This window comes from Gordonia sp. DT30 (genome assembly GCF_049844915.1).
Classification (GTDB): domain Bacteria; phylum Actinomycetota; class Actinomycetes; order Mycobacteriales; family Mycobacteriaceae; genus Gordonia.
This window is the reverse complement of sequence record NZ_JBNCLY010000010.1, coordinates 104990-152975: the sequence shown is the minus strand read 5'-3', so window position 1 is coordinate 152975 and position 47986 is coordinate 104990. Positions and strand designations below refer to the sequence as shown.

At 67.5% G+C, this 47986-nt stretch carries 47 protein-coding genes; 18 read left to right on the top strand and 29 right to left on the bottom strand.

Annotated elements, in window-relative coordinates:
* From ACLQ3C_RS12060 to ACLQ3C_RS12045, 4 genes are all read left to right on the top strand, one after another.
* The coding region (locus tag ACLQ3C_RS12060) for an IS701 family transposase (protein ID WP_425705299.1) at nt 1–888 on the top strand (888 nt) is incomplete at its 5' end.
* 240 nt (nt 889–1128) lie between these two features.
* A complete protein-coding gene (locus ACLQ3C_RS12055) occupies nt 1129–1350 on the top strand; it encodes a hypothetical protein (protein WP_425705298.1) in 222 nt (73 codons plus the stop codon).
* 441 nt (nt 1351–1791) lie between these two features.
* Nucleotides 1792–3255 carry an NAD-dependent succinate-semialdehyde dehydrogenase gene (locus tag ACLQ3C_RS12050; protein ID WP_425705297.1) on the top strand — a complete coding sequence of 488 codons (1464 nt, stop codon included), beginning with the start codon at nt 1792–1794 and terminating at the stop codon, nt 3253–3255.
* Between the two features lie 58 nt (nt 3256–3313).
* Nucleotides 3314–3886, top strand: coding sequence for an SRPBCC family protein (locus ACLQ3C_RS12045; RefSeq protein ID WP_425705296.1), 573 nt, complete (start codon nt 3314–3316; stop codon nt 3884–3886).
* Here the strand turns inward: ACLQ3C_RS12045 and ACLQ3C_RS12040 are convergent.
* The gene (locus ACLQ3C_RS12040; protein WP_425705295.1) at nt 3831–4547 is read right to left on the bottom strand and encodes a hypothetical protein; all 717 of its coding nucleotides are present in this window, start codon (nt 4545–4547) and stop codon (nt 3831–3833) included. The genes ACLQ3C_RS12045 and ACLQ3C_RS12040 overlap by 56 nt on opposite strands.
* A gap of 560 nt (nt 4548–5107) precedes the next feature.
* Here ACLQ3C_RS12040 and ACLQ3C_RS12035 point away from each other — a divergent pair.
* Both ACLQ3C_RS12035 and ACLQ3C_RS12030 read left to right on the top strand, forming a co-directional pair.
* Nucleotides 5108–5500 (top strand): hypothetical protein, encoded by a 393-nt coding sequence (locus tag ACLQ3C_RS12035; RefSeq protein WP_425705294.1) that lies wholly within the window; start codon nt 5108–5110, stop codon nt 5498–5500.
* A 17-nt stretch (nt 5501–5517) separates the two neighbouring features.
* Nucleotides 5518–6249: an RES domain-containing protein gene (locus tag ACLQ3C_RS12030; protein WP_425705293.1), complete on the top strand. Its 732-nt coding sequence runs from the start codon at nt 5518–5520 to the stop codon at nt 6247–6249.
* A gap of 71 nt (nt 6250–6320) precedes the next feature.
* Here the strand turns inward: ACLQ3C_RS12030 and ACLQ3C_RS12025 are convergent, their stop codons facing one another.
* From ACLQ3C_RS12025 to ACLQ3C_RS12010, 4 genes are all read right to left on the bottom strand, one after another.
* On the bottom strand, nt 6321–7013 hold the full coding sequence (locus ACLQ3C_RS12025; RefSeq protein ID WP_425705292.1) for a DUF4396 domain-containing protein: 693 nt from the start codon (nt 7011–7013) through the stop codon (nt 6321–6323).
* 55 nt (nt 7014–7068) lie between these two features.
* Nucleotides 7069–7239, bottom strand: a complete 171-nt coding sequence (locus ACLQ3C_RS12020) for a hypothetical protein (protein WP_425705291.1) — start codon at nt 7237–7239, stop codon at nt 7069–7071.
* A gap of 410 nt (nt 7240–7649) precedes the next feature.
* Nucleotides 7650–8117: a hypothetical protein gene (locus ACLQ3C_RS12015; RefSeq protein WP_425705290.1), complete on the bottom strand. Its 468-nt coding sequence runs from the start codon at nt 8115–8117 to the stop codon at nt 7650–7652.
* A gap of 184 nt (nt 8118–8301) precedes the next feature.
* Complete coding sequence (locus tag ACLQ3C_RS12010; RefSeq protein ID WP_425705289.1) at nt 8302–9084, bottom strand: hypothetical protein; 783 nt, start codon at nt 9082–9084, stop codon at nt 8302–8304.
* A 128-nt stretch (nt 9085–9212) separates the two neighbouring features.
* On the opposite strand from ACLQ3C_RS12010, the gene ACLQ3C_RS12005 reads away from it, so the two are divergent.
* The 3 genes from ACLQ3C_RS12005 to ACLQ3C_RS11995 all read left to right on the top strand — a co-directional run bounded on the left by ACLQ3C_RS12005 (nt 9213) and on the right by ACLQ3C_RS11995 (nt 11978).
* Nucleotides 9213–9497 (top strand): hypothetical protein, encoded by a 285-nt coding sequence (locus ACLQ3C_RS12005; RefSeq protein ID WP_425705288.1) that lies wholly within the window; start codon nt 9213–9215, stop codon nt 9495–9497.
* Nucleotides 9498–9544: 47 nt separating this feature from the next.
* A complete protein-coding gene (locus ACLQ3C_RS12000; protein ID WP_425705287.1) occupies nt 9545–10567 on the top strand; it encodes a glycoside hydrolase family 26 protein in 1023 nt (340 codons plus the stop codon).
* Between the two features lie 151 nt (nt 10568–10718).
* Nucleotides 10719–11978 (top strand): DUF222 domain-containing protein, encoded by a 1260-nt coding sequence (locus ACLQ3C_RS11995; protein WP_425705286.1) that lies wholly within the window; start codon nt 10719–10721, stop codon nt 11976–11978.
* Nucleotides 11979–12074: 96 nt separating this feature from the next.
* On the opposite strand, the gene ACLQ3C_RS11990 is transcribed toward ACLQ3C_RS11995, so the two are convergent.
* On the bottom strand, nt 12075–14147 hold the full coding sequence (locus tag ACLQ3C_RS11990) for an acyltransferase family protein (RefSeq protein ID WP_425705285.1): 2073 nt from the start codon (nt 14145–14147) through the stop codon (nt 12075–12077).
* Entirely contained in the window at nt 14144–15865 is a 1722-nt protein-coding gene (locus ACLQ3C_RS11985; RefSeq protein WP_425705306.1) for a glycosyltransferase family 2 protein, read from the bottom strand. Before ACLQ3C_RS11985 ends, ACLQ3C_RS11990 begins: the two co-directional genes overlap by 4 nt.
* A gap of 235 nt (nt 15866–16100) precedes the next feature.
* On the opposite strand from ACLQ3C_RS11985, the gene ACLQ3C_RS11980 reads away from it, so the two are divergent.
* The 3 genes from ACLQ3C_RS11980 to ACLQ3C_RS11970 all read left to right on the top strand — a co-directional run bounded on the left by ACLQ3C_RS11980 (nt 16101) and on the right by ACLQ3C_RS11970 (nt 19463).
* Nucleotides 16101–17294: a lipase family protein gene (locus ACLQ3C_RS11980; protein ID WP_425705305.1), complete on the top strand. Its 1194-nt coding sequence runs from the start codon at nt 16101–16103 to the stop codon at nt 17292–17294.
* 136 nt (nt 17295–17430) lie between these two features.
* Nucleotides 17431–18285, top strand: coding sequence for an SGNH/GDSL hydrolase family protein (locus ACLQ3C_RS11975; protein ID WP_425705284.1), 855 nt, complete (start codon nt 17431–17433; stop codon nt 18283–18285).
* A gap of 167 nt (nt 18286–18452) precedes the next feature.
* Nucleotides 18453–19463, top strand: coding sequence for a cellulase family glycosylhydrolase (locus ACLQ3C_RS11970; protein ID WP_425705283.1), 1011 nt, complete (start codon nt 18453–18455; stop codon nt 19461–19463).
* 36 nt (nt 19464–19499) lie between these two features.
* On the opposite strand, the gene ACLQ3C_RS11965 is transcribed toward ACLQ3C_RS11970, so the two are convergent.
* The 7 genes from ACLQ3C_RS11965 to ACLQ3C_RS11935 all read right to left on the bottom strand — a co-directional run bounded on the left by ACLQ3C_RS11965 (nt 19500) and on the right by ACLQ3C_RS11935 (nt 26536).
* A complete protein-coding gene (locus ACLQ3C_RS11965) occupies nt 19500–20369 on the bottom strand; it encodes a 1,4-dihydroxy-2-naphthoate polyprenyltransferase (RefSeq protein WP_425705282.1) in 870 nt (289 codons plus the stop codon).
* 112 nt (nt 20370–20481) lie between these two features.
* Nucleotides 20482–21375: a Clp protease N-terminal domain-containing protein gene (locus ACLQ3C_RS11960; RefSeq protein ID WP_425705281.1), complete on the bottom strand. Its 894-nt coding sequence runs from the start codon at nt 21373–21375 to the stop codon at nt 20482–20484.
* A 31-nt stretch (nt 21376–21406) separates the two neighbouring features.
* A complete protein-coding gene (locus ACLQ3C_RS11955; RefSeq protein WP_425705280.1) occupies nt 21407–21649 on the bottom strand; it encodes a helix-turn-helix domain-containing protein in 243 nt (80 codons plus the stop codon).
* 93 nt (nt 21650–21742) lie between these two features.
* A complete protein-coding gene (locus ACLQ3C_RS11950) occupies nt 21743–24307 on the bottom strand; it encodes an FtsX-like permease family protein (RefSeq protein WP_425705279.1) in 2565 nt (854 codons plus the stop codon).
* Nucleotides 24304–25011, bottom strand: a complete 708-nt coding sequence (locus ACLQ3C_RS11945; protein ID WP_425705278.1) for an ABC transporter ATP-binding protein — start codon at nt 25009–25011, stop codon at nt 24304–24306. The genes ACLQ3C_RS11950 and ACLQ3C_RS11945 overlap by 4 nt, the downstream gene beginning before the upstream one ends.
* 72 nt (nt 25012–25083) lie before the next feature.
* Nucleotides 25084–26214, bottom strand: coding sequence for a PLP-dependent cysteine synthase family protein (locus ACLQ3C_RS11940; RefSeq protein ID WP_425705277.1), 1131 nt, complete (start codon nt 26212–26214; stop codon nt 25084–25086).
* Between the two features lie 13 nt (nt 26215–26227).
* Complete coding sequence (locus ACLQ3C_RS11935; RefSeq protein WP_425705276.1) at nt 26228–26536, bottom strand: DUF4229 domain-containing protein; 309 nt, start codon at nt 26534–26536, stop codon at nt 26228–26230.
* 360 nt (nt 26537–26896) lie between these two features.
* On the opposite strand from ACLQ3C_RS11935, the gene ACLQ3C_RS11930 reads away from it, so the two are divergent.
* Both ACLQ3C_RS11930 and ACLQ3C_RS11925 read left to right on the top strand, forming a co-directional pair.
* Nucleotides 26897–27118 (top strand): BldC family transcriptional regulator, encoded by a 222-nt coding sequence (locus tag ACLQ3C_RS11930; RefSeq protein ID WP_425705275.1) that lies wholly within the window; start codon nt 26897–26899, stop codon nt 27116–27118.
* A gap of 89 nt (nt 27119–27207) precedes the next feature.
* Entirely contained in the window at nt 27208–27435 is a 228-nt protein-coding gene (locus ACLQ3C_RS11925) for a hypothetical protein (protein WP_425705274.1), read from the top strand.
* 69 nt (nt 27436–27504) lie between these two features.
* Here ACLQ3C_RS11925 and ccsB read toward each other — a convergent pair whose 3' ends face one another.
* The 8 genes from ccsB to ACLQ3C_RS11885 all read right to left on the bottom strand — a co-directional run bounded on the left by ccsB (nt 27505) and on the right by ACLQ3C_RS11885 (nt 36008).
* Nucleotides 27505–28527 carry a c-type cytochrome biogenesis protein CcsB gene (ccsB, locus tag ACLQ3C_RS11920; RefSeq protein ID WP_425705273.1) on the bottom strand — a complete coding sequence of 341 codons (1023 nt, stop codon included), beginning with the start codon at nt 28525–28527 and terminating at the stop codon, nt 27505–27507.
* 48 nt (nt 28528–28575) lie between these two features.
* The gene (gene resB, locus ACLQ3C_RS11915; protein ID WP_425705272.1) at nt 28576–30276 is read right to left on the bottom strand and encodes a cytochrome c biogenesis protein ResB; all 1701 of its coding nucleotides are present in this window, start codon (nt 30274–30276) and stop codon (nt 28576–28578) included.
* Nucleotides 30273–31061, bottom strand: a complete 789-nt coding sequence (locus tag ACLQ3C_RS11910) for a cytochrome c biogenesis CcdA family protein (protein ID WP_425705271.1) — start codon at nt 31059–31061, stop codon at nt 30273–30275. Before ACLQ3C_RS11910 ends, resB begins: the two co-directional genes overlap by 4 nt.
* The gene (locus ACLQ3C_RS11905; RefSeq protein WP_425705270.1) at nt 31058–31714 is read right to left on the bottom strand and encodes a TlpA family protein disulfide reductase; all 657 of its coding nucleotides are present in this window, start codon (nt 31712–31714) and stop codon (nt 31058–31060) included. The genes ACLQ3C_RS11910 and ACLQ3C_RS11905 overlap by 4 nt, the downstream gene beginning before the upstream one ends.
* 111 nt (nt 31715–31825) lie before the next feature.
* Nucleotides 31826–32452 carry a histidine phosphatase family protein gene (locus ACLQ3C_RS11900; RefSeq protein WP_425705269.1) on the bottom strand — a complete coding sequence of 209 codons (627 nt, stop codon included), beginning with the start codon at nt 32450–32452 and terminating at the stop codon, nt 31826–31828.
* Nucleotides 32452–33795: a glutamate-1-semialdehyde 2,1-aminomutase gene (gene hemL, locus ACLQ3C_RS11895; protein WP_425705268.1), complete on the bottom strand. Its 1344-nt coding sequence runs from the start codon at nt 33793–33795 to the stop codon at nt 32452–32454. The genes ACLQ3C_RS11900 and hemL overlap by 1 nt, the downstream gene beginning before the upstream one ends.
* Nucleotides 33796–34036: 241 nt before the next feature.
* Entirely contained in the window at nt 34037–34927 is an 891-nt protein-coding gene (locus tag ACLQ3C_RS11890) for an endonuclease domain-containing protein (protein ID WP_425705267.1), read from the bottom strand.
* 121 nt (nt 34928–35048) lie between these two features.
* Nucleotides 35049–36008 (bottom strand): SGNH/GDSL hydrolase family protein, encoded by a 960-nt coding sequence (locus ACLQ3C_RS11885; protein ID WP_425705266.1) that lies wholly within the window; start codon nt 36006–36008, stop codon nt 35049–35051.
* A gap of 102 nt (nt 36009–36110) precedes the next feature.
* Here ACLQ3C_RS11885 and ACLQ3C_RS11880 point away from each other — a divergent pair, with 102 nt between their 5' ends.
* Nucleotides 36111–38069 carry a primary-amine oxidase gene (locus ACLQ3C_RS11880; RefSeq protein WP_425705304.1) on the top strand — a complete coding sequence of 653 codons (1959 nt, stop codon included), beginning with the start codon at nt 36111–36113 and terminating at the stop codon, nt 38067–38069.
* A gap of 119 nt (nt 38070–38188) precedes the next feature.
* Nucleotides 38189–38752: a YdcF family protein gene (locus ACLQ3C_RS11875; RefSeq protein WP_425705265.1), complete on the top strand. Its 564-nt coding sequence runs from the start codon at nt 38189–38191 to the stop codon at nt 38750–38752.
* A gap of 67 nt (nt 38753–38819) precedes the next feature.
* Here ACLQ3C_RS11875 and ACLQ3C_RS11870 read toward each other — a convergent pair whose 3' ends face one another.
* Nucleotides 38820–39983, bottom strand: coding sequence for an acyl-CoA dehydrogenase (locus ACLQ3C_RS11870; RefSeq protein WP_425705264.1), 1164 nt, complete (start codon nt 39981–39983; stop codon nt 38820–38822).
* 99 nt (nt 39984–40082) lie between these two features.
* Nucleotides 40083–40805: a TetR/AcrR family transcriptional regulator gene (locus tag ACLQ3C_RS11865; protein ID WP_425705263.1), complete on the bottom strand. Its 723-nt coding sequence runs from the start codon at nt 40803–40805 to the stop codon at nt 40083–40085.
* 75 nt (nt 40806–40880) lie between these two features.
* On the opposite strand from ACLQ3C_RS11865, the gene ACLQ3C_RS11860 reads away from it, so the two are divergent.
* On the top strand, nt 40881–41270 hold the full coding sequence (locus ACLQ3C_RS11860) for a hypothetical protein (RefSeq protein ID WP_425705262.1): 390 nt from the start codon (nt 40881–40883) through the stop codon (nt 41268–41270).
* Nucleotides 41271–41279: 9 nt separating this feature from the next.
* On the opposite strand, the gene ACLQ3C_RS11855 is transcribed toward ACLQ3C_RS11860, so the two are convergent.
* A complete protein-coding gene (locus ACLQ3C_RS11855) occupies nt 41280–42965 on the bottom strand; it encodes an AMP-binding protein (protein WP_425705261.1) in 1686 nt (561 codons plus the stop codon).
* A 166-nt stretch (nt 42966–43131) separates the two neighbouring features.
* Between ACLQ3C_RS11855 and ACLQ3C_RS11850 the strand changes: the two genes are divergently transcribed.
* A complete protein-coding gene (locus tag ACLQ3C_RS11850) occupies nt 43132–45186 on the top strand; it encodes an acyl-CoA dehydrogenase (RefSeq protein WP_425705260.1) in 2055 nt (684 codons plus the stop codon).
* An 8-nt stretch (nt 45187–45194) separates the two neighbouring features.
* Here ACLQ3C_RS11850 and ACLQ3C_RS11845 read toward each other — a convergent pair whose 3' ends face one another.
* The 4 genes from ACLQ3C_RS11845 to ACLQ3C_RS11830 are packed head-to-tail and all read right to left on the bottom strand — an operon-like array spanning nt 45195 to nt 47804.
* A complete protein-coding gene (locus tag ACLQ3C_RS11845) occupies nt 45195–45752 on the bottom strand; it encodes a DUF6328 family protein (RefSeq protein WP_425705259.1) in 558 nt (185 codons plus the stop codon).
* Between the two features lie 57 nt (nt 45753–45809).
* Nucleotides 45810–46502 carry a hypothetical protein gene (locus tag ACLQ3C_RS11840; protein ID WP_425705258.1) on the bottom strand — a complete coding sequence of 231 codons (693 nt, stop codon included), beginning with the start codon at nt 46500–46502 and terminating at the stop codon, nt 45810–45812.
* Complete coding sequence (locus ACLQ3C_RS11835) at nt 46499–47032, bottom strand: hypothetical protein (RefSeq protein ID WP_425705257.1); 534 nt, start codon at nt 47030–47032, stop codon at nt 46499–46501. The genes ACLQ3C_RS11840 and ACLQ3C_RS11835 overlap by 4 nt, the downstream gene beginning before the upstream one ends.
* A complete protein-coding gene (locus ACLQ3C_RS11830; RefSeq protein WP_425705256.1) occupies nt 47013–47804 on the bottom strand; it encodes a hypothetical protein in 792 nt (263 codons plus the stop codon). The genes ACLQ3C_RS11835 and ACLQ3C_RS11830 overlap by 20 nt, the downstream gene beginning before the upstream one ends.
* Between the last annotated feature and the right edge of the window lie 182 nt (nt 47805–47986).

Sequence of the window (47986 nt, the reverse complement as noted above, 5' to 3'; positions counted from 1 at the left end):
TACACCAGTTCCAAAGGACACGCCTTGATCGATCGTGCCCTGTATATGCCCAAATCGTGGTGCGATGACACCGATCGATGCGCGGACAGCGGCGTGCCCGCCGACGTGGGTTTTGCCACCAAACCGGCACTGGCCGCCACACTGATCAGCCGAGCCCTCGACGCCGAGGTGCCAGCCCGGTGGGTAGCCGGCGACGAAGTGTACGGCGCCGATCCCGACCTGCGAAACATGTTGCATCAGCGGCAGATCGGGTATGTCCTGGCTGTCGGCAGCAACCGCACGGTACCGACCGCGGCCGGCGACGACGTGGCCGTCGCCACGATCACCGCCGATCTTCCCGCGGCGGCGTGGCAGACCCTGTCGGCCGGTGTCGGTACCAAAGGTGACCGACTGTACTCGTGGGCGTGGGTCGCATCGGTCGAAGCTGTCGACACCGGGCAGTGTTCGATCCTGATCCGCCGCAACGACACCACCGGAGAACTGGCCTACTACCGCTGCTACAGTCCGCGTCCGGTCTGCCTGGCCGAGCTGGTGCGGGTGGCCGGGCGGCGCTGGACGGTCGAAGAATCCTTCCAGACGAGTAAAGGATTGACCGGCCTGGATCAGCATCAAGTCCGGACCTGGACATCCTGGCACCGTTGGACGATCCTGGTCATGCTCGCCCACGCGTTCCTGGCGGTGACCACCGCCGCTCAGCGTTCCCTCGAGCACCGCAATCCTCAACTAATCCGCTTGAGCGTCAACGAATTCCGTCGACTGTTCATCACGCTCATCCTCACCCCACTCCACACCAGCGCCAACAGCATCCTGACCTGGTCACTATGGAGACGCAAACATCAACAACGAGCCCGCCAATGCCACCAAAAACGCAGGTCATCACCACAATGACCGCAAACTACGGCTGTAGTACTAGTCCGCGTGGTGTTCGATATGACGACCTCATGCACGTGTGTCGCCGGTACTTTGGTGCCCCTCGGCAGTCGGGCGGCAGCCACGCAGTGTTCAAGATGCCTTGGGCGGGCGACCCGAGAGTGAACATACAGAAGAACAAGGATGGAACCGCGAAGGCCTACCAGGTAAGGCAGGTTCTCGCGGCGGTGAAACGGTACGAGCAGGAGGGACACGAAGATGTCAGTTGAAACGATCCCCAACTCTCGGCCCGAGTTCTTGGTCAGCTATTCCAACGAGGATGAGGAGTGGGTTGCCACCAGCCCCAGCTTCCCGTCGCTCTCTTGGCTTGCGGACACTCCGAACGATGCCGTGGAGGGGCTCGCGCAGCTCATCGGGGATGTACTCACCGACCTCCGCAAAGAGGCAGTCGAGCAGACGCGCGATCGGCGAGTGTTCTAGTCCCACCGAGTGTTCTAGTCCCGCAATGACGAAAGCCGCCCCTGATCCACTTCGGATCAGGCGCGGCGGCGTTTGATGGCGCACTGTCGATCAAGTACGACGCAACCGATCAAGCCTTCTCCCCAAATACGCTGTGCCGCACTCTATTCGGTAACGAACGGTGGCACCCACGTATGCGCGTTCGGACCAGAAGATGTCCTCGATCCCGCCGGTTCCAACAGTGGACCCCGCCGGCACATCCCAAGCACCTCACCCCTTCGTGATCGACACCCCGCAGATCCGCGTCGGAGATGCAACGTCGTCGAAGGATGAGCCGGAGCCGGGTAGTTGGCCATTCTGGCACTCGACGGACGGGTCGATCGCCGCGAGGATGAGGACCACTGCCCGGGAACGGCGGCACAACACCTCGATCACACACATCACCTCGATCAAAGGAGCCCCATGGCCTCGTTCGACGCACTGCTCGCCTCGCTGCCGCGGGGAGCGTGGATCGGTGGCGAGCCGCGGCCGGCATCTTCTGGCGCCACGTTCGACGTGCTCAATCCGGCGACCGGGGAGAGTCTTCTCGCCGTCGCCGACTCCTCGGTCGAGGACGCCCTCACCGCGGTCGAGCGGTCCGCAGCCGTCGCCGCCGAGTGGGCGGCCACGCCCCCGCGCGTCCGTGCGGACATCCTGCGCCGCGCGTTCGAGCTCGTCACCGCCCGCAAGGACGAGTTCGCCCAGACGATCACCTTGGAGATGGGCAACCCGCTGCGCGAGAGTCTCGGCGAGGTCGCCTACGGTGCGGAGTTCCTGCGGTGGTTCTCCGAGGAAGCCGTCCGGATCAACGGCCGGACGACCACCGCACCGTCGGGCGCCGGGAACATCGTCGTCACCAAAGAGCCGGTGGGCCTGTGCCTGGCCGTGACCCCATGGAACTTCCCGCTCGCGATGGGCACCCGCAAGATCGGCCCGGCACTGGCGGCCGGCTGCACGATGATCGTCAAACCGTCCGAGGACACTCCGCTGACCATGCTTCTGCTGGCCGCGACGTTCGCCGAAGCCGGCCTGCCGGCCGGTGTGCTCTCGGTGCTGCCGACGATGAACGCCGTCGACGTCGTCGCCACCCTGATGCGCCACCCGCTCATGCGGAAGATCTCGTTCACCGGGTCGACGCAGGTGGGCCGCAAGCTCATCGAACAGTCCGCCAACCAGGTGCTGCGCGTGTCGATGGAGCTCGGCGGCAACGCCCCGTTCCTGGTGTTCGACGACGCCGACCTCGATGCCGCCGTCGAAGGCGCGATCGCCGCGAAGATGCGCAACGGCGGCGAGGCCTGCACCGCGGCCAACCGCATCCTCGTGCAGGACGGCGTCCGCGAGGAGTTCACGTCGAGACTCGCCGACCGCATCGCCGCGATGACGGTCGGGGCGGGCTGGGACGATTCCACCATCGTCGGCCCGATGGTCAACGACCGCCAGCGCGATCGCATCGCACGTCTCGTCGACGACGCCGCCGACCGTGGCGCGCGAATCCGGACCGGCGGTGCCGTCGTCGACGGCCCCGGATCGTTCTATGCCCCGACCGTCCTGGACGCCATCCCGGCGGGAAGCGCGATTCTCTCCGAGGAGATCTTCGGTCCGGTGGCCGCGATCATCGGATTCGAGACCGAAGACGAGGGCATCGCGCTGGCGAACAGCACCGAGTACGGTCTGGCCGCCTACTTCTACTCCACGGATCTCGCTCGGGTCCAACGGGTTTCGCGCAGGCTCGAATCAGGAATGGTCGGCGTGAACCGGGGCGTCATCTCCGATGCGGCCGCCCCGTTCGGCGGGGTCAAGGCGTCGGGCAACGGGTCCGAGGGCGGCACCGAGGGCATCCACGAATACCTGAACACGAAGTACATCGCGTTGCCGCCGTCGCTCTGACCCGTCCCGCCAGAAGCGTCCCCACACCCACCAACCCATTCAGAAAGCAAGGTGTCCCATGGCTCCGCTCCGCTCGTCCGTGCTCGTCGACCGCAGCGCCGACGCCGTGTGGCAGGTGATCCGAGACGTCCCGAACATCAGCCGGTGGTTTCCCGGAATGCTGTCGTCGGGCGGCGACATGAAGCAGCGCACCGTCGTCCTCACCGACGGCAGCACACTCATCGAGGAGATCGTGACCCTCGATGGCGGGCTGCGCCGCATGCAGTACCGCACCGTCGGCGGTGATCTGCCGATCCGGAATCACCTCGGAACGGTCGACGTCTTCGAGATCGACGACGACCGTGCACTCGTCGCCTACAGCACCGAGATCGTGTTCCGGCGGAAACAGCTCATCCATCGTGATGTAGGTCGGCGTCCATTCGGTTGCACGTGCGAGGTCGTACCACTCGCTGCGCTCGAGAAGTGCCATGTGCGTTTGCCTTTCATTGGGCTGTGGCGCGGGCGGGTGCCCGCTGTCGGTCAGGGATTTCGTGGGCAACTTCGGTGGTGCCGGGGGGGTGGTTCAGCGTGGCGAGTCAGCTGCCGTGGAACGAGCCGAGCGGCCCTTCGCCGCCCGGGTAGCAGAAGGTGATGTCGGGCGAATAGAAGCCGAAGGTCACTTCCAGCGGGTCGGCCGGACGAAGTGCGTACACGTCGTGGCTCGGGTCGAGGAATTCGAGGGATTCGACGGCGAAACCGCCGTGCGAATCCATCACGAACGGGTAGCGCCCGCTGATGAACTCCTGCGTTTCGGGATCGCGGGTGACGTAGCGGAGCTGGCTGGTCCCGCGGGCGAGGGAGTCGTCAAAACGCGCGGTCGTGCGGATGACCGGTCGGCCGTCGATGCTCGTCGTCGCAACGATGCGGCCGCCGTCGGCTTCCAGCGTCGTGCTGCCCGGCGACGCCGGTACCCCACGCTCTTCGGCGTATCGGTTCATCGACTCGGAGCTGTTGAAGTAGTGCGTCCACCACCGGGCCGGGGTCCCGGCCTCGGTGTCGAGGCCGGCCAGATCTGCACCGAGGTAGGTCAGCGAGTAGACGCCGAAGCCGTCGACGGCCTCGGCCCCGTTCGAGGTCTGGCCGGCGTCGCGGATCAGGTACTGGTTCATGTAGACGGCACCGTCGGTCCGCGGCGTCAGACCGTCCGGGACGAGCGCTGCCGCCGCCTCCTTGTCCGCCGGAATCCACACCAGGTACAGCATCTCGCTGTTCGCGATCAGCTGGGGCGCATGCAGCGCGCTTGTCGGGGTCATCGATCACTCCATGTCGTGTGCCAGATCGGGTGACACACATCATGTGTTGATCACGCAATGGTGAGGTAGTGCGCACATTGGACATTCCGGCTGACCCACTTGTACATCTGCGTCCGAAGGGGTGATCGGTCGGTCGAATCAGGTCAAAAACGCTGCCGCACAGCATATTTGTTAAATTCGTGTGTCGGTCGTTTTACCTTGCCGTATGGTACGGAACCGCGCCTCGCCGCGTCGGCTTCGTCGGGGCGGTGGTGGAGCGCGACGGGGTCGACGCGGCCGGCTGGGTGGCGCATGAAGCCGACTGCAGCTCGGTCGCGGCTCGGGCGACGACCACCGCATCGACCGCGCCGCCTGTTTTCAGTCATTCCCTGAAGTATCGTTACGCCGCGACCTGGGGTTCTGCGGCCGCACTACTCCGCGCATGACTGGAAACAGGCGAGCCCGAGCGCAGGCGGCCGGCCGAGACACCGCCAAAGCCATCCCCGAATGGCGGTCCAAGCTCTGACTGACATCGACAGCCATCGAGTTTGTGATCTACCCTGTGATCGAGAGGTGATCACATGACATCAGCACATCCCCGTCCCGATCTCGCCGCCTACAACGACGCAGCACGGATGTCTCAGCCCGAACTCGTCGCTGCCCTGCGGGACTTGCTCGGCGCGAGGCTTGTCGCCTACCTGGGCCGGGTCAAGGAAACCCGTGCGGTCCGGCAGTGGGCTGAGGGCACCCGCACCATCGCCAATCCGGAGGACGTCGAACGGCTCCGTATCGCCTACCGAGCCGCCCGGCTGATCGCCGCACGTGACACCACAGCTGTTGCACAAGCCTGGTTTCAGGGCCTCAACCCCGTCCTCGACGACCGCGCGCCTGCCCTTCTGCTGCGCGACGGGGAACTCGCCGACGTCGGACCGATGGTTCTCGCCGCTGCCCGACAATTCGCCGCGGTCGGGTGAAGCAACCACGGCACTCGGTGATCACCACTCCGCGCGGGCCGATCATCGCGACTATCCGCACCGGCACGCCCATCCACCGGGTCGGGTACACCCCACAGCCGTGGGAATGGACGCCATGGGAGTATGCCACCAACGGTCGATTCGCCGGCCGCTGGGATGATCCCGACGGACTGTGGCGCACCCTCTACTGCGCGGACACTCCCCTCGCCTGCTACCTCGAGGTTCTCGCATTCGCTCGCCCCAGCCCTCAGCTTGTCGCGGATCTCAACGAGATCGCGGTGGACGACGAGGACGAGTTGCAATACCCGACCCTGCCCCCAGGGCAACTCCCACCATCATGGTGCGATGCCCGGATGCTCGGACAAGGCTCTCTGACAGGAAGTTTCGCGGTCCCGGCTGCCCCCGATAGTCTTGCCACCCTGCGCGTGCTGTTCCGGTCCATGGCAATCCGATACGGGTTGGACGACCTCGATACGGCCGCACTCCGCGACGGGCGGCCGCGCGAACTCACTCAAGCCATCTCACGCTGGATCTACGGCCTATCCGATCACGGCGACGTGGCCGTCAACGGCATCGAGTTCGAGTCGCGGCACGGCGACAACCTATGCATGTGGGCGATCTACGAGCGCGCCACAGACCCTGAGGTCAGCCCACACGTCACGGTTCTCGAACACATCCACATCAATCCTGGGGACCCGAACCTCATCCGCGCGATGGCACTTCTCGGCCTTGAGTGGTCGAGCTCGTAGCTGGCCATGAAAGCCGTCGAGGCGGAGCGTAGAGCTCGATATCGGTTGCTTTTGGCTGCGGCGGCACGGGATCACATCGCCTCCTTGATTCCGCGCCGGATGAGCCAGACATTCGCCGGCCACGCCGTGGCGAAGCCCAGCAGCATCCCGATCTGCATCATGAACCAGTACGTGGCCTCGACGGGGTGCAGGTGCGGATGCGTGAAGAACACGGTGCTGACGAGGATCATCCAGATGAACAGCCCCACCTCGAAAGCCGTGAGCGAGAGGATGTCTGCCTTGGCCGCGGCGATCAGCCCGTCGCGGAGTCCGAGCTTTCGCATGGGCGCGATCGCCGCGTACTGGAACAGGATTCCCAGTAGGAGGGCGAGCACATAGTCGCCGATCAGTTCCGGGATGAGGGCGCTACCGGCCACCTGGAGGCCCAGCGCGAACACCACGAAGGCGGCGATGACGTCGCCGAGCGTGCATCCGGCGCCACAGTGACTGACGCCCAACCCAATTGAGGCCCAATGCGGCTTGTCGGGTGGTTGGTCCACGTCATGGCGACGCTTCCACCGGTCGGTCATGGGTCGTCCGAATCGGAGGTACGCCCACACCGCGACCGGGCCTGCGTACAGGGCTGTGACCGGCCAAACGGCCTCCATGATCCGCATCGGCTGCCGGTACCCCAGGAGGTAGGTGTCGGCCAGGATCGCGACCGCGCACAGACCGGCGATGGACAGCGACATCACGGCGAGGATCGAAAGCCACTGCGGTGTCATCGACTCCTGTCCTCGCTCGAGCTGCTCGTCGGCGTCCTCGTACCGAGCGACTCGCTCAGATCACTGTCGGCCGTGGCTCCGGGTCTGGTTGGGGCGGCGCGGGCGGCGCCGGCTGCGGGTCCGGGGTGGGCACCGGAATCGGCGGTTCCGGTGGCGGCTCCGGGATGGGCTCGGGCGCCGGAGTCGGCTGCGGCGGTGGCGGCGGGTTGGGAACTGGCTGATTCATCGGGACTCCTCACGTAAATGACGTGGTCACCGAGGTCGAGGCGCACATCGTCCGACCTCGGGCGGCTCCGGGCTGGACCTTGATCCCGACGCTACGCCTGCGAGCCACCATCGACCAGTAACGCCCATTTTCAGTCATTCCGCAAAGTACCGGCGGCCGACGACCTGGGGTTTTGCCGATTTGCTACTTCGGGAATGACTGAAAACGGGCGGGCATCGGGTCGGTAGGGCCGCACAGCCGATCAACTCTGACCTGCGGCCTCGACGATCAGGATGTCGAGTTCGAGGTGTCGGGGCTGGCGACAGGACCGACACCCAGGAGCGATCGACGCGAGTTACGTAGTGCCGCACCACTTTCGACCACGCCGATGAGCGCAGCATCGGCGAGGCGGACGGCGGTCGACCCGGCACTCACCACAGGTCGTAGCCGACGTTGACGTTCGGGTATCCGGTGTCGATGTGGGCGTCGATGAAGTAGTGACCGCCCGAGAGGCCGGTCATGTCGGTGTTGACGTCGCCGCGCACATTCTCGATGTTGTAGGTGGCCGTCGGACCGAAGGCGCCGACCCGGTAGTTGACGAAGACGGTCTCGTAAGGGCTCGACGGCGCATTCGACACGATGGTCTCCGAGGCGCCCGGGGCCAGCGACAGGTGCGGCGCCTGCACCCACTGCCCGGTACCGGGATTGGCACCGGCCAGCCATTCGGTGCGGTCGGTGTGGTTGGTCAGGGTCATCGCGACCGTCGGCTCGCCGGGGTGGGTGACCGGAACCGTGCCGGCGGAGGCGAGCCCGGCGCCGGCGACGGCGAGTGCGGCCGCGATTCCGGTGCCGGCGAGAACGGCGACGGTGCGGTTCTTGGTGCTCTTCGAGATGGTCATGGCGTGCTCCTGATCTGGCGGAGTCCGGGTCCCGTTGTGGGGCTTGGGCTGCGGTGTTCTCTGACACCACCGACTCTGCCCCCGACGGGCACGATGCGGACTCCGCCGACCGGCGGTCTTGCCGGTGGATCTCCGCCTCCCCCGATCGGGGGATGGGCGGGCGCTACCGAATTCGGGTGCCCCGCTACTGCGCCGGACTCACCACCCCGCCGGAGAGCACGCGGTAGGCGTAGGTGGACGCGATCAGCGTGACGGGCCCGGTCACCAGCAGCCCGACGAGGCACAGCACCGCGCCGACGATGTTCAGCAGCACCACGACGATCGCCAGCAACAGCAGGGTGCCGACGTTCTTCGACGTCAACTCGAAGCTCCCCTTGATGGCGTCGGTGGCCGAGAGGTCACGGTCGATCGCGAAAGCCAAGGTGTACCAGAGCAAGAACGTCGCGATGAGGCCCGGGATGATGATCAGGATGAAGCCGATGGTCGTGATGGCCCACACGAGGATCGCCGCGAGGAACACCTGTGCGAGGTTGTTCCAGTTGAAGAAGTCGCCGAAGGCTGGTTTCCGTCCGTCGAGTTCATTGAGCGCTCCGCGGGTGAACGCGGCCTCCACGAGCACGCTCAAGATCCCCGACACCAGCGACGCGACGATGCTCTGTCCGTTGAAGACCGAATCGTAGTGGAATCCGCGCACTGCACCGTTGATCAGACCGACGACGACAAAAGTGATGAGCGTGAACAGAATCCAGTTGCCTGCGTTGGCCTTGTACTTGTTCCAGCCGTAGGTCAGGGCGACGCCGATCTCGAGTTGCGGCGGTGGCGGGGCGTACCCGGGAACCGCGTTCGGCGGCGGGCCCTGCCAGCCCTGCGGGGGAACGTATCCGCCGCCCGGCGGCGCATACCCCGGATTCTGCGGATCCTCATCCGGATTCGGTGGGCGGCCGGGGTCGTCGGGCGTACTGGTCATGACACTCCTCGGTGTTGGCGCTATGTGCCAGCGACAGTGACACGTGCCGGGCGGGAAGGCAATGGTGGGAACCGGGAAGATTCGCGTCCAATGGTGTGCCCGCGACTCACCGGACAAACTTGTCCACCATGCGCGCACCCGATCTGTTCCACGCCCTCGTCTTGCTGAATCTGCTCTTCGCATGCGGGCTGTGGACACTGCTCCGGCCGAGTGGGCGGGCGGCATTGGTACTCATCGTCGTCGGTATTGCGTGGGTGATCTGGAACAAGCCGCTGGAAGGGTCGACGATGATCCGCATCACCGACCGGCACGGGATCACCGAATCGGATCTGCTGTCGCTCGTCGCCCTCTGGATCGCCTTCTGGGCGTGTACCCGCGCGTATCGACGAGCGCCCACCCGCAACGACGTTTGACGCGCAGGCAAACCGACGACAGGCCGACCGCCGAATAGCATGACCGGGTGGACTCGCCTGACCGACCGCCGCGCTCGCTGTCGCGCGGCATCCGACGACGTGATCTCCTGCGGCTGGGGGCGCTCGGCACGGTCGGATTGGTGGCCGCATGCGCGTCGGACCGGCAGGTGACACCCGCACCGGCGACGCCGCCACCGGCACTACGACCGTGGGGTGCGTTCATCCCGTCGGTGCTGCCCGCCGCGGGGTCGACCCGTTCACCGCTGCAGCAACTCGCCACCCTGGCCGGCGCACCCCCGAAATACGTGCACCGCTTTGCCGCGATCGGCGACCCGGTGCCGACCGCAGAACTCGACGCGATCGCCACCACCGGCGCGACACCACTGCTCACCCTGGAGCCGTGGCGACCCGACGGCGGCGTCGACCAGCCCGACCACTCCCTCGCGCGCATCGCCGCGGGTGCGTTCGACACCCAATTCGCCAGCTGGGCAGACGGTCTCGCGTCGTGGGGCAAACCGGTGCTGTTGCGGTTCGCGCAGGAGATGAACGGCACCTGGTATCCGTGGTCGATCGGCGTCAACGGCAACACGGCCGCCGACTATCGCGCCGCCTGGGCGCGGATGCACTCGGTCATGCACGAGGCCCGCATACCTTCGGTGCAGTTCGTCTGGGCGCCAAACGTTCTCACTCCCGGTACCAATCCGTTCGCCGATGCCTATCCCGGTTCCGACCTCGTCGACGTACTCGGGCTGGACGGATACAACTGGGGCGAGCAGCCCGGCCACCACTGGCAGGCGGCGACCGACCTCTTTGCGCCGAGCCTCGACGCGCTGCGCGAGATCGACGGCACACACCCCATCCTCGTCACCGAGGTCGCCTCCGCCGACGGCCCCTCCCCCGAGGACAAGGCCGGCTGGATTCGAGACTTCTTCACCCTCATCCAAAGTCAGTCACGCGTCGAAGGTTTCGTCTGGTTCCAGATGGACAAAGAACGCGACTGGCGCTTCAACTCGACTCCGGCAAGTACCGCCGCCTTCCGTGCCGGCGTCGCCGGCTTGGGACTCCGGTAGCGGCGAGCGCTGTCCGCGAGGATTTGCGATATCTGTTCACTGAAGTGACGAAAGTGTTTGTCGCCCTTGCTAATAACTCGTCGAACACTTGCGCGTCGAACAAATTTTCTGCTACACTGGACTTATCGCAAGATCATCCAGGGGGGAATCCATGATCGACGCCACCACTCTTTCCGCCGAACTGTACGGGCACCTCATCGCCCAACTCGACGACCGTGCTTACAGTCCAGACCTCACCTCACGTGAAGCGTTCGCCGCGATGCAGCAACTGAACACGTTGCGCAACATGCTCGATCACTACGCGGCGAAACTGACCGGCGAGTTCGACCGCCTCAACATGACCGCACCCCAAGGCCGATCGGTGCGAGAACTGTTGATCTCCATGGGATTCGCCCCGGCCGTCGCGGGCCGGCTCGTTCGCATCGGCACCACCGACAACATCGACGGACTCCATAAGCACAGCGCCTACGGGTCAGTGTCCCTCGACCACGCCGACGCCATCGTCCGCGGACTCACCCACATCGCCTCCCGCGCCGGCGAACCCGTCACCCCCGAGCAACGCCGCGACCACACCCGCGCCCTCGTCTCCCAAGCACTGTCCGGGATGAGTCCCGCCGAAATCGGCAAGCACGCACACCAACTCGGCAACATTCTTGCCGATGACACCGGCGGTACGCCTGCCGCCGAAGACAAGACCGTCAACGAACTCGGCTACCACAAAACCAGCGACGGCCGGCTCGACGTGCGCGCGAATCTCGATGCGGTCGCCGGGGAGAAACTCCACAGCCTCGTCGAAACACTGTCCGCGCCAAAGCCTCAACCCGACGGCTCGCACGATCCGCGGCCGGTCGAACGGAAACGTGCTGATGCTCTCGAAACCATCCTCGAACTTGCCCAGAAGGGTCTTGCCGACGAGACCGTGTCCTGCAAGCCGACCGGTGGGGTGCTGTTGACGATCCCCGCCGACACACCGAAGCTTTCCGCACTCGAGTTCATGGGATCGGTCACGCCCGCCACCGCGAAAACACTGGGCTGTGATGCCGGAGTCACCGTGGTCATCGTCGACGACGACGAAGTGCCGTTGAACGTCGGACGCGAAAAGCGGCTGTTCACCCCGGCACAGCGAAAAGCGTTGCTACTCCGGGACAAATGCTGCATCAAGTGCGGCGCGCCCGCCTCGCGCACGCAGGCGCACCATTTGCGGCATTGGGCTGACGGTGGCCCCACCGACCTCGACAACGGATGCCTCCTGTGCACCAGCTGCCACCACGACGTCCACGATAGTGGGTGGGACGTGATCATCGGCTTCGATCGTCACCCGTGGCTCATCCCACCCGCCGCGGTCGACCCCAAACGACGACCGTTACCGGCCTACAACCGGCGCACCCTACGCCTCGACAGCGCCGCCTGACAACCGCCGCCTGACACTCGCCGCCTGATCACACCCGCCTCCTGACCATACTTCTACGGAAGTAGCTGTGTACCTTGATAATTCCATAGTGACGCCCTACCGGGCGTTGTAGTCGAAGCGCCGACGATCCAGTTGCCGGGTCAATTCCGGTTCGAGGACCTTCGCCGCGGTCGCGGTCAGATGCGACTCGTCCCGGTAGAAGAGGATCTTGTTACGCGCCGGCACGCACGTATCGCCGTCGCAGAGAAGGCTGTTCACGCTCAGGGTGACGATGTCACGGTCACGCCCGCGTGCCTGCTCGGTGAGGATCGGTTCGTGGCGGACCACATCGTCGAGCCGAAAGTTGCAGCGCGTCCAGTCGTCCAGCGCACCCGACATGCAGTCGGCGATCTGGAAGTTCGGATACGGGGTGTCGGCGATATAGACCAGGCGCGCACCGGTGCCGCGCAGCACCGCAAGCGTGTCGTCCCACGCCTGCGCCGACTCGTCATAGTCGGGGACGTAGGTCGACAGGGACGAGAAGATGACGATCTTCGGTGCGAGCGCGGCAATCTGGTGCAGTGAGTCTTCCCGCCAGCGGACGCAATCGGCGGCGTTGAACGGATCGGGCCGGTGTGTCCGTGGGCGCAGGTTCTGCGCCGGACACGCCGCCTTGGTGAACTGGTAGATCCGCCAGTTGTGCGCAGTACCGATGGCGCGCAACGTCTCCGCCCACTGCTCGGCATGCGAGTCGCCGAACAGCACCACCGGGATACCGTCACCGGGGCCGAATGCACACTCGCGGCCCGGCCCGTAGTCGCCGACCGGCACCAGGCATTCGGTGGGCGACGGCCGGTCGTCGTACGCCTGGAACGGATTCGGCACCACCGGACCCGACGTGGCACCACTCTCCTGCCCGAACACCGACTGGTAGCTCAGGGCGGCGTTGCTGACGGTGTCGCCGCTCGCCACCTTGACGGTGATCACACCAGCAGTCATCGACACGGCCAGCCCGATCACCAGTCCGATGACACCGACCGAGATGGACGCCGAATGGTTGCGTCGCAGTTCGGCATTGGCGATGAGCGGTTCCTCGAAGAACAGCGTCGAGGCGATCGCGATCAGCAACGCCACCCCGGTCACCGCCAGCAACGCCGGCCATGCCGTGCTCCCCGTCTGCGTCTCGAACAGCACCAGCGCCGGCCAATGCCACAGATACCAGGAGTAGGACACGCGGCCGAGGAACCGCATCGGCGGCACCGACAACAGAAATCCGGCCGTGAACGCATTACCCGCGCGGGTGCCGACGTCGGCCGGAATCACCTGGCCCGACAGGATGATCAGCGCCGTCGAGATCGTGGGCAGCAGTGCGGCCGTGCCCGGATACGGCGTGGTCGCGGTGATCAGGACCGCCGACGCGACGAGCCCGGCGATGCCTACCCAGCCCAGCAGCGCCGCAAGGATTCGGGTCGGCGCGGTGCGGCGTGCGGCACCGATCAGGATCGGCTCGGCGACGGCGAGCAGCCCACCGACCCCGAACTGCCAGACGCGGGTATAGGTCGCCATGTAGGCGGTGGCCGGGTCGACCGGGGTGAGCCGGATGGCCCAGATCAGCGAGCCCACGGTGACGGCGGCGACCACCAGACCGATCGACGACCGGACCGATAGATGGTGCCGTAGCGGGGTTCTCGCCACCAGGATCGCTGCGGCGAAGATGATCATCGGCCACACGAGGTAGAGCTGCTCCTCGATGGCCAGCGACCAGAAGTGGGTGGCGAGGCTGCCGTCGATGGCGCCGGCGAGGTAGTCGGCGTTCTGGGCGATGAAATGCCAGTTGGCCAGATTCGCTGCGGCGGCAAGCAGATCGAGGGATTGTTTGAACACCCGCAACAGCGGCATCGTGAGGGCGGCGCCGATCAACGACACCACGATCACCAGCGCCGCAGCCGGAATGATGCGGCGGCAGCGTCGCGCGTAGAAACCCTTGAACGACACCGTGCCGGTCTTCTCGAATTCGCGGATCAGCAGTCCGGTGATGAGGAATCCGGAGATGACGAAGAAGATGTCGACGCCGACGAATCCGCCGTCGAGTCCCGGAATCCGGGCGTGAAAGAGCACCACCAAAAGCACCGCGACACCACGCAGTCCGGCGACGTCGGTGAAGAAGGTCGACGTGTGCGGTCGGGTCACGACGCCGTCCACGGGAGCATGATGTCGAACACGCCCAGCGCGAGCGCGGCGACGAACGCGATCGCCACGGTGTAGCCGACGACCTCCCACCGCGAGATCCGGTTCCAGTTGGGTGCGGTCGGCCGACGCTCGGTCACCGACGGCCGCGGCAACCGATCCGGCGCGTCCGGCTGATCGGCGGGCAGGGCACCAACGTCCAGCACGTCAGCGGGCAGCACGTCGGCGTCGTCCACCGCAACCCCGCCCGGGCGCCCGCGAGCCACCAGCACCCGCACGAACTCGATGAGCAGCGGCACCGCGAGATAACTGTAGGCGCAGGCGAATCCGATCATCATCCAGAACGCGGGCAGACCGTCGGCGCGGACGTCGACGAATGCGAACAGCCAGAACCCGACGAGCGACGCCCCCAGCGACACCGCACCCAGCGCGCTGATCGACCGCGCCAGCGAATTGCTGGTGCCGACCGCTCCGGTGGGCACCCATCCGATTTCGCGGCCGAACAGCTTGTGGACGATCGCGACGGTGTGGGCGAACCCGTAGGCCATCTGGATGCGCAGCACCTCGAACCGCCAGCGACTGCGTGACACCAGCGGGAACATCACCAGGTACACCCACAACCCGAACAGGAACGGCACGAGCTGCGCGGGCCGGATGTCGTCGGGGAACGCGATCAGCATGATGATGCCGGGCAGAAACACCATGAAGACGTTCATCGCGGTCGTCAGGTAGTAGAAGACGCCCGCCGAGTGCGCCAGCGCCTGGCGCAGCGTCATCGGCCGATAGTCTTGCGGCAAAACGGGATTGTGTGCCCGCGACAGTGAGCCCATGCACCAGCGGTACTGCTGGTTGAGAAACCCCGCGAGGTCGGTGGGGCACAGTCCCCGCGACAGCACCACCGGCACGTACCGGATGCGGTAGCCGGCCTGTTGCAGGTGATGACCGGTGTGGAGGTCCTCGCTGTGCTCGATCGGCGCGAATCCGCCGACGTGCGCCAGCGCCGAGCGGCGGTAGAGTGCCGATGTCCCAACACAATTGGCCGCGTCGATCTGGTCCCGCGACGGCAGCACCCAGCGGTAGAAGAACTCCTGCGTGGCTCCGGCGGTGCGCTGGATCCAGCCCATCTGTTCGGTGGTGGCGAAGGTCTGCGGGCTCTGCACGATGGCCACCTGCGGGTCGTCGAGGTAAGGCATCAGGTGCGCGAGAAAGTCGGGGCGCGGGCAGAAGTCGGCGTCGAAGATCACCACCACGTCGCCGTCGGTCCGGTCGAACGCGTACCGCAGGTTCCCGGCCTTGCGCAGATGCCCGCGGTCGGGCCGCACCCGATAGGCGAAGCCGAACTCGGCGGCCAGGCCGGCCACGGCCGGGGATGCGGCGTCGTCGAGGACGTGCACACGCAGCACGCCCGGCCAGCCGAGCGCTGCCACGTGACGGTAGGTGTTGCGCAGAATGGCGAGGCTCTCCCCGCATGTCGGCAGGAACACGTCCACCGACGCGAACTGCCCGCCGTCGGGATGCCATGTCGCAGCGAGCTGTTGGTGTGTGCGCCACGTCACGCGCCGCCGGTACAGGCCGGTCACCAACGACAGCGCGGTCCCCACCGCGTTCACGACGAGCACGATCAGCGCCGGCCACAACGCCGGGTGTGCGGTCGCGAAGGCCGTCAACGACCATGCCGCCAATCCGAACGCGACGAGCAGCACGAGCTGAATCCAGCGCATCTGCGGGCCGAGATATTCGTAGATCTCGTCGTCGGCGGGCGGGGAGATCACCTGGGCCGCGGCCGGCGGGGGCGGGGGGCTCGCCCGGCGACGCGGTGTCGGGATCGCGTCTCCGAGAGTCACTTGCACCCGTACAGAATCGAGTACTGGCAACGCCGATGCAATCCGGGGCCGGGCGGGCCGCTACCGTCGTCGTGTGTTGTGGCGGAGCAGATTCCTCGGTGCGCTCGGCGCAGTGTGCGCCGCGACGGCGCTCGCCGCCTGCGCCACGTCGACCTCGGCGGTCCCGGCGACGTCCCGCTCCGCGCCGTCGGTGAGTGCGCACACCTCGGCCATCCGCGGGCAGGTCGTCGAAGTCACCGATCCGCCGGCCGAATGGGCCGCGCACCTACCTGCCGGTGCCCACGCGATGCGCATCGTCTACCGCTCGGTGTCGGGGGTCGACGGCTCGTCGACGACGGTGTCGGGTGCGGTGTTTTTGCCCGGCGGCGAGCTGCCCCCAGATCAGCAGTCTCCAGATCAGCGACCGACCGCGGGTTGGCCGCTGATCGCCTACGCGCACGGCACGACGGGCGTGACGCGCGACTGCGGGCCGTCGGACCGGCCCGACATGTTCGGCGACCTGAATGCTGTTGCGGCGTTCCTGAATTCCGGATATGCGGTGGTCACCACCGACTATCAGGGCCTCGGGCTGCGCACGCAGGCGCCCGCCCACCCGTATCTGGAACCGCGCACCGCCGCCGACAACGTCATCGACGCGGTGCGGGCGGCGCGCTCGGCGCAACCGACGATCGGGTCGCGGTGGGTGGCGATCGGCGCCTCGCAGGGCGGGGCGGCGGCGTGGGCGACCGCCGAACGGTTCGCGTCCTACGGCGCGGGCAGCGGCGCGCTGCTGGGCGTGGTGGCGTCGGTGCCGCTGCTCGACGCCACCTACCTCGTCGACCGCGCCCAATCGGGGGAGCTGACACCGGCGCAGCGCTGGCTGTATCCGATCCTGGTCGAGGGCGTCGCACAAGCCGATCCGCACATCCGCGCCGACGATTACCTGCACGGGGTGGCCGCCGACCGGCACGCCACGCTGGTGTCGTGTTCGGCGGACAAGTCGGCGCTCTCGGCCCAGATCCAGGCCTCCGACACGGCGATCTTCACCGCCGACGGCCCCGCCGCCGGGGCGCTGCGCACGACGCTGGCGCAGATGTCGTTGCCCCGCAACCACACCGACGTCCCCATCCTGGCCTTGTATGGCAGCGTCGACGAGATCATCCCCGTCGACCGGATGGAGGTGACCCTGGGCAAGGGATGCGCGCTCGGTGATTCGGTGCAGCGGGTGCGGCGCGAGGGGGCCGGGCATTCCCTGGATCCGGGACCGCTGCTGGGGCAGTGGGTCGCCGATCGTTTCGCCGACCGGCCGGCGCCGGGAAACTGCTGAGAATTCCTCCGAACAGACGACATCGGCAAAACCATGCGCCGGGGCGAGGTCGGCGACTGTCGGCGTTGCCCGCTATCGTGATGTCCACTTGCCGGGTGCTGTATGGCGTGAATGGGAAAGTGGAGTACTTCAGCGAATGAAGCATACGTTAAAACGGATTTATCACTCGGCACCATTGTGGGCGTGGATCGTGATGATCGTGTGCGTCATCGTTCTCGTTGTCGGCCTGGCAATCTCGTCCAATCGCACCGCGCCCGCCGCCACGCCGGCGGCCGCACCGACCACTGCTGCACCGAATTCGCCCGATTCGGCCGGCACCCCGGCCACCGTCGCATTCATGAATGCGGCGAAAGCGGCACCGAAACAGCCCAAGACAATTCTGTTGCTCGGCGACTCGACGGGATCGTCACCCAACGGCTGGGCGCCGGCGCTGGGCACGGCGATCAGCCAATCCCTCGACCGCCCCGTCGCCACTGCCTATTGGAATGCCGCATCCGCCGAGTACGGCGCACCCGTCGGCCTCGGCAAGGGACCCAACGGCGCCGTCGGGTACTGGAACGGGTCGGCGGCAGGTAAGGACGCGCACTACGCGGCCGACAATCTGAGCGCCCTGACCACCACCCCGAGCGGTGCGGCGATCAAGCCGGATCTGATCCTGGTGAACTTCGGGCTGTCGGAGGATGCGACGCAGCCGCTGGCCCCGCAGATCCAGCCGCTCCTCGCGGCGTTGCAGAAGAAGTTCCCCGGCGCGCCGATCGCCGTCGTCAAGCAGAACCCGCCGCGCGACTCCGACAACGCCGACCAGGTGTCGGGGTACGCGTCGGCGATGGACGCCGAGGGCATCCAGGTGATCGACGTGTACTCGGCGTTCCCGGCCGACGCCACACAGCGCGCGGCGCTGATGTCGGACACCGTCGCCCCCAACGCCGCCGGACAGAAGCTGTGGGCCAAGACGGTGCTCGCCGCGTTCGGGCTGCCCGCGCCCGCCTGACCTTCGCCCTGACCACGGCCACAGGCCCACCCAGACGCAATTCACCCCGACGCAGGTCCCCCAGACACAATTTCCCCCGGTCGGACGACCCACCCTCCCTACCGCTGCGCGCCGAAGTACGGGACAATCCTGAGGAACGCTTACACCGAACCTGAGAAAGTCCTGTCATGCATGCCCTCCGCTCGCCGTTGACGCGTCGTGTCGGCGCGGGTGCGCTGGCGGTCGGCATCGCCGGGTCGATGGCGTTCGCGACGCTGTGGTCGTTCCCGTCCGCGGAGCCGTCGCGCGCCGTCAACCTGCCGGTCGCGCTGGCTTCGGTGGCCGATGAGCCGACCCCGTTGGGCGTCACCGACGACCAGATCTACCGGATCTCGGATGGGCAGTTGCGCGCCACCCTCGACAGCCTCCGGACGCTGGGCGTGACCGACATCCGCGTCGGCGCACCGTGGCGCTACCTCGAACGCGGCGCCGCCGGGTGGTCGCGCCTCGACGCCATCGTCGACGGCGCCCGCGCGCGCGGCATGCATGTGGTGATCGTGGCGTCGGTGAGCTCACGGTGGACCGGGGCGACGTCGACGGCGAGCAACCCGCCTGCCGCGTTCGCGGCGTTCGCGAAGGCACTCGCCGCCCGCTACAAGGGCAAGGTCGCCGGCTACGAGATCTGGAATCAGGTGGGCGCGACGGAGCCGAATTCGGTTGTGCCGTCGACGATGTTGCGTGATCTGCTCGCCGCGGCGATCAACGCGATCCGCGCGGTCGATCCGGGCACCCCGGTCAGCGGCCAGCAGGTGACCGCGACGGTCGTGGCGGCGCCGCCCTCGGCGCCGGCGATCACCGGCTCGACGCTCGCCCCGGCTGCCCCCGCGCCCTCGCCGGCCGTGGCCCCCGCGCCGCCGATCGTGACCGAGACCGTCGCCGTCCCACCGCCGGCGGTGCCTGCTCCCGACGACCACGAGGGCGACGCACCCGATCCGCCCACCACCGCGTCGACGACCTCGACGACGCCGCCCCCGGCTCCGACGACGCGGTCGAGCACCGCCGATCCGCAACCACCGGACACGGCCATCACACCCCAGAGCGCCGAGTCCGAACCGACGCCACCGGAGACCGTGCAGCCCGAGGCCGTGCACTCCGCCGACGGCGACGCCTCGATTCCGGAGAGCACGCCGGCCGGGTGAGGTAGAACGTCGTCACGGATCGGCCACGTGTTCGCCTCAGCCCACGCCGAGCGCCACGGCAGTGAGCACCGACCACGCGAGCATCGCGATCCCGGTGGCGCCCAAGGCCGGAATGAGGCCGGGGCCGAGCGCTTTTCGTGCGACGGGCCGACCGGCCGCGACGATGATCGGAGCGACGAGCAGACCGATGAGTGACCACGGGGTGGCGACGACGAGAACGCAGCTGGCGATCAGCGGGATCGCCAGCAGGGTGAGGTAGAGGATGCGGGTCCGGGCGTCGCCGAGGCGCACGGCCAGGGTGATCTTGCCCGATTCGGTGTCGCCGGGGATGTCGCGCAGGTTGTTGACGACGAGCACCGCGGTGGAGATGGCGCCGATGGCGATCGCGCAGACGAGGCCCACCCAGTCGACCCGGCCGGAGGCGACGAACTGGGTGCCCAGCACCGCGACGAGTCCGAAGAAGGTGAACACGGCGATCTCGCCGAGTCCGTAGTACCCGTATGGCTTCGACCCGCCGGTGTAGAACCAGGCGCCGGCGATACAGACCGCGCCGATCAGGATCAACCACCAGGCCGACGTCACCGCCAGCACCACCCCGGCGACCGCGCCGATCCCGAAGCACACGAACGCGGCGGTCTTGACCGCCGACGGCGCGGCGACGCCCGACCCGACGAGGCGCATCGGGCCGACACGCTCGTCGTCGGTGCCGCGGATGCCGTCGGAGTAGTCGTTGGCGAAGTTGACGCCGATGATGAGCGCGATCGCCACGACGAGGGCCAGCGCCGCCTTCCACCAGACGACGTCGCCGTCGAGGAGCGCGGCGCCGACCCCGGCGACCACCGGCGCGATCGCGTTCGGAAGGGTGCGCGGACGGGCGCCTGCTATCCACTGCGTTGGGGTTGCCACGCCCTCGATCCTTCCAGGCCGGCTCGCGGCGGCGTAATCGGTAGACATCTCTCTCGGGAACCGCGACCCATGTCTTACCGATTCCCGTCAGCCGGGTCGGCCAACGGGCTGATCAGACCCCGGCCGGCGCCTCCGGCAGGCTCGCGAGGATCGCGGCCTTGAGGTCGTCGGGGGTGGTCACCGCGCTGATCACGGCCAACGACGCCGGGTCGGCGACCTCGATGATGCCGAGCAGCAGGTACTCGGCGCGGAGCTGACGGTCGTCGCGCTCACGGGCGATGCGCACCGCCGCCTCGAGCGCCTCACGCGTCTCGGGGGCGAAACGGGGCCGCATGCCTCGTCCGCGCGGACCACGACGGCCGCGGCCGGGCTCGAATGGGCCGCCCGGACCGAAACCGCCGGGACCGAAACCCGGGCCGCCGGGACCGAAACCGCGACCGCCGGGGCCGAAGCCGGGACCGAAACCGGGACCGTCCCAGCCTTCCGGGCCTCGTCCTTCCGGACCCCATCCTTCCGGGCCCCAGCCTTCTGGACCCCAGCCCCCGCGGCCGCGGCCCCGTCCGCGTCCATGGCCGTGCGGTCCGCGTCCATGCGGTCCGCACTCGCCGCGTCCGCGACCGCGTCCACGACCCCGCTCAGGGCGTTCGGCCCAGCCGTCGGCGAGGTCGTCGCCGAAGCGGTCACGGACCGCCGCACGCACCTTGTCGAGGTCGATACCGATGGAGCGCAATGCTTCTCGGTCTTGTTCATACCGATCGGCGGCGCTCTCCTGCGCGGCGGCGTCGTCGTCGGTGTCGTTCTCTTCGTGGTAGGCGCGCGAGCTGTCGCGGGCCCCCACCAGGTTGAGCCCCGCCTCGTGGAGCACACCGAACAACGGCGTACGCGCGTTGCACAGCATCCCGAGGATGAGGTGATCGTTGCCGAGCCGGTGGTGTCCCAGGTCGGCGGCTTCTTGCGTGGCGAATGCCAGCAGCATCTTGTCGTCTCGAGTGAATCGACCGAACATGATGGTTCTCCTTACAGCTTGTCGAGGCCCGTCAGGGCGCCTCGCGTGGCGAATGTTTCTGATGCACGGCCTGCCGGCTGACCTGCAAAACCTCTGCAATGGCCTGCCAACTCCAGCCCTGATCACGGGCGTTGGCCACCTGAACCTCTTCGAGGCGGTCGGCCAGGGTGCGCAGGGCGCGTACCGCGGCCAGTCCCCGGCCCGGGTCGTCGCTTGCGGCGGCTCCGGCGAGGCTCTGCGCCTCGGCGGGATCAGTGTTCTGCTCGTCGTGCATGTTGTCAGGTTATGTTGACATCCGGGACGTGTCAAGAATTGTTGACAGTCAATTTTCGCGGGCACCCGGTCCGGGCCGAGCGACCCGGCGCAGCTACTCGTTGGCGATCGACTCGGTGATGTTCATCCGCGCCGCACGCCGGGCGGGTACCAGGGCACCGACGAGGCACAGCACCACCGACACCCCCACGAACACCGCGGTGATCGGCCGCGGCGCATAAGCGATGTCCAATGATGTGGTGGCACTGAGGATCTCGTCGGCCAGCAGGTGCAGGACCGCGCCGATGACGAGACCGAGCAGCGCGCCCACGAGCGCCACCGCACCGGCCTCGGCGAGCACCATTCGCGACAGGAAGCGGCGGGAGGCGCCCATCGCGCGCAGCACGCCGAGCTCCCGCCGTCGCTCGATCACCGACAACAGCAGCGTGTTGAGCAGGGCGATCGCGGCCGCCGCCGACACGATCCACTGGATGGCGACGGTGAACGCGCCCGACTGCTGCGCCTGCCGCTGGGTGGCGGCGACCGCGGCGGCACCGGTGTAGACCTGCGCAACCAAACCGCCGTCGAGCGGGTTGTCGGCGGCGATCCGCTCGAGGGCGGCGCGGACCTGCGCCTTGTCGGCGTCGGGCGCGGTCATCACCTGCAGGTAGGTGTCGCCCGGGCGATCGAACCAGCTGCCGAGCTGGGCGGCCGACATCGCGGCCGTGCCGGAGTCGATGGCGACGTAGTCGACGGTGTCGCGGACCGTCGTCTCGCGATAGCCGGTGGGGGTGGCGATACGCAGGACGTCGCCGGTGTGCACGCCCAGCGTCCGCGCCAGCACATTGGACAGGATGACGCCGTCACCGGCGAGGACCTGCCGGACCGCCGCCGGCGTCGCCTTGCGGATGAACGGCGCGTGCGAGCCGGGCACCAGACCCTGCATGAGGACGCGGTCCTCGCCGACGTTGACGTTGGCCCACTGGCCGCCGAGCACCTGACTCACCCCGGGCACCGCCGCGACCTCGCCGGCGATCTGCGGCGGCAGGATCGGCCCAAGTGGCACTTCGTCTTCCGTCGACGACGACACGTAGAAGTCCGGATCCCCCAGTCCCTCCAGCGACGTGGAGATCGAGGCGACGAGGTTGTCGAGGGCACCGGAGGTCCCCATCCCGACGGCGATCGCCACGGCCACCGTCATCAGCGTCGCCCAGGCACGACGCGGGGCGCGCTGCGTGTTCACCGACGCGAGCCGCCCCGGCCCGCCGAACGCCCGCGCCACCCACACCACCGCAGCCACCAGCGGCCGGGTGCAGGCGTAGCAGATGAGCAGGGCGCCAAGCGCATACACCGCGCCGGCCGCGATGGCCGGCCGGTCGGGCACGGTGGCCACGATGATCCACGCGCCGATCACCGCGGCGATCCCCGCGATCGCCGCCACCCACACCGAGACCCCTCGGCGCGGCACGCTGTCGGCGACCTCCCCCGGCGACATCGCCTCCACCGGCGACACCGAGAACACCGACCGCGCAGCGAGACTCGTCGCCCCGACACACGAGATGATGCAGGCGACGACGGCGATGACGGGCGCGTAGGCGGGCAGGTGATAGCCGACCGCGATGTTCACCCCGTCGCGCGTCACACTGGGCACCCGCGACACCGCCCATTGCCCGGCGAGCACCCCGATGGGCACCCCGATCGCGCCGCCGACGAGACCGGATAGCGCTGCCTCGCCGAGCATGTCACCGACGAGATGAGAGCGCCGGGCCCCGAGCGCACGCACCATCGCCAGCGACTGTCTTCGCGACGCGACGGCCATGTTCATGGTGTTGAATACCAGGAATGCGGCGATCACCAGCGACACCAACGCGACCAGCAGCGTCGAGTCACGGGTGACCGAACTCGCCAATTCGGCCTGTTTGGCCCGGAAGTCGGGGTTGACGACGACGGCCCGCCCGCCGACGATGCGCGTCGCCTCCGCCCGTAGGTGCCCGACGTCGGCGCCGGGTTTGGCGACGAGCAGGATCGACGTCACCCGGCCGGCGGTTCCCTCCGACCCGGACAGGCCGGTGAGTCGTTGCGCCAGCGGCAGATACGCGAAGACGTACGAACCGCCGTTGAGGTCCCCGGCCTGGGCGCCGGTGACCACACGCAGCACGCGCACCTGCTGATCGCCGACCGTAAGCTGTTGTCCGGCATGCAGTCCGGTGGACGGCCCGGCGATGACGCCGGTGTCGAGGTCGGCGAGCGACACCGACATCCCGCCCTGCACCGCCGACAGGTCACCCGACAGTGCAGTGGCGTGCAGGTCCGAGCCGAGCAGTGGGATCTGTTTGTCGCCGACGGTGATCGAACCGCGGATCAGGGGCACCACCGCCTTCGCGTCGGGCAGCTCGCGGCGCAGCTCGGTGGCCAATGCGGCGTCGACACCGGAATCGGCGATCGCGGCGACCTCGACGTCGGCGGCTCCGGAGATCGCCGAGTTGAATTCGCGCACCGACGCGGTGAACGAGCCGAAGGTGCCCAGCACCGCGACCAGCAGCGCCGAGGACACCACGACCACGATCAGCGAGGTGAACACCCGCATCCGGTGCGTGCGGATCTCGCGCAGGTTCAGCACGCGAATCCGGGTGAGCCCGGCCAGGAATCCGGCCGGGACTCCCCGAATGCCTCGACTCACGCGATCTTCCCGTCCCGCACGGTGATCGTCGTGTCGGCGATCGCCGCGGCATGCTCGTCGTGTGTGACCATCACAACCAGGCGCCGGGTGCCGGCGCCGGAGTCCCCGGAGTCACCGTGCGCGACCTGCGAGAGCAGTTGCAGCACAGCATCACCGGTGGTCGAGTCGAGGTTTCCGGTCGGCTCGTCGGCGAGCAGGATCGCCGGTTCCATGATGAGTGAGCGGGCTATCGCCACCCGCTGCATCTGACCACCGGACAACTCCGACGGCCGGTGGTCGATCCGGTCACCGAGGCCGACCTGCTCGAGCAGGTCGACGGCCCGCGGTTTGGCCCGGCGCAATGACTTCGAGTCGAGAAGTGCCGGCAGCGCCACGTTCTCCCAGGCCGACATCGTCGGCACCAGATTGAAGAACTGGAAGATGAATCCGACGCGGTGGCGACGGAACTCCGAGGCGGCGTCGTCGTCGAGGGTGCCGAGGTCGACGCCGTCGACGCGGATGGACCCCGACGTCGGCGCGTCGAGCGCACCGATCAGATGAAGCAGCGTCGACTTCCCGGCGCCGGACGGGCCGACGATCGACACGAACTGCCCGCCCGGCAAGGCCAGATCTACTCCGTCGAGCGCCCGGACCCGCTCCTGCCCGAGCCGATATTCGCGGACGAGATCGACGGCCTCGACAAGATTGTGCTCCCCCACTGCCATGGGTCGATGGTAGTCATCGGCCGACCTCCGCCGCGGCGCATTGTCGATGCGGGTTCGTCGATACGGAAGCGATCAGGCCGGCCAGGCGCCGGTGGCGAAGAACTCGTCGAGCGCCGCGGCCGGCGCGCTCAGGTCGAGGTGCTGCGATGCGAGCCAGGCGTCGTCGAAATAGGTTGTGCGATAACGCTCCCCCGAGTCACACAGCAAGGTGACGACGCTCCCGGCATGACGCGCGGCCACCATCTCCGACACCAGTTTCAGCGCACCCCACATGTTGGTACCGGTCGATCCGCCGACCAGTCGGCCCAGGCGGTCGCTGGTGGCGCGGGCGGTCGCGATGGACGCGACGTCGGGTACGCCGATCATGCGGTCGATGACCTGCGAGACGAACGACGGCTCGACCCGCGGACGTCCGATTCCCTCGATACGCGAACCGATTTCGGAGGTGATGGTGCCGTCACCGCGCTCGTAGGCGGGCAGGAACACCGAGTTCTCCGGATCGACGACGGCCAGCCAGGTGCGGTGGCGCCGGTAGCGCAGGTAGCGGCCCAGGGTCGCCGACGTGCCGCCGGTCCCGGCGCCGACCACGATCCACGTCGGGATCGGGTGTTCCTCCTCGGCCATCTGCGCGAAGATCGACTCGGCGATGTTGTTGTTGCCACGCCAATCGGTGGCCCGCTCGGCCATCGTGAACTGGTCGATGAAGTGCCCACCGAGTTCGTCGGCCAGGCGCAGCGCCTCGGCGTAGACGTCGGCGGGCCGATCGACGAAGTGGCAACGGCCGCCTTCACGTTCGATCAACGAGGTCTTGGCCGGTGACGTCGAGGCGGTCATCACCGCGAGGAACGGCACGCCGATCAGATGCGCGAAGTAGGCCTCGCTGACCGCCGTCGAACCCGACGACGCCTCGATCACCGTGGTGCCCTCGGTGATCCAGCCGTTGCAGATCGCGTACAGGAACAGTGACCGGGCCAGGCGATGTTTGAGTGAGCCGGTCGGATGCGTGCTCTCGTCCTTGAGGTACAGGTCGACGCCGGTGACATGGCCGTCCTCGCCGGTCCACCGCGACCAGTCGGGCAGCTCCACGCGCAACAGGTGGGTGTCGGCGCTGCGGCGGGCGTCGGCCTCGATGAGCCGGACCGCATTGTCGGCCCAGGACCGGTCGGCGCGCCGGTCGATGTCGGCGGCGGTGGCGGGGATCATCGTCGGCGCGAACTCAGCTGTCGCTGCCGCGCAGGCGCGACTGCAGTTCTTCGTGGCGGCGCCGGCGCTGCGCATCGACGGTGGAGATCTGCGTGTTGACGCGGGTGCGCAGCGATTTGAACAGCATCATGCCCAGCGGCAACGCGATCAGGACCCCGAATACCGCGGCCACCAACACCGGAACGTTGACACCTGCCAGCTTGCCGACCCCGACGATGATCGCGGCGACCACGACCACCAGCACCAGACGCGCCAGGGTGTACAGGCCGATGGACACCACGAGAGCGCCCACACCCACCTGCTTCTTCTGCTCTTCACTCACGCTGACCAGGGTACGTGCCGGTTTTCGGCCCGCTCGGCTGGCCCGACCCCGCGCCGGCCGGCGATGGAACTATGGCGTGCGGCTATGGCGACGGCCGAGACGATTATTGTCGCGGCCGTCGCCATAGCCGCACGCTATATTCTCACCAAGGTTGTCACCGGTGCCGGCAAAGGCCGAGTAAAAGGTACTGGTCCACGGACTGCGCAGGTCACAAGGCTCTTTACGCTCTCTTTACCTGCTGCTGACGGTTCGAGTACCTGGGCGATTTGCGTGTATTCATGGAGTCGACGCGCAACGGGCGCGTGAGTGGCCGCCGAACGAAATGGTTCGCGGCCAGAACACACGAGGGAGCCCCCCACCATGACCGCCATTCACTCCAACCCTGCCGCAGTCATCACCCCGGGCATCGCCAGCCAGCACACGCTGACTCCCGGACAGGTCGCCGCCATGTTCAACGTCAACCCCAAGACCGTCGCACGCTGGGCGAGTTCCGGACTTCTCGGCTCGATCCGCACGCCGGGCGGTCATCGGCGTTTCCGCGAGGAAGACGTCGTCGCGTTGCTCAACCGTCGCATCTCCTGACCCCGACTCCCGCTGTACCCGGACCGGCCGTCGGCCGGTCGGTCTACCCGGCGCCCGCCGTCACGTAAGCTGACGGCTGGGAGGTTGCCATGGCGTTTTTGCTCACGTTGGTCGGCATCATGGCCGTCGGTTATCTGTTGTGGCGCTCGTTCGGCCCGCAGCTGACCGAAGAGGAGGCGTCCGACGACGCCAGGCGGGTCACGACCGTCAAGCGCCGTCCGCGCCGTCCGGTGGGCCCCGACGACGATCCCGAGTTCCTGATGGATCTCGACCGTCGTACGCGCGGCCCCAACGGTTCCGACACCGACGACACCTAGTCAGGATTCAACGAGCGCGCCCCCGCCGATCACGATCGGCGGGGGCGCGCTCGTCAAGTCAGGTGTGTCTCAGAGCCCGGCGTAGGAGTGCAGTCCGGAGACCACCAGGTTGATGATGAACAGGTTGAACAGCAGCGCCACGAAGCCGGCGACGTTGACCCATGCCGCCGCGGTGCTGCGCCAGCCGGCCGTCGCCCGCGCATGCAGGTAGGCGGCATAGATCACCCAGGCGATGAACGAGACGGTCTCCTTGGGGTCCCAACCCCAGAACCGTCCCCATGCCGACTCGGCCCAGATGGCACCGCAGATGACGCCGAGCCCGAACAGCGGGAAGCCGAACACCACGCATTTGTAGGCGAGACGGTCGAGGGCGTCGGCGCCCGGGATGTGCGCGACCAGCCGCATCACCGGACCCATGAAGCCGGTCTGGGTGCGTTCGGCCTCCTCGGCCTTGGCACCCCACTGCATCTTCACCAGGTAGAGCACGCTGGCCACGCCGGACACCAGCAGGACGCCGGAACTGATCGAGATGATCGAGACGTGAATGGCCAGCCAGTAGGACTTCAGGGCGGGCACCACCGGCGCGGCCTGGGTGTAGAGCCAGCGGCCGCCGATGAACATCAGCAACGTCACCGGCAGCAACACGAACGACAGCAACGGGCGGTTCGCCGGTTTGCGCAGCACCACCACGCCGGCGACCACACAGGCCGCGCACGTCAGCGAGATGAACTCGTACATGTTGCCCCACGGCGGCCGGTCGACGGCCAAGCCGCGGGTGATGATCGACGCGAGGTGGGCGGCCAGGCCGAGGAAGACCACGGGATAGGCCATGGCGCCGAGCTTTTCGGAGAAGCTGCGCCGGGCGGTGGAATCGGTGATCTTGCCGGGGGTGCGGTCGGCGGCGGCCGGTCCGGCGGCCGAGCCCACGGCCGCACCGACGAGTTCCTTCGAGGCGAGGCGACGGCTGCGCGCACCGGCCAGCGCGGCCAGGAACAGCAGCATCGCCAGCACGTAGATGGTGATCGCGGTCCCGAACAGCAGGTCGGAGTACCGGGCCATCGTCGCGTCGATGTGCTCTGCACCAGTGTTCATCGATTCACCTCGTCTACTCGTGTGTGCCGACCGTGCGCGGCCGCACGTCTAGAGCCTGCGCAATCGCGACTTGCGTTTCGCCCCATCAGGCTCCAACAGTCCGGCTGCCTGCTCCTCGAAGCCCTCGCCCCAACCGGCTTGGTCGGTGCGGGCGAGGCCGCCGATTTCTACTACCGTACGTCGTTTCCCGTCGTCGGTGCCCGGCTGCCCCGGATCGGCTGGGATCAGCCGCACCCAGATCCGGCGTCGGCGCACCAGCAGCGACACCAGCAGTCCGATCAGCATCACCACCGCCGAGGCCAGCACCCAGCCCTGCGTCGGGTCGTGGGAGATCTGCACCGAGACCCACCGCTGGTAGCCGTCGAAGCTGACGACGGTGCCGTCGGCCAGCCGCGTGCTCTGCCCCTTGGCCAGGTTCACCTGCGCCTGCCGCTGCAATCGGCCCTGATCGACCAGGCTCTGATCGAGCGAGTAGGCATTCTGCGGCATGCCGGTGTCCAGGCCGGTGTCGCCCTTGTAGATGCGGATGGCCACCTGCGGGTCCTTCGGCGCCGGCGACGACGAACTCAGCAGCGTCCCTTGATAGTCCGCGGTCGGGGCGAACAAACCCTCGATGGCGATCTGATTCTTGCGGCGCACGTCCTCATCGGGATAGAGGCCGGCCGGGGTGTCGAAGCGCACCGCACCCGTCGACAGCATCGTCTGCATGTCGTTGGGAGCGAACAATGCGGTCTGGGTGCGCTTCTCGCCGTTGGGGAAGGTCACGGTGAAGGTGGGCGCGAAGCCGTTGCCGAGCACGTAGACGCGATCGCCGGCAACGCGCAGCGGGTCGTTGACCTTGACCGACCGGTTGTGCCAGTCCCCGGCCGCGGTGCCGATGCCCTTGGTGTAGGACATCTGCGCGTTGTACATGTCGGGCTGCCCGTTGGGCAGGAAGGTCGCCGAGAAGGAATTGACCTTGATGCAGAACGGGTTGAGGTCGGTGCCGTCGACCATCGCGCCGGCCCGGAACGAGTCGTAGACCGCGGTCGAGGTGTTGCACAATCCCTCGCCGTCGGCGACCAGACTGCGGGTGCCCTCGTAGCCGTAGAGCTTGCCCACCGCGAGCGACACCAGCAGTGCCAGCAACGCGAAATGGAAGACCAGGTTGCCGAACTCGCGCAGATATCCCTTCTCCGCGGAGACCTCGACGATGGGACCGGCGGTGCTCGCGTCCCGGTCGGTGGGTTCGCGGACGACGGTGTTGCGCCGCCAGCCACGCAGATTCGCCGAGACGCGGTCGGCGATGTCCTCCGGGTCACCGTCGACGGTGGTCGAGATGTGCCGCGGCAGTCGGCCGAGATTACGCGGCGCGGCAACGGGTTTGGCGCGCAAACTCTTGGCGTGCTCGATCAGGCGCGGCGTCAGGCAGCCCACCAGCGAGACGAACAGCAGCACATAGATCGCGGTGAACCAGGCGCTGGAGAACACGTCGAACAGCTGCAGCTTGTCCATCCACGTGCCGAAGGTGCCGTGGTCGGCGATGTAGCGCAACGTCTTCTGCTCGTTGAGTTTGCGCTGCGGGAGCAGGGCGCCCGGGATCGCGGCGAGCGCGAGCAGGAACAGCAGCACCAGCGCGGTGCGCATCGACGTCAACGACCGCCACAGATTGCGCAACGGCCACAGGACCCGACGGAAGACCCAGTGCGGCCTCGACGGCGGCTGCGGCGCGGCGGGACGGTCGGCGACCGCGGTGTCGGCGCGCGTCATACCGGCAACACCGCATCGGTGATGAAGGCGTCGCGCACCCACACGATGAACTGATCCCACAGTCCGGTGACCAACGCGATACCCACGAGGATCAGCATGACACCTCCGAAGATCTGGATCGCCCGCGCATGCGCACGCAACCAGCCCAGGCTGCGCAGTGCCCACGCCGACGAGAACGCCAGGATGACGAACGGGATACCAAGTCCCAGGCAGTAGGCGACGATCAGGGTGACGCCCTTGGCGGCGGTGGCGCCCTCGGTGCCCGACGCGGTGGCGATGACCGCGGCCAGTGTCGGCCCGAGACACGGCGTCCAGCCGAGCGCGAACACCGCACCGAGCAGCGGGGCGCCGACGATGTTGGACACCAGCCGCGGAGCCATCCGCACCTCGCGCTGCATCATCGGGACCAGGCCGATGAACACCAGCCCCATCAGGATGGTCACCACCCCGCCGATACGTTGCAGCAGTTCGTGATTGACGATGACGGTGCTGGTGATCCCCAGGACGGTGGCGGTCGCGGCGACGAAGACGACGGTGAAGCCGAGCACGAACAGCAACGCGGCCACCGCGACGCGCGACCGGCCGCGTTTGGCGGGTTCGCCGACGGTCACCGCGGGCGCCTCCGCGCCGACGAGCCCCGCCAGATACGACAGATAACCGGGCACGAGCGGCACCACACACGGCGAGGCGAACGACACCATGCCGGCGACCGCCGCGGCGGCGACGCCGAGCAGCAGTGGCCCGGAGGACACCGTGTCGGCGAAGGTCTGTCCGATTCCGCTCACTGCGGCACCCCGTTCGGGGCCGCCGTGGTGGTGGCCGCGGGGATCGCGGATGCGGCTGTGCTGCCCGGCACCGGTGGCTCGGCGACGACCCGCGCGACGGCGGCACCGAGTTCGTCGGCGCTGACCGCACGCAGGAACACCGCGGCCGGGCGATGCTGCCGGTCGAGCACGATGGTCGTCGGCACCACCGACGTCGGGGTGGTCAATGCGGCCAGCGACGCCCCCGGAAAGTCGTAGATGGACGGATAGCCGATCTTGCGGTCGGTCACGAAATCCTGTGCGCTCTGGTGGTCGTCGCGCAGATTGATGCCGAGGAACTCGACGCCGTCGGCCTTGTACTTCGCGTAGACCTGTTCGAGCGCGGCAGACTCACCGCGGCACGGCCCGCACCACGAGCCCCACACATTGATCACGACGGCCTTGTCGGCGAAGCGCTGATCGCTGAGCGCCAACGGTTTTCCGGTCAGCAGGTCGTCACCGGAGACCTCGGCGATGTGCTTGCGGTCGGCGGGATCGTAGGTGATGACCGTCTGCCCATCCGGCGAGACGAACTGGAAGGTGTCGCCCTGTGACACCGCGTCGTCGCCGGTGCCACATCCGGCCAATGCGACGACTGCGGCCAACGAGAAGAACAGTGCGAGAAAGACTTTCACCACAACTCGGACACCGCGGCGCGGGCTGCGGGGGCGGCGACCACGAAGGGGCGTCGCGGACACACCACGACCACCACGATCCTGCACCCTCACGCGTTCACACTCTCCTCGTCAGGCCCCGGTCGCGAGCGGATCCGACGCACCGGCCGGCTCCGAATAGATGATGTCGACGAGCGCGTCGTCGTCGTAGATCAGGCTGGTCAACGACGCAAGCGAGCATTGCCGACGACGAGGGTCGTGCCAGAGCCGCTGCCCCTCGAGGAAGCGACGCAACGTGAAGACCGGGAGCTGATGGCTGACGCAGACCGCCTCGTGGCCGCGGGCGGCGTCGCGGGCCTTGTTGGCCGCGGCGAGCATCCGGTGGGCGAGCTGGATGTAGGGCTCACCCCACGACGGGGTGAACGGGTCGCGCAGTTTGGGCCAGTGCCGCGGCTTGCGCAGCGCGCCGTCGCCGACCGAGACTCGCAGGCCCTCGAAGATGTTGTCGGCCTCGATGAGCTCGTCGTTGGTGAGGATCGGGAGTTCGTGCGCGGCCGCGATCGGGCCTGCGGTCTCTTGCGCACGTTGCAGCGGGGAGGCGAACACGGCGGTGACGTCGTGGTCGGCGAGCGCGTCGGCGACCTTGCGGGCCTGCGCGCGGCCGGTGTCGGAGAGATGGAATCCGGGTAGCCGTCCGTAGAGGATGGCGTCGGGATTGTGCACCTCGCCGTGGCGCATCATGTGAACGATCGTGTGCATCAGTTCTCCCCGGGACTGGGCGGCCGAGCCGCGGCCGCGGCCCGCGCGGCCGCCGGCAGTGCGTCGGCAATTCGTGAGAAAGCATCCTCGTCAAGTGCCGCCGAGACAAACCAGGCCTCGAACGCGCTGGGCGGCGGATACACGCCGGCGTCGAGAAGTTCGTGGAAGAACGGGGCGAAACGCCAGGTCTGGGTGGCCTTCACGCCCGCGTAGTCGACGATCCGGGTGTCGGCGGCATCGGCTGTGGTGAAGAACACACTGAGCAGGTTGCCCGCCTTCTGCACCCGGTGTGCCACGCCTGCCCCGGTGAGCGCGCCGGTGAGCAACCCGGCGAGGCGGTCGGCGTTGGCGTCGAGGGTGGCGTAGACCGCGGCGTCGGCGGTGCGCAGGGTGGCCAGGCCGCCGGCGACCGCGACCGGATTCCCCGACAGGGTGCCCGCCTGATAGACGGGGCCGGTCGGCGCGAGGCGCTCCATGATGTCGGCGCGACCACCGAAGGCGGCGGCGGGCAGGCCACCGCTCATGACCTTGCCGAAGGTGTAGAGGTCGGCGCCGACGCCCTCGAGCCCGTACCAGCCGGCCGGGCTGACCCGGAATCCGGTCATGACCTCGTCGATGATCAGCAGTGCGCCGTGACGGTGGGTGAGGTCGCGCAGGCCGGCGTTGAATCCGTCGAGCGGGGCGATCGCGCCCATGTTGCCTGCGGCGGCCTCGGTGATGACGGCGGCGATGTCGTCGCCGAACTCCTCGAAGGCCCTGGCGACGGCCGGCAAGTCGTTGTAGGGCAGCACGACGGTGTCGTGGGCGGCGGCGCCGGTGACGCCGGGGCTGGTCGGCAGGCCGAGGGTGGCCACGCCCGACCCGGCGTCGGCGAGCAGGGCGTCGACGTGGCCGTGGTAGCACCCGGCGAACTTGATGATCTTGGGGCGGCCGGTGAAGCCGCGGGCCAGGCGGACCGCCGACATGGTGGCTTCGGTGCCGGAGTTGACCAGGCGCACGCGCTCGACCGGGTCGACGCGATCGATGATCTCCTCGGCGAGTTCGATCTCGGATTCGGTGGGCGCGCCGAACGACAATCCGCCGGATGCGGCGCGCTGCACGGCGTCGACGACCGCCGGATGCGCGTGGCCCAGGATCATCGGCCCCCACGAGGAGACCAGGTCGACGTAGGTGTTGCCGTCGACGTCGGTCAGTCGGCAGCCCTGCGCGGAGGCGATGAAGCGCGGATCGCCACCGACCGCGGAGAACGCGCGGACCGGCGAATTGACCCCGCCCGGGATCGCGAGTTGGGCCCGGGCGAACAGCTCACTGGACTTCACGGCGACGTCGGCGGATCTGCTCACGGCCTCCAGTGTTCCAAATGGAGCACGGCGAGAGAAATTCGGCCTGGTCAGGGTCCTGAGACGAATATGAGAGACAACTATGGCGAGGTCTCGGAAGCGGGCCAGGTCGGCCGGCCACACAACCACGCGAAGGTGCCCTCGACCGCCGGCACATCACAGGACAGGGCCTGCGGCGAATATGAGATGCAGCTATAGCGACGGCCGAGACGATAACCGTCTCGGCCGTCGCCATAGCCGCACGTTATAGTTCGACCTCCAGGACACGAGCCAGCTCACCCGGCAGCGCGACCGCCCGAATGTGCGCCCGCCGACGGATCAGGTCGTCGATGATGCCCTCGACCGTCGGCCACTGGTACATCACCTTCCTGAAGGAGAACCGGATGGGCAGGTAGCCGCGACGGATGGCCTCCGCGTCACGCTGCCGATCCCTTTCGCGTTGCTCGGGAGTGCGGTCGTGAAATCTTTCGCTGTCGATCTCCACGATCAGCCGCCTCCCGATGAGGAAGTCGACGCGCCCGACCCCCTCGATCTCGACCTGCATCCGGAACCGGATGCCCTTCCGCCCGATCCGCGAGCCGAAGATCGACTCGGCCCCCGACTCCGCGACACCGTCACATCTGGCGAGCAGCTCCCGGGTACGGGCGGGGGCGGAGGCGAAGACCACCTCGAGGTCGGCCATCTCCAGAAGACCTTGGCGCAGAATCGAATCGCAGGCAGCGATGATCTCCTCGCCCGGTAGACAACGCAGCGCATGACGCAGCGCGGTGGGCACGTCGTCGAGTGGATATCGCTCGGGCAGCGGTTCGCCGTGCTGGCGGCAGAGCGGCCGCTTGCCACGGTTCGCCGCCGTCCGGCGTCCCCGCAGGTGAATGTCGGCGGTCGGCATGACCCACACCCCATGCAGGTCGAGTGCGGTCACGCAGCTGCACACACCGCCGGCGGTGACCGCTTGCACCACCGCCGGGTGGGCATACACCGTCGCGTACCAGGAGCGCCGAAGACAGCGGAGCGTGCCGTCGCGGACGAGCGCCTTGACGTTCGATTGGATGAATCCCCGTCGCGACAGCTCGGCGTAGTCGAAGACTCCGCGCCAGTGATCGGTCTCGTCGTGGGCGAGGGCAGCAAGATCCATGCGCGCAGTCTGACCGGTCCGGCGCCCCTCGACCCGATACAGAGTCGGTGAACGACCGTCCACTGTGGACGGAGGTGATTCTGTGGACAGCCACTCTCCCGGTTCGCCACTCCCGGTTCCCTCAGTGCTCCAGCGCGGACTCGACCTGCTCGGCGATCCCTTGATGTCCGCGGGCGTTGGGATGCACGGTGATCCGGGCGGTGGTCCCCTCTTGCGGTTCGATCCAGCGGGCGGCGCCGGCGCACGCGTCGTGTCCGTCGGAGACGTGGGACATGTCGACGTAGGTGACACCGCTCTGGACCGCCGCACGCCGGATGGCGTCGTTGAGGTCGGACTGCAAGCTGCGCAGGTAGGCGACGTCGCCGGGTGCGATCCGCATCGCGGGATAGCAGCCCTGCGTCGGCGGCAGAATCCACGGGTAGCCGATGATGAGCACCCGCGCGTGCGGGGCGCGCTCACGTACCTGCTTCAGGGCGTCGACGAGGGCCGGGTAGATCTCGGAATCGATGGGCGCCGACAACTCGGTGCCGTAGCGGTCTCGGCACGGCGATCCGGTCGGGACGCCGCCGCCGGCTTCTGCGGCGGCCGCGTCACCGCATTTGCCGATCGCACCACCGAAGGTGTTCTCGTCGTTGCCGCCGAGCATCATGGTGACAAGTCGCGTCTGAGGTCCGAGCGCGTCGAGTTGCGGTGGTACACCGAAGTATTGGCTGGTACTCACGTCGGCCGTGCCCGCACCGGCGCAACTCGCGTCGGTCAGCGCCACGCCACGCTGCGTGGCGACGAGGTGCGCGAAGTTCACCGCGGAGCGCTGACAGAGGAACGGTGAACCACCCTGCACCGGGAGCACCCCGGCGCCCGCGGCATAGCTGTCGCCGAGATTGACATACGGCGCCGAGGCCACCCCAGCACTCGATGCGGGCGACGCGGGGGCGGCCGGGGATGAGCGCGAACCTGTTGTGGAGGAATCGTTTTCGCCGGCACATCCGGCGAGGGTCAGCGCGAGCACCAGCGCACACAGCGCTGCCCGACGCGAACTGGCGCGACGTCGAATGGCTGGGCGCCGGGGGATCGTCGACACCCGTCGACCGTACCCCGGACCGGCCACGTCATCGACCCGTCGCGTCGCCGATCTGGGCGTACGCTGTGAAAACATCACGGCTCATGTTTGCCCCGATCAGGAATCACCGCGAGACAAGGACACCGCATGCATCCGCTCGATCCACTGTCGGCCAACGAATTCCGCACGGTGACCACGGTACTGGCGCGCGAGCAGGGCGTCGGCGATGGTTGGCGTTACACCTCCATCGAGTTGGCCGAACCGTCCAAGTCCGAGCTCGCGGCGTATGAGTCCGACGGCACCGTCCCACCGCGGCGCGCCGAGGTGACCTGCCTCGACACCGGACAGAACCTCACCTACAAGTCGTTTGTCTCGCTCACCGGCGACACCGTCGAGTCGTTCGAGAACGTGCCCGGCGTGCAGGCGAATTTCACCGTCGACGAGTACGAGGAATGCGATCGGGTGCTGCGTGCACATCCCGACGTGCAGGCCGCGTTGGCACGCCGCGGCATCATCGACCTGGACCTGGTGTTCATGGACACCTGGACCTACGGTGGCGCACTGATTCCCGAGGAGTTCAGCGGCCGGCGACTCGGCTGGTCGGATACCTGGATCCGCAATGCCGAGGGCTCCAACCCGTACGCGAATCCCGTTGCGGGGCTGCACTGCGTGATCGACGTGAACACGATGGAACTGCTGCGCATCGAGGACGCCGGCGCCGGCGCCGAGAAGCCGCAGGTGATGGGCGAGTATGTGCCGCGGCACATTCCGCAACGCATCCGGGACGCGTTCACGCGGCTGCCGCTCGAGCCACTGGAGATCACTCAGCCGAACGGGCCGTCCTTCACGCTCGACGGCAATCTGCTGACGTGGCAGAACTGGTCGCTGCGGGTGGGTTTCAACCACCGCGAGGGCATGACACTGCATTCGGTGCGCTACCGCGACGGCGGGCGTCAGCGGTCGGTCGCGCACCGGATGTCGTTCGCGGAGATGGTGGTTCCCTATCGCGACCACAGTGAGGATCACTACCGGCGGACGGCGTTCGACATCGGCGAGTGGGGTCTGGGTTTCATGACGACCTCGCTGGAACTCGGCTGCGATTGTCTCGGTGAGATCCGCTATCTGGATGCGGTGCTACACAACAGTGCCGGGGAGCCGCACACCATCACCAATGCGATCTGCATCCACGAGGAGGACAACGGCGTGCTGTGGAAGCACGTCGATGCCGACGCCGGCGCCGAGGTCCGCCGGATGCGCAGGCTGACGGTGAGTTTCCATGTGACCGTGGCCAATTACGAGTACCTCGTGTATTGGCGGTTCTATCAGGACGGCAATATCGAGTGCGAGGTACGTGCCACCGGGATCATGGTGACCACTCCGTTGCCGCCCGGGATGTCGAGTTATCCGAACGGCACCGTCGTCGACGACCGCACGTATGCCCCCTTCCACCAGCACTTCCTGGTTGCGCGCCTCGACATCGACATCGACGGCGCCGACAACACCGTGTTCGCCTCCGAGACGGTACCGGAGCCGATGGGTCCTGGCAATCCTCTGGGACTGTCGCTGACACAGCGAAATACGGCGCTGCGCACCGAAAATGACGGAATGCAGGATCCAGACTTTGCGACGCAGAAGAGTTGGAAGATCGTCAACACCAATGTCACCACCGGCCTCGGTGCGCATCCCGCGTACAAGCTGACGCCCACCGGCGCCATACCGTCGATGTTCGATCCCGCCTCACCGGTCTTCCAGCGTGCCACCGTGATCGGCCACACCCTCTGGGTGACCCCGAACAGCCCCCAGGAGCGTTGGCCCGCAGGCGAATTCGTCAATCAGTCGGTACGCGACACCGGCATCGCGGAGTGGACCAAGAACAACCGGCCGATCGAGAACACCGACGTCGTCCTGTGGTATGTCTTCGGAATCCACCACATCACCCGTCCCGAGGACTGGCCGGTGATGCCGTCGGATGTGGTGTCGTTCTGGCTCAAGCCGTTCGGCTTCTTCGATCGCAATCCGTCGCTCGACGTCGAAGGGTCGCCGGCGACACACTGCCACCACCACGATTCCGGGAACCACTGATCCGGAACCACTGATCGGGAGCACTGATCGGGGGCGCTGATCGGTTCGGTGCAGCGCGACGACCAGCGCTGTTGCCCAAACGCTGGATTTACAAACGGTACATTTGTACACTGCCCGCCATGCGCCTTCGAATCTTCTTGGTATCAATGGCAATTCTGGTCAGTGCAGCTCTGGCCAGTGGTGTGTGCGGGTCTGTGGCACGCGCTGACGTGCAGCCGGAGAACGCCTCCGGCCCGCAGTCACCTAACAGCGTGTTCCTCTGGCAGAACCCGATTGGGCACTTCATCGTGGTACTCGGGGCCAAGATGGGAACACACGGGGAGACGCCGAATATTCTCAACGAGCGTCTCGACGTCGCTGCTCAGCTCGCCCGGACGCATCCCGCGAACCGGGTGATCGTGTCGGGAGGCAACACCTGGTGGTTGCCGGTCTCCGAGGCGCAATTCATGAACGTGGGGCTGATGAAACGTGGTGTGCCGATGTGGCAGATGGTCAACGAGGGCACCTCGACGAGCACCGTGCAGAACGCCACCAACACCGTCGGCATGCTCAAGGCGATGGGTGCGACCGGCGCGGTGATCGTCACGAACGGATTCCACATGCCGCGCGCGCTGGGCGATTTCCGCGCCGCGGCCAAGGATGATCACGCGAACCTCGAGTTCCGTACCGCCGTCGCGGGGTGAGCTCGCGGAGATGAAGCACGGTGAGGCGCCCCGCGGGGTGGGGCGCCTCACCGCAGTTTGTGCCGGGTCAGCGCAGCAGCGCGCGGCTCATCACGACCCGCTGAATCTGGTTGGTGCCCTCGTAGATCTGGGTGATCTTGGCGTCGCGCATCATCCGCTCGACCGGGAAGTCACGGGTGTAGCCGGCACCGCCGAAGAGCTGCACGGCGTCGGTGGTGACCTCCATGGCGACGTCGGAGGCGAAGCACTTCGACGCGGAGCTGATGAAGCCGAGGTTCTTCTCGCCGCGCTCGGCGCGGGCGGCCGAGGTGTACACCATGAGGCGGGCGGCCTCGACCTTCATGGCCATGTCGGCGATCATGAATTCGACCCCCTGGAACGAGCTGATCGATTTACCGAACTGCTTGCGGTCCTTGACATAGGCAATCGCCTGGTCGAGCGCGCCCTGCGCGATGCCGACGGCCTGCGCGCCGATGGTCGGACGGGTGTGGTCGAGGGTCTGCAGCGCGGTCTTGAAACCGGTGCCCTCGCCGCCGATGATGCGGTCCTCGGGGATGGTGCAGTCTTCGAAGTACAGTTCGGCCGTCGGTGATCCCTTGATGCCGAGCTTCTTCTCCAGCGGGCCGACGGTGAAGCCCGGATCGTCCTTGTGCACCATGAACGCCGAGATGCCGTTGGCCCTCTTCTCGGGATCGGTCACCGCCATGACGGTGTACCAGGAGGACTTGCCGCCGTTGGTGATCCAGCATTTGGAGCCGTTGAGCACCCAGTTGCTGCCGTCCTTGCGGGCGCGGGTCTTCATCGCGGCGGCGTCGGAGCCGGCCTCGCGCTCGGACAGCGCGTAGGAGGCCATGGCCTCACCGGCGGCGATCGACGGCAGCACCTGCGCCTTGAGCTCGTCGGAGCCGTTGAGGATCAGGCCCATGGTGCCGAGCTTGTTGACGGCGGGGATCAGCGACGCCGATGCATCGACCCGGGCGACCTCTTCGATGACGATGCATGCGGCGACCGAGTCGGCGCCCTGCCCGTCGTACTGCTCGGGCACGTGAATCGCATTGAAGCCACTGGCGACGAGGGCGTCGAGGGCCTCCTGCGGGAACCGCGCCTTCTCGTCGACGTCGGCGGCGTGCGGCTCGATCTCCTTCTCGGCGAGAGCGCGGATCGCCTCACGTAGGGCGACGTGCTCCTCGGGCAGTTCGAACACGTTGAAATCGGGATTACCAAAACCCATGGTAGCTGCTCCTCACAGTTCTCCGGCACTGCGTGCCAGGATCGCGATGTCATTCCAGTTCATCATGGCACGCAGTGCCATGTCAATCTGCGGTCTTCTCTATTGTCCCTGTTTGTGCTGGTCGAGCTGCAGTTGTCGGCGAACTGCATCGGCGATGGCCTCGGGATCAGTGCCCGGCGAGTAGGACACCACCGCCACCGCGGCCTGCCCGGTCGGCGGCTGGGCGTCGATGTCGGCGGCGGCACCGAGTGCCAACCGAACGCGTCGGAGCTCGCTGCGCAGCCGGTCCAGCGTCGCGTCGGCGTCGCCGCGGATCATCGAGCGCAGCAGATAGTTGTGCACCGACGTCACCGCCGCGGAGTAGCCGACGATCCGCACCGGCGATTCGCCGGGCAGACGCCGGCGCAGAAAACCTTCGAACACCCGCTGGTAGCGGTAGGTGGTGACGAGTTCGCGCTCACGCAGGGCCGGCACCCGGGTGACCACCTGCAGACGTCGGACGGCGAGGTCGCGCGTCGTGAGGAAGTGGGTGAACACGATCTCCGCCGCAGCACAGACCATCGACCACGGGTCGGCGCCGGGATCGTCCGCGGGTCCGAGCCGCTCGGCGACCTGGGCGATCAACGCCTCGTGGTCGGCGAAGATCATGTCCTCCTTCGAGCGGAACTGGCGGAACAGCGTGCGCCGCGACACCCCGGCGGCGGCCGCGATCTGATCGACCGTCGTCGACTCATAGCCGTTCTCGCTGAACAATCGGATCGACGCGGCGACCACCTGGGTCCGCAGGTCGACCGGATCGACGGTCGTGTCACTCGGTGCCATGGGTCCAGTATTGCCTGTCGCGCTGCGGGCCGGTGGCGTCATTCGGCCCGCCGACCAGGGCTCGCTGCTGTCGGGGTGCTCGCGGCATGCGCTGCCACGTTGTTCGCCGGCGACGTGGCGGTGACCGTGGCCGCGACCATATTCATGGTCGTATTCATGGCGTTCTTCGGGTGCCTCATGGTCGGCACGATCATGCTGGTGAGCCGTAGTCGGATGCGCCGGTTGGTGCCGGCGGGTACGCCGATGTCCGCGGAGTTCACGCCGTTGTGGATCGGCCACCGGGTCGGAGCCACGTACTCGGTGATCCCGCTGGAGAGATTCGACCGGGTGGTGGCCGGCCCGACGGTGGTGATGCTGTGCACGCGTCGGCGTCCCGTCGTGCTGTTGCCGCGGGAACTGGTGCCGCCGCAGGTGATCGCCGATTACGAGTCCCGCTACGGGCGGAGTGGTCGACCCGGGCGATGACCGGGATGCTCAGTCGCCGTCGGCTTTTCGACGCAGTTCGAACTTGAGGACCTTGCCGGTGGAGGTGCGGGGCAACTCGTCGGCGAAGATGATGTCGCGGGGCACCTTGTAACCGGCGAGCAGGGTCTTGGCGTGCGCGATGAGGTCGTCGGCACGCAGCTCGGCTCCCGGCTCACGCAACACGTAGGCGCGCGGCCGTTCGCCCCATTTCTCGTCGGGCACACCGATGACGGCGACGTCGAGCACTGCGTCGTGGCTGACCAGGGCCTGCTCGACCTCGATGGTGGAGATGTTCTCGCCGCCGGAGATGATGATGTCCTTGGCGCGGTCGCGTAGTTGGAGGTAGCCGTCGGGATGCATGACGCCGAGGTCGCCGGTGTGAAACCAGCCGCCGGCGAACGCTTTTCGGGTGGCGTCCGGGTCGCGGAAGTATCCGGCCATCACATTGTTGCCGCGTAAGACGATCTCGCCCATGGTTTCTCCGTCGGCGGGCACGTCGGCAAGCGGCAGCACATCGCGCTCGACGACGCGTGCGGCGTCGGCCTGCACCATGCCCACACCCTGGCGGGAGAGCTTCGCGGCCCGCTCGCCGGGGGGCAGATCGGCCCAGGCGTCCTGGAATTCGCAGATCGTGTACGGCCCATACACCTCGGTCAGTCCGTAGACGTGGACGACGCCGATGCCGAGCGCCTCGAGCCGGCCGATGACGGTCGGGCTCGGTGGCGCGCCGGCAGTGGTGATGCGCAGCGGGCGGTCGAGGCGATGTGCGCGTGGCGATCCGGCGATCGTGGTGCACACCGTGGGTGCCCCGTCCAGGTGGGTGATCCCCAGATCGTCGATGGCGTCCCACACCGCGTCGGCGCGGACGGCGCGCAGGCACACGTGGGTCGCCGACGCCTGCGTGACCGCCCACGGGGTGCACCAGCCGTTGCAGTGGAACATCGGCAGCGTCCACAGATAGCGGCTCTGCCCGGTGAACTGTTGATGGAAGGTCTCGCCGAAGGAGTTCAGGTACGCACCGCGGTGGGTGTACATGACGCCCTTGGGTTTTCCGGTGGTGCCGGAGGTGTAGTTGATCGTGATGACGGCGTCCTCGTCGTCGACCGTCCACGGGAGAGGCTTCGAGCCGGACCCGGAATTATTTGCGAGAGAGAGGAATCCATCGTATGCGTAGAGCCCGGGAATTCCGGATGCATCGAGTTCGCCCGGGGTGGGGCCGAATTCGGGATCGGTGATCTCGACGGCGGTGGTGAGGTCGGCGATCTCGTCGACGATCAGCGACACCGTGTGACGGAATTCGGCGTCGAAGAACAAGGTTGTGACGCCGGCGTGGTTGAGGATGTAGACCAGCTCGGGTCCGGCCAGGCGGGAGTTGAGGGCGACGAGCACCCCACCGGCCAGCGGCACCGCATAGTGGGCGATGAGCATCTCGGGGATGTTGGGTGCGAGGTAGGCGATCCGCTCACCGGGGGCGATGCGGCTCTCGAGGACTCGGGCGAGGCGCTGCACCTCGTCGGCGAGCTCGGCGTAGGTGGCGCTGCGCCGACCGTAGATGACCGCGGTGCGCTCGGGAAACACGTCCGCGGAGCGCTCGAGGAACCGCAGCGGAGTGAGCTCGGAGCGGTTGGCGGTGCCGCTGTCGATGCGGCCGAACTCGGCGACACCGGTGCTCGAGTGATTTTCCGAGGCGGCCATATTCTCTCCTCATCATCGGCGCGGCGGCCCCGGGAACAAGGGGTGAGGGCTGCCACGGGCGGCGCGACTTGCGTCTACCGATCACACCACACCGCGTCACCGCCGAACGTGACATCGGTCCGCCAAAGCTCCGCTGCCGATCTGGTCCGGGCCGTACCGTGGAGACATGTCGACTCCTACCGAATCGCCGGCCGCCAACCCCGATGACACCGCGAGCAGCTCGAGTACCGCCGCGCCCACCAGTGTCGATGTCCCGAGTCACGGGAACTCCGCCGAGCTCGACGACGCCGCCCGCGAGCTACTCGTCGAGGGGCTGCGCCGCACGCTGGACGGCCGGTGGCAGGCCACCCGCGACAGCGTGCGGGAACGCTCCGACCGATCGGATCTGCTGCCCGATCCGGCGCGCACCATCGACGAGGCCCGCGCCCGCGTACTCGAGGAGATGCGCGAATTGTCGTCGCAGGGATTCGCGGCGGCGGGCTTTGCCGCCGATCACGGCGGCACCGGCGACATCGGCGCGTCGATCACCGCGATCGAGATGCTCGGCTACGCCGATCTGTCGCTGATGGTCAAGGCCGGTGTGCAGTGGGGGCTGTTCGGTGGGGCCATCGAGAACCTGGGCACCGAACGCCATCACGACCGGTACGTCGCCGACATCATCAGCCTCGACCTGCTCGGCTGCTTCGCCATGACCGAGACCGGTCACGGCTCCAATGTGCAGGCGCTCGAGACCACCGCCACCTATGACCCGCAGACCCGCGAGTACGTCGTCGACTCCCCCACCCCGTCGGCACGCAAGGACTACATCGGCGGTGCGGCGGCGCACGCGCGGGTGGCGGCGGTGTTCGCGCAACTGATCACGGCCGGGCCCGGTGAAGGGCCGCAAGACCATGGGGTGCACTGCTTCGTCGTACCGATCCGCGACGAGAACGGCGCCGATCTGCCGGGGGTGACGACGAGCGACTGCGGCCACAAGGGCGGCCTCGACGGCGTCGACAACGGGCGGATCCTGTTCGACCACGTACGCATCCCGGCCGAGAACCTGCTCAACCGCTACGCCGACGTCGACGCCGACGGCACCTATCACTCGCCCATCGAGAACCCGAATCGGCGGTTCTTCACCATGCTCGGCACCTTGATCCGCGGCCGGGTGTCGGTGGCGGCGACGGCCGGGGCGGCCGGGCGCAAGGCACTCACGCTCGCCACCCGCTACGGGACGATCCGTAAACAGTTCGAGGCCCCCGACTCCGACGACGAGATCACCGTCCTGGACTATCTGGGCCATCAGCGAAAGCTGTTGCCGCTCATCGCGAAGTCGTATGCCATCACGTGTACCCAGAACGAGTTGGTCGCCGAGCTGCACGACGTGGAGTCGGCCGCGCCGGACGATTCCGACGCGGGCCGTCAGCGTCAACTCGAGAGTTCGGCAGCCGGGCTGAAGGCCTACAGCACCTGGCACGCGTCGCATGCGGTGAACGTGTGCCGCGAGGCGTGTGGTGGCGCCGGCTACATGGACGAGAACCAGCTGTCGATCATGCGCGGCGACATCGATGTCTTCACCACCTTCGAGGGCGACAACACGGTGCTCACCCAGCTGGTGGCCAAGGAGCTGCTCTCGGCGTATGCCGATGACGTGCAAGGACTTTCCGCCGGCGGCTGGGTGCGTTTCATCGCCGGTATGGCGCGCGACGTCGTCGTCGAGAAGACTGCGGCGCGTCAGGTGATCCAGACCTTGTTGGAGAGTTCCGACGAGGACACCGAGAAGTCGACGCTGACCGATCGGGGTACGCAGATCCGGTTGTTCCGCAATCGTGAAGACCACCTCGTGCGGACGTGTGCGCAGCGTCTGCGCCGGGCCACCGACGACGACAACGACGCCTTCGAGGTGTTCAACAAAGCCCAGGATCATCTGCTGAAAGTCGGTCGGGTACATACCGAACGGGTGGTGCTCGAGTCGTTCATCGAGGCGATCAACGAGTGCGACTCGAAGGCGGCCGCGGAATTACTCGGCAAGGTCTGTGACCTGTTCGTGTATTCGGCCATCGAGGACGATCTGGCGTGGTTCTTGATGCACCGGCACGTGTCGGTGGAGCGCGCCAAGGCGATCCGCCGCGGCGTCAACGAGCTGTGTCTCGAATTGCGGCCCTACGCAAGCATTCTCGTCGACGCCTTCGGAATCCCGGAGGAGCTCCTGGTGGCGCCGATGCTCGAGCACGGATAGTGGCGGGCTCAGCGGTGTGAACCGTCGGGCTCCCGGTCGGCATCGGTGTCCGACGCCTCGGCGCGTAGTCGAAGCGTGAACGGAAACACCAGCCAGCAGCCGAGGAACGCCACCAGCATGCAGGCGCCGGCCACGAAACCCGCGATCATGCCCGCGGTGGCGCCGAAGACGACGACCACCGCACCGGCGAGCGCGAGGCCCAGCAGGATCAGGCCGACGTAGGCGAGCCGGTGCGCGGAGGTGACGATGACGTCGAGCCGGTGTTGGCGGAACAATGCGCGGTGCAGTGCCACCGGCGCGGCGAGCAGGACGGCCGCGGCCATCGCGAACGACACCGTGACGAGATACGTCACGCGCAACGGCTCGTCGAGATCTTCGAAGCGGTTCTGAAACGGGAGCGTGAGCAGAAATCCGGTGAGGATCTGCACGCCGGTCTGGACCACGCGCAGTTCCTGGAGCAGCGCAGCCCAGTTGCGGTCGAGGCGTTCGGTCGTCGTCTCCGCGCGCTGCTCACGATTCCACTCGTCGTCGGAGGTGCGACGGGGGTCGGCGGGGTCGGGGCTCACGGTTCCATGGTGACAGCCCGGGCGGCGGCCGCACGTGCGAAATCGCGGCGCGGTCGGTCAGTCCGTGCTGGTGCTGGTGCCGCGGGGCGGTAGGCCGAGTTTGACCGCGGTGTGGGCCTCGGTGAGTTCGCTCCGAAAGCGGCCGACATCTCGGGCCCAGGCCTGCGCAAGTGAGCCGTCGGCGAGTTTGACGCCCACCCCGCGGCGACGGCGCGGCACCCCGGCCAGCTCACCGAGCGCCGATGCACTCTGCCAGTCCCGATGATCGGGTCCGTTGTTCTCGGGATAGATCGTGTCGATCTCGTCGAGCGCGATGATGCGGGCACCCTGTTTCAGGGTCAGCTCGGTGAGTTCGACGGAGACGTGTCGGCGGGCGGCGATCACCTGGATCGTCGAGAAACCGGTCACGATCAGCCCGAAGAAGCCGATCACCCACCAGTGCACCTGCCCGGGACCGGAGATCTCCATCGCGAGGACCGCGGCGACGAGTATCGGACCGATCGCGGTGACCCACCAGCTGCCGCCCGGCTCGTAGAACAGCATCTCGCCGCGGTCGGTGGGGATGGGATAGCGGTCGGCCTTGGCCGGGCTGTCCGCGGCGGGCGCGTCGTCGTCGGCGGGGGTCTCGCCTTCATCCTCGGCGTCGGCATCCGTCGCGTCGAGGTCGACGTCGTCGGTCGGAGTCACGGCTGGGGGGGTCTCGTCTGGGGTCTCGTCGTCGGGATCGTTGCCGCGTGCGCGGGCGGTCACGAGCGCGACCTGCCGCGCTTGTTGGCGTCGGCCTGCTTGGTGTCGCCCTTCTTGACGTCGGCCTTCTTGACGTTCGCCTTGGCGGTCCGGCCCGAGTTCTTGCCGGGCCGGGATTCATTCGCGGTGGCCGGGTCCTTGCCGGTGAACCAGGCGTCGCCCTGCGGGCGGTAGGCCAGCAACGAACCGAACAGCCCGATGATGCCCGCGATCAGCGCGAACGCGAGGATGGGCGCCAGGAAGCTGAGCACCAGCAGCATGATGACCGCGACGAGGGTGAGCGCGGCGAGCGAGGAGCGCCAGCGGATGTCGCCGGCGTAGGCGTTGGTGCCGAGGAAGCCGTAGGCGCCGCCGACGATCGCCACCACCACGCCGATGCCCACCGGGATGAGGGTCGGGCCCGAGAGGACCACGCCGAGCACGACGTAGACGATGCCGAGGATCACCAGTAGCGCGCCGGATACCAGCCAGCACCGATATGCCCAGGCCACGACGTTGGGGCGCTGGGCGGGGTCAGGCTTGTGGGTCGTCACGGGGCTGTTGTCCTTTGTCGTGCTGGCTGCTGTCGTCGGGCGGTGGGTCTGCGGCCGGTCGGCTCGGATCATCGTAGGGCGGATACTGTCCCGGGGTCGGGTAGCCCGGTGGGTACTGGCCGGGTGGTGGGTACTGGCCGTACGGGGACGGGTACTGGCTGCCGGGGTATTGGCCGGGGTATTGGCCGGGGGGAGGTGGGCCGTAACCGGGCGTCGGCGGATACGGCGGCGCGGTGGGCGTACGCGGCGCATGCCGGTAGGCGGCCATCTTCTTGCAGTAGGTGTCGGAATCGCGGCGCAACAGCAGCACCACCGCCCCGAGCGCGGCGACCCCACCGATGACGTTGGGGATCATCGCCCAGCGCGGATGGACGTCGCCGAAGATCGAGAACAACGTCGTGATCACGAGATAGAGACTCACGGCGCCGAGAATGAAGCGAGCCCAGTTGTATCCCTTGCGGGTGAGGATCAGCAGGACCACCGCGACCGCGATCTCGATGACCGTGGTCGCGACCACCAGACCGACCATCACGCCGGTCGAGGTGATCGTGTCGTATTCGGCCGTGCCCGGGCGGTAGCTGTCCTTGGCCATTTTGAGGTATGTATCGCGCGTGGTCCCGAAGGTGGCGACGACGGTGACGATGTGCGCAATGATCACCAGCAACCACAGCTCGGAGGCGATCACGATCGACTCGACGAGTTTCGGTTTCGAACCCTCCGGCTCGGCGGGCGGCGGACCGGTGCTGCGGCCCGGGTCGGTGGATGCTGACATGCTCCCAGCGTAGTGAACGCGGCGTGGGCGTGTTCGGCTCCCGGTCGAAACCGCCGACGGCGCCTCAGCGAGGTCGCGCTACCGAGGTGACCCGGCCCGTCACCTGCACGCCGACATATAACGTGCGGCTATAGCGACGGCCACGACAATAATCGTCTCGACCGTCGCTATAGCCGCATCTC

Coding starts and splice junctions, on each gene's coding strand:
- ACLQ3C_RS12035 (WP_425705294.1), top strand. CDS start 5,108: ATGACATCAGCACATCCCCGTCCCGATCTCGCCGCCTACAACGACGCA.
- ACLQ3C_RS11890 (WP_425705267.1), bottom strand. CDS start 34,927: ATGGATCTTGCTGCCCTCGCCCACGACGAGACCGATCACTGGCGCGGA.
- ACLQ3C_RS11975 (WP_425705284.1), top strand. CDS start 17,431: ATGAAGCATACGTTAAAACGGATTTATCACTCGGCACCATTGTGGGCG.
- ACLQ3C_RS11960 (WP_425705281.1), bottom strand. CDS start 21,375: ATGTTCGGTCGATTCACTCGAGACGACAAGATGCTGCTGGCATTCGCC.
- ACLQ3C_RS11830 (WP_425705256.1), bottom strand. CDS start 47,804: ATGTCAGCATCCACCGACCCGGGCCGCAGCACCGGTCCGCCGCCCGCC.
- ACLQ3C_RS11855 (WP_425705261.1), bottom strand. CDS start 42,965: ATGGCCGCCTCGGAAAATCACTCGAGCACCGGTGTCGCCGAGTTCGGC.
- ACLQ3C_RS12015 (WP_425705290.1), bottom strand. CDS start 8,117: ATGACCATCTCGAAGAGCACCAAGAACCGCACCGTCGCCGTTCTCGCC.
- ACLQ3C_RS12040 (WP_425705295.1), bottom strand. CDS start 4,547: ATGACCCCGACAAGCGCGCTGCATGCGCCCCAGCTGATCGCGAACAGC.
- ACLQ3C_RS11850 (WP_425705260.1), top strand. CDS start 43,132: ATGTCGACTCCTACCGAATCGCCGGCCGCCAACCCCGATGACACCGCG.
- ACLQ3C_RS11985 (WP_425705306.1), bottom strand. CDS start 15,865: ATGCGCTGGATTCAGCTCGTGCTGCTCGTCGCGTTCGGATTGGCGGCA.
- ACLQ3C_RS11870 (WP_425705264.1), bottom strand. CDS start 39,983: ATGGGTTTTGGTAATCCCGATTTCAACGTGTTCGAACTGCCCGAGGAG.
- ACLQ3C_RS11900 (WP_425705269.1), bottom strand. CDS start 32,452: ATGCACACGATCGTTCACATGATGCGCCACGGCGAGGTGCACAATCCC.
- ccsB (WP_425705273.1), bottom strand. CDS start 28,527: ATGAACACTGGTGCAGAGCACATCGACGCGACGATGGCCCGGTACTCC.
- ACLQ3C_RS11930 (WP_425705275.1), top strand. CDS start 26,897: ATGACCGCCATTCACTCCAACCCTGCCGCAGTCATCACCCCGGGCATC.
- ACLQ3C_RS11955 (WP_425705280.1), bottom strand. CDS start 21,649: ATGCACGACGAGCAGAACACTGATCCCGCCGAGGCGCAGAGCCTCGCC.
- ACLQ3C_RS11945 (WP_425705278.1), bottom strand. CDS start 25,011: ATGGCAGTGGGGGAGCACAATCTTGTCGAGGCCGTCGATCTCGTCCGC.
- ACLQ3C_RS11940 (WP_425705277.1), bottom strand. CDS start 26,214: ATGATCCCCGCCACCGCCGCCGACATCGACCGGCGCGCCGACCGGTCC.
- resB (WP_425705272.1), bottom strand. CDS start 30,276: ATGACGCGCGCCGACACCGCGGTCGCCGACCGTCCCGCCGCGCCGCAG.
- ACLQ3C_RS12055 (WP_425705298.1), top strand. CDS start 1,129: ATGTCAGTTGAAACGATCCCCAACTCTCGGCCCGAGTTCTTGGTCAGC.
- ACLQ3C_RS11925 (WP_425705274.1), top strand. CDS start 27,208: ATGGCGTTTTTGCTCACGTTGGTCGGCATCATGGCCGTCGGTTATCTG.
- ACLQ3C_RS12010 (WP_425705289.1), bottom strand. CDS start 9,084: ATGACCAGTACGCCCGACGACCCCGGCCGCCCACCGAATCCGGATGAG.
- ACLQ3C_RS12005 (WP_425705288.1), top strand. CDS start 9,213: ATGCGCGCACCCGATCTGTTCCACGCCCTCGTCTTGCTGAATCTGCTC.
- ACLQ3C_RS12050 (WP_425705297.1), top strand. CDS start 1,792: ATGGCCTCGTTCGACGCACTGCTCGCCTCGCTGCCGCGGGGAGCGTGG.
- ACLQ3C_RS12045 (WP_425705296.1), top strand. CDS start 3,314: ATGGCTCCGCTCCGCTCGTCCGTGCTCGTCGACCGCAGCGCCGACGCC.
- ACLQ3C_RS11875 (WP_425705265.1), top strand. CDS start 38,189: ATGCGCCTTCGAATCTTCTTGGTATCAATGGCAATTCTGGTCAGTGCA.
- ACLQ3C_RS11995 (WP_425705286.1), top strand. CDS start 10,719: ATGATCGACGCCACCACTCTTTCCGCCGAACTGTACGGGCACCTCATC.
- ACLQ3C_RS12025 (WP_425705292.1), bottom strand. CDS start 7,013: ATGACACCGCAGTGGCTTTCGATCCTCGCCGTGATGTCGCTGTCCATC.
- ACLQ3C_RS11865 (WP_425705263.1), bottom strand. CDS start 40,805: ATGGCACCGAGTGACACGACCGTCGATCCGGTCGACCTGCGGACCCAG.
- ACLQ3C_RS12020 (WP_425705291.1), bottom strand. CDS start 7,239: ATGAATCAGCCAGTTCCCAACCCGCCGCCACCGCCGCAGCCGACTCCG.
- ACLQ3C_RS11970 (WP_425705283.1), top strand. CDS start 18,453: ATGCATGCCCTCCGCTCGCCGTTGACGCGTCGTGTCGGCGCGGGTGCG.